General features: G+C 64.4%; 50 protein-coding genes, 1 tRNA gene and 1 pseudogene (1 of these 52 running past the window's edge). 16 read left to right on the top strand and 36 right to left on the bottom strand.

Going from position 1 to position 57671, the window contains the following annotated elements:
- The 9 genes from BV95_RS08415 to BV95_RS08375 all read right to left on the bottom strand — a co-directional run.
- On the bottom strand, positions 1 to 517 hold the beginning of the coding sequence (locus BV95_RS08415) for a FemAB family XrtA/PEP-CTERM system-associated protein (RefSeq protein WP_037450026.1). Its footprint begins 545 nt before the window's first position; 517 of the gene's 1062 nt are visible here — the first part of the coding sequence; it begins with the start codon at positions 515 to 517; its stop codon lies off the left edge, out of view.
- Entirely contained in the window at positions 514 to 1359 is an 846-nt protein-coding gene (locus tag BV95_RS08410; RefSeq protein WP_037450023.1) for an XrtA system polysaccharide deacetylase, read from the bottom strand. The genes BV95_RS08415 and BV95_RS08410 overlap by 4 nt, the downstream gene beginning before the upstream one ends.
- 3 nt (positions 1360 to 1362) lie before the next feature.
- Positions 1363 to 2592: an XrtA/PEP-CTERM system-associated ATPase gene (locus BV95_RS08405; protein ID WP_037450020.1), complete on the bottom strand. Its 1230-nt coding sequence runs from the start codon at positions 2590 to 2592 to the stop codon at positions 1363 to 1365.
- Between the two features lie 30 nt (positions 2593 to 2622).
- Entirely contained in the window at positions 2623 to 4209 is a 1587-nt protein-coding gene (locus BV95_RS08400; RefSeq protein ID WP_037450017.1) for a hypothetical protein, read from the bottom strand.
- Positions 4209 to 5144, bottom strand: a complete 936-nt coding sequence (locus tag BV95_RS08395; RefSeq protein WP_037450014.1) for a P-loop NTPase family protein — start codon at positions 5142 to 5144, stop codon at positions 4209 to 4211. Before BV95_RS08395 ends, BV95_RS08400 begins: the two co-directional genes overlap by 1 nt.
- Before the next feature lie 13 nt (positions 5145 to 5157).
- Positions 5158 to 6669 carry an XrtA system polysaccharide chain length determinant gene (locus tag BV95_RS08390; protein WP_037450010.1) on the bottom strand — a complete coding sequence of 504 codons (1512 nt, stop codon included), beginning with the start codon at positions 6667 to 6669 and terminating at the stop codon, positions 5158 to 5160.
- Between the two features lies 1 nt (position 6670).
- Entirely contained in the window at positions 6671 to 7315 is a 645-nt protein-coding gene (locus BV95_RS08385) for an XrtA/PEP-CTERM system exopolysaccharide export protein (RefSeq protein WP_037450128.1), read from the bottom strand.
- A 132-nt stretch (positions 7316 to 7447) separates the two neighbouring features.
- The gene (locus BV95_RS08380; RefSeq protein ID WP_037450007.1) at positions 7448 to 8680 is read right to left on the bottom strand and encodes a pyridoxal-dependent decarboxylase, exosortase A system-associated; all 1233 of its coding nucleotides are present in this window, start codon (positions 8678 to 8680) and stop codon (positions 7448 to 7450) included.
- Positions 8677 to 10218, bottom strand: a complete 1542-nt coding sequence (locus tag BV95_RS08375; protein WP_037450005.1) for an acyl-CoA ligase (AMP-forming), exosortase A system-associated — start codon at positions 10216 to 10218, stop codon at positions 8677 to 8679. Before BV95_RS08375 ends, BV95_RS08380 begins: the two co-directional genes overlap by 4 nt.
- Positions 10219 to 10269: 51 nt before the next feature.
- On the opposite strand from BV95_RS08375, the gene BV95_RS08370 reads away from it, so the two are divergent.
- Complete coding sequence (locus BV95_RS08370) at positions 10270 to 11277, top strand: GNAT family N-acetyltransferase (RefSeq protein WP_037450003.1); 1008 nt, start codon at positions 10270 to 10272, stop codon at positions 11275 to 11277.
- Between the two features lie 28 nt (positions 11278 to 11305).
- On the top strand, positions 11306 to 11596 hold the full coding sequence (locus tag BV95_RS08365) for an acyl carrier protein (protein WP_037450001.1): 291 nt from the start codon (positions 11306 to 11308) through the stop codon (positions 11594 to 11596).
- 11 nt (positions 11597 to 11607) lie between these two features.
- Here BV95_RS08365 and ligA read toward each other — a convergent pair whose 3' ends face one another.
- From ligA to rimP, 15 genes are all read right to left on the bottom strand, one after another.
- A complete protein-coding gene (gene ligA / locus BV95_RS08360) occupies positions 11608 to 13743 on the bottom strand; it encodes an NAD-dependent DNA ligase LigA (protein WP_037449999.1) in 2136 nt (711 codons plus the stop codon).
- Between the two features lie 428 nt (positions 13744 to 14171).
- Positions 14172 to 15836, bottom strand: coding sequence for a DNA repair protein RecN (gene recN / locus BV95_RS08355; RefSeq protein WP_037449996.1), 1665 nt, complete (start codon positions 15834 to 15836; stop codon positions 14172 to 14174).
- Between the two features lie 146 nt (positions 15837 to 15982).
- Positions 15983 to 16768, bottom strand: coding sequence for an outer membrane protein assembly factor BamD (locus tag BV95_RS08350; RefSeq protein WP_037449994.1), 786 nt, complete (start codon positions 16766 to 16768; stop codon positions 15983 to 15985).
- A 60-nt stretch (positions 16769 to 16828) separates the two neighbouring features.
- The gene (locus tag BV95_RS08345; RefSeq protein ID WP_037449991.1) at positions 16829 to 17842 is read right to left on the bottom strand and encodes a sensor histidine kinase; all 1014 of its coding nucleotides are present in this window, start codon (positions 17840 to 17842) and stop codon (positions 16829 to 16831) included.
- Between the two features lie 271 nt (positions 17843 to 18113).
- The gene (pnp, locus tag BV95_RS08340) at positions 18114 to 20459 is read right to left on the bottom strand and encodes a polyribonucleotide nucleotidyltransferase (protein WP_037449989.1); all 2346 of its coding nucleotides are present in this window, start codon (positions 20457 to 20459) and stop codon (positions 18114 to 18116) included.
- A 272-nt stretch (positions 20460 to 20731) separates the two neighbouring features.
- Positions 20732 to 21001: a 30S ribosomal protein S15 gene (rpsO, locus tag BV95_RS08335; protein WP_037449986.1), complete on the bottom strand. Its 270-nt coding sequence runs from the start codon at positions 20999 to 21001 to the stop codon at positions 20732 to 20734.
- A gap of 19 nt (positions 21002 to 21020) precedes the next feature.
- Entirely contained in the window at positions 21021 to 21980 is a 960-nt protein-coding gene (gene truB, locus BV95_RS08330; protein ID WP_037449983.1) for a tRNA pseudouridine(55) synthase TruB, read from the bottom strand.
- A gap of 49 nt (positions 21981 to 22029) precedes the next feature.
- Positions 22030 to 22611, bottom strand: a complete 582-nt coding sequence (locus tag BV95_RS08325; RefSeq protein ID WP_037449980.1) for a thymidine kinase — start codon at positions 22609 to 22611, stop codon at positions 22030 to 22032.
- Complete coding sequence (locus tag BV95_RS08320; RefSeq protein WP_037449977.1) at positions 22611 to 23507, bottom strand: alpha/beta hydrolase family protein; 897 nt, start codon at positions 23505 to 23507, stop codon at positions 22611 to 22613. Before BV95_RS08320 ends, BV95_RS08325 begins: the two co-directional genes overlap by 1 nt.
- A 144-nt stretch (positions 23508 to 23651) precedes the next feature.
- A complete protein-coding gene (gene rbfA, locus BV95_RS08315) occupies positions 23652 to 24047 on the bottom strand; it encodes a 30S ribosome-binding factor RbfA (RefSeq protein WP_037449974.1) in 396 nt (131 codons plus the stop codon).
- A 48-nt stretch (positions 24048 to 24095) separates the two neighbouring features.
- Positions 24096 to 26693 carry a translation initiation factor IF-2 gene (gene infB / locus BV95_RS08310; protein WP_037449971.1) on the bottom strand — a complete coding sequence of 866 codons (2598 nt, stop codon included), beginning with the start codon at positions 26691 to 26693 and terminating at the stop codon, positions 24096 to 24098.
- A 73-nt stretch (positions 26694 to 26766) separates the two neighbouring features.
- Complete coding sequence (locus tag BV95_RS08305; RefSeq protein ID WP_037449968.1) at positions 26767 to 27423, bottom strand: DUF448 domain-containing protein; 657 nt, start codon at positions 27421 to 27423, stop codon at positions 26767 to 26769.
- A gap of 174 nt (positions 27424 to 27597) precedes the next feature.
- Positions 27598 to 27831 carry a tautomerase family protein gene (locus tag BV95_RS08300; RefSeq protein WP_037449965.1) on the bottom strand — a complete coding sequence of 78 codons (234 nt, stop codon included), beginning with the start codon at positions 27829 to 27831 and terminating at the stop codon, positions 27598 to 27600.
- 6 nt (positions 27832 to 27837) lie between these two features.
- Complete coding sequence (gene nusA / locus BV95_RS08295; protein WP_037449962.1) at positions 27838 to 29409, bottom strand: transcription termination factor NusA; 1572 nt, start codon at positions 29407 to 29409, stop codon at positions 27838 to 27840.
- Between the two features lie 12 nt (positions 29410 to 29421).
- Positions 29422 to 29946, bottom strand: a complete 525-nt coding sequence (gene rimP, locus BV95_RS08290; RefSeq protein WP_037449959.1) for a ribosome maturation protein RimP — start codon at positions 29944 to 29946, stop codon at positions 29422 to 29424.
- A 167-nt stretch (positions 29947 to 30113) separates the two neighbouring features.
- Between rimP and BV95_RS08285 the strand changes: the two genes are divergently transcribed.
- Complete coding sequence (locus BV95_RS08285; RefSeq protein ID WP_037449956.1) at positions 30114 to 31244, top strand: PQQ-dependent sugar dehydrogenase; 1131 nt, start codon at positions 30114 to 30116, stop codon at positions 31242 to 31244.
- Between the two features lie 119 nt (positions 31245 to 31363).
- Here BV95_RS08285 and BV95_RS08280 read toward each other — a convergent pair whose 3' ends face one another.
- The 3 genes from BV95_RS08280 to tpiA all read right to left on the bottom strand — a co-directional run bounded on the left by BV95_RS08280 (position 31364) and on the right by tpiA (position 34363).
- Entirely contained in the window at positions 31364 to 32998 is a 1635-nt protein-coding gene (locus BV95_RS08280; protein ID WP_037449954.1) for a CTP synthase, read from the bottom strand.
- Positions 32999 to 33089: 91 nt separating this feature from the next.
- The gene (secG, locus tag BV95_RS08275; protein WP_037449951.1) at positions 33090 to 33458 is read right to left on the bottom strand and encodes a preprotein translocase subunit SecG; all 369 of its coding nucleotides are present in this window, start codon (positions 33456 to 33458) and stop codon (positions 33090 to 33092) included.
- A 164-nt stretch (positions 33459 to 33622) separates the two neighbouring features.
- Positions 33623 to 34363 carry a triose-phosphate isomerase gene (tpiA, locus tag BV95_RS08270; RefSeq protein ID WP_037449947.1) on the bottom strand — a complete coding sequence of 247 codons (741 nt, stop codon included), beginning with the start codon at positions 34361 to 34363 and terminating at the stop codon, positions 33623 to 33625.
- Between the two features lie 194 nt (positions 34364 to 34557).
- Between tpiA and BV95_RS08265 the strand changes: the two genes are divergently transcribed.
- Both BV95_RS08265 and trpE read left to right on the top strand, forming a co-directional pair.
- On the top strand, positions 34558 to 36507 hold the full coding sequence (locus BV95_RS08265) for a peptidylprolyl isomerase (protein ID WP_037449944.1): 1950 nt from the start codon (positions 34558 to 34560) through the stop codon (positions 36505 to 36507).
- Positions 36508 to 36529: 22 nt separating this feature from the next.
- Positions 36530 to 38032, top strand: coding sequence for an anthranilate synthase component I (gene trpE / locus BV95_RS08260; RefSeq protein ID WP_037449941.1), 1503 nt, complete (start codon positions 36530 to 36532; stop codon positions 38030 to 38032).
- 39 nt (positions 38033 to 38071) lie between these two features.
- Here the strand turns inward: trpE and trxB are convergent, their stop codons facing one another.
- The 5 genes from trxB to BV95_RS08235 all read right to left on the bottom strand — a co-directional run bounded on the left by trxB (position 38072) and on the right by BV95_RS08235 (position 43387).
- Positions 38072 to 39034, bottom strand: a complete 963-nt coding sequence (trxB, locus tag BV95_RS08255) for a thioredoxin-disulfide reductase (protein WP_037449938.1) — start codon at positions 39032 to 39034, stop codon at positions 38072 to 38074.
- Positions 39035 to 39240: 206 nt separating this feature from the next.
- The gene (locus BV95_RS08250; RefSeq protein ID WP_037449935.1) at positions 39241 to 39978 is read right to left on the bottom strand and encodes a proteasome-type protease; all 738 of its coding nucleotides are present in this window, start codon (positions 39976 to 39978) and stop codon (positions 39241 to 39243) included.
- 24 nt (positions 39979 to 40002) lie between these two features.
- A complete protein-coding gene (locus BV95_RS08245) occupies positions 40003 to 40872 on the bottom strand; it encodes a transglutaminase family protein (protein WP_037449932.1) in 870 nt (289 codons plus the stop codon).
- Between the two features lie 12 nt (positions 40873 to 40884).
- Complete coding sequence (locus BV95_RS08240) at positions 40885 to 41817, bottom strand: alpha-E domain-containing protein (RefSeq protein ID WP_037449929.1); 933 nt, start codon at positions 41815 to 41817, stop codon at positions 40885 to 40887.
- Between the two features lie 160 nt (positions 41818 to 41977).
- Positions 41978 to 43387, bottom strand: a complete 1410-nt coding sequence (locus BV95_RS08235) for a circularly permuted type 2 ATP-grasp protein (RefSeq protein WP_037449926.1) — start codon at positions 43385 to 43387, stop codon at positions 41978 to 41980.
- A gap of 113 nt (positions 43388 to 43500) precedes the next feature.
- Here BV95_RS08235 and BV95_RS23500 point away from each other — a divergent pair, with 113 nt between their 5' ends.
- The 4 genes from BV95_RS23500 to BV95_RS08215 all read left to right on the top strand — a co-directional run bounded on the left by BV95_RS23500 (position 43501) and on the right by BV95_RS08215 (position 50092).
- Positions 43501 to 45198, top strand: a complete 1698-nt coding sequence (locus BV95_RS23500; RefSeq protein ID WP_156028616.1) for an MFS transporter — start codon at positions 43501 to 43503, stop codon at positions 45196 to 45198.
- 462 nt (positions 45199 to 45660) lie between these two features.
- The gene (locus tag BV95_RS08225; RefSeq protein WP_037449920.1) at positions 45661 to 47634 is read left to right on the top strand and encodes an AAA family ATPase; all 1974 of its coding nucleotides are present in this window, start codon (positions 45661 to 45663) and stop codon (positions 47632 to 47634) included.
- Between the two features lie 231 nt (positions 47635 to 47865).
- Complete coding sequence (locus tag BV95_RS08220; protein WP_156028615.1) at positions 47866 to 48327, top strand: hypothetical protein; 462 nt, start codon at positions 47866 to 47868, stop codon at positions 48325 to 48327.
- The gene (locus BV95_RS08215) at positions 48317 to 50092 is read left to right on the top strand and encodes a phage terminase large subunit family protein (protein ID WP_037449914.1); all 1776 of its coding nucleotides are present in this window, start codon (positions 48317 to 48319) and stop codon (positions 50090 to 50092) included. The genes BV95_RS08220 and BV95_RS08215 overlap by 11 nt, the downstream gene beginning before the upstream one ends.
- Here the strand turns inward: BV95_RS08215 and BV95_RS08210 are convergent.
- Together BV95_RS08210 and BV95_RS08205 are read right to left on the bottom strand one after the other, a co-directional pair.
- A complete protein-coding gene (locus BV95_RS08210) occupies positions 50089 to 50691 on the bottom strand; it encodes a hypothetical protein (RefSeq protein WP_037449911.1) in 603 nt (200 codons plus the stop codon). The two genes, BV95_RS08215 and BV95_RS08210, sit on opposite strands and share 4 nt — an antisense overlap.
- Positions 50692 to 50768: 77 nt before the next feature.
- Positions 50769 to 50972 carry a hypothetical protein gene (locus tag BV95_RS08205; protein ID WP_037449909.1) on the bottom strand — a complete coding sequence of 68 codons (204 nt, stop codon included), beginning with the start codon at positions 50970 to 50972 and terminating at the stop codon, positions 50769 to 50771.
- A 293-nt stretch (positions 50973 to 51265) separates the two neighbouring features.
- Here BV95_RS08205 and BV95_RS08200 point away from each other — a divergent pair, with 293 nt between their 5' ends.
- The 7 genes from BV95_RS08200 (at position 51266) to BV95_RS08170 (ending at position 57099) form a co-directional block, all read left to right on the top strand.
- Positions 51266 to 51844, top strand: coding sequence for a hypothetical protein (locus tag BV95_RS08200; protein WP_037449906.1), 579 nt, complete (start codon positions 51266 to 51268; stop codon positions 51842 to 51844).
- 3 nt (positions 51845 to 51847) lie between these two features.
- On the top strand, positions 51848 to 53272 hold the full coding sequence (locus BV95_RS08195) for a phage portal protein (RefSeq protein WP_081873313.1): 1425 nt from the start codon (positions 51848 to 51850) through the stop codon (positions 53270 to 53272).
- Positions 53259 to 53474: a hypothetical protein gene (locus tag BV95_RS08190; protein WP_037449903.1), complete on the top strand. Its 216-nt coding sequence runs from the start codon at positions 53259 to 53261 to the stop codon at positions 53472 to 53474. The genes BV95_RS08195 and BV95_RS08190 overlap by 14 nt, the downstream gene beginning before the upstream one ends.
- Positions 53474 to 55288, top strand: a complete 1815-nt coding sequence (locus BV95_RS08185; RefSeq protein ID WP_051749657.1) for a prohead protease/major capsid protein fusion protein — start codon at positions 53474 to 53476, stop codon at positions 55286 to 55288. The genes BV95_RS08190 and BV95_RS08185 overlap by 1 nt, the downstream gene beginning before the upstream one ends.
- Positions 55288 to 55506, top strand: a complete 219-nt coding sequence (locus BV95_RS08180) for a phage head-tail joining protein (RefSeq protein ID WP_037449898.1) — start codon at positions 55288 to 55290, stop codon at positions 55504 to 55506. The genes BV95_RS08185 and BV95_RS08180 overlap by 1 nt, the downstream gene beginning before the upstream one ends.
- Position 55507: 1 nt before the next feature.
- Positions 55508 to 55837: a DUF2190 family protein gene (locus tag BV95_RS08175; RefSeq protein WP_037449892.1), complete on the top strand. Its 330-nt coding sequence runs from the start codon at positions 55508 to 55510 to the stop codon at positions 55835 to 55837.
- A gap of 194 nt (positions 55838 to 56031) precedes the next feature.
- On the top strand, positions 56032 to 57099 hold the full coding sequence (locus BV95_RS08170; protein ID WP_037449887.1) for a tyrosine-type recombinase/integrase: 1068 nt from the start codon (positions 56032 to 56034) through the stop codon (positions 57097 to 57099).
- Positions 57100 to 57167: 68 nt separating this feature from the next.
- Here BV95_RS08170 and BV95_RS08165 read toward each other — a convergent pair.
- Together BV95_RS08165 and BV95_RS23010 are read right to left on the bottom strand one after the other, a co-directional pair.
- Positions 57168 to 57244 (bottom strand) — tRNA-Met (locus BV95_RS08165).
- Between the two features lie 107 nt (positions 57245 to 57351).
- A pseudogene (locus tag BV95_RS23010) lies at positions 57352 to 57558 on the bottom strand (prepilin peptidase); the annotation flags it as partial.
- Positions 57559 to 57671 lie beyond the last annotated feature (113 nt).

Genomic DNA, 57671 nt, shown 5'->3' with positions numbered 1-57671 from the left:
CATCGTTCGCCAGCGCCTTGCGCAATTCCGCTCGATGCTTGCGGGGCACGGCCAGCAATTCCGCCTCATCGTCCTCCGCAATCGGCCGCGCAAAGCCGAGATGGCTGCCCTCGTGCAGCGCCCAGCCCTCGCCTGGGACCGGCCCGCCGCGTAGTTCCACCGAGTCTATGCCGCCACCCCGCGCCATGCCCTCGCAGGCGGCCGCCAGTGCGGCGACGACCGCCGGATCGCTGGCCAGAATTCCGCCATCGACGGCAAAGCCCGAAGACACCAAAGCCTGCCCGAACAGGGCGCTCTTCACATGATGCAACGGCAGCAGCCCGGCAATCTGTCCCGACGGCGCCACCGCGGCCAGCATATGCGCCGGATTGCCCGTACCCCGCGCCACGGCCGTCAACCAGGCCGGGCGGTGAAAGGGGGTGCCGTCGGCATGCGCCATCACGAACGCGTCCGCCGCAGACCGTTGCGCCGGATCGGTCAGATCGAGCGATGTGACCATGCTCTCTCCGGCCATCATGCCGCCCGCTCCGCTTCCTGCGCCGCCAGCGCATCGACGCGGCCCCAGGCAAAATCACGTGTCAGGCGGCGCAGCTTGGCCGCCATTATCGAGAGATTAGTGTAATGCCGTACCCGTGAGCGCAGCGGCGCGCCCTCTACGCGGGGCTGCTCCGGATCGATCTCCCACGGATGGAAATAGATGATCGCGGGCCGCCGGTCCCGCCCGTTGACCTGCCGGATAGCCCAGCGTGAAAAGCCATAGGGGAGCAGCCGGAAAAACCCGCCTCCTCCGGCGGCCAGATTGCGGCCGGCCAATCTGGCCGTCGTCACCGGCAGTTCGATCAGAGGCGAACCAATCACAGGCTTCCAGGCAAAGCGCGGACTTTCCGGCCAGCCATAATGATCGTGGCGGATCGGAGCGACGCTGCTGCTATAGGCATAGCCTTCCTCGGCCAGCACCTCATGCGCCCAGGGGACTCGCCGGTCGATGGAGAAGCTGGGCGCGCGATAGCCGGTTACCGCCTGCCCGCAAGCATCCTCCAATATCGCGCGCGAGCGGCAGAGATCGGCCCGGAATTGCGCGCCGTCGAAGGTGAACACCCGCTTATGGTCATAGCCATGGCTCGCCACCTCATGCCCTGCATCCACGATGCGCCGCATCAGCGCCGGATGGCGTTCCGCCACCCAGCCCAGCGTGAAGAAGGTCGCCTTGACCCCAGCCTCCTCGAACAGCGCCAGCACTGCGTCGGTATTGGCTTCGACCCGATGGGGCAATCCGGCCCAATCCTCGCGCCGGATCGTGCGCTCGAACGCGCCGACCTGGAACCAGTCCTCTACGTCAACGGAAAGGGCATTGAGCATGGATCACGCAGCGGCGCTGTGCGGCGCATCGCCCATCCGTTCCTCGCGCTCGACCCATTCGACCAGCAAAGTCAGCACCCGGCGCAGCGCCGTATCCTGTTCGGTCACGCGGAATTCCAGGGTGGAAAGCCGTTCCTCGATCAGGGTGAAGCAGTCCTTGAGCGCTTCGGGATCGACGGTCGGCACGGCGCGGGCAAAGTCGTTCTCCGCTCGCAACGTATCGATTTCCGCCCGCAATGAGGCGATTTCTTCCAGCAGACCGGCCGCCGGTTCCGGCGGCGCGCTGCGCAGGGCTTCGACTTCGGCCCGGAGCGCCAAGACTTCTTCCGACACGGCCGGATCGGCGGCGACCGGCGCAGGCGCCTCGGCCAGTTCCTCGGCATCGTCCAGCACGCTGCGCGCCATCGGTTCGGGCGTTACGTCGGCGTCGGCGCCCATGTCGTTGACGACCGCATAAACCACTTCCGCATCGATCACCGACAATTGATCGAGCGCACCCAGCAACAGCACCCGGCTCACCAGCACGTTGATCCGGCGCGGCACGCCGCCGGTCGCGGCATAGATGGCGGCGAAGGCCTCCGGCGTGAATTGCGGATCGCCTTGCCAGCCGACCAGCGACAGGCGGTGCAGGATATAGGGTTCGACCTCGCGCCGCATCATCGGGTCGAGATGATGGGTGGCGATCACGCGCTGGCGGAGTTGTTCCAGTTCCGGCGACTTCAGCAGGTCGCGAAATTCCGGCTGGCCCAGCAGGAAAATCTGCAACAGCGACTGCCCACCCAACTGGAAGTTGGAGAGCATCCGCAATTCCTCGATGGCCGAGATCGGCAGGTTCTGCGCCTCATCGACGATCAGCAGCGACCGCTTGCCCGCCCGCGCCTGTGCGTGGAGATAGGCTTCGATCTGCTTCAATATCTGCGCCTTGGGCATGCCGTCGACGGCAAGGCCGAAGCTCTGGGCGGCGAGGCGCAGCATGTCGTCGCCTTCGACCTGGGTAGAGACGATCTTGACCGCCGTCAGTCGCGAAGGGTCGATGGTGTTCATGAGGTGCCCGACCAGCGTCGTCTTGCCCGCGCCGATGTCGCCGGTGATGACGATGAAGCCCTCACCCTGCGCCAGGCCGTAGCCCAGATAGGACAGCGCCTTGCGATGGGTCGCGCTTTCGAAATAGAAATGCGGGTCCGGCGTTAGCTGGAACGGGCGTCCCTGCAATCCGTAGAACTGATCGTACATGTCTATCTCTCCACCCGACCGGGCATTGGCTTAAAAAGTGTAGCGAAGGCCAAGCTGGCCCATGGCGTTGATGACGGCGTCCAGATTGTCCGCCTTGGCGCTGTCGACGCCGACCGAGGCCGACGCCTGCAAATTGCGCGTGATCAGGCGGTAATAGCTGGTGAAGGCGCCCAGGTTCAGCACATCCAGGCGATTGCCGCTGGCGTCGAAATAATTGGCGTAGACCGCCGTATCGATGCTCGACTGGCTGTCGACCCGGTAAGTGAGCGAGGCGTTGCCGTACCAGTTCTGGTCCCGCGAGCCGCGCACCAGCACCGTCTCGCCGGAGGGGGTGACGAACTTGCGCTGCGAATAGCCAAGGCCGATGCCCATTCCCCATGGACCCCGCTCTGCGGCGAACTGGGCTGCGACGCCGCGATAGCGGAAATTCACGCCGGTGACGCCTGCCAGCGCATCGTTGAAGCATTGCCCGCCACCGGTGGTGGAGAAGGCGCAGCCGGTGAAGTCGCCGGTGAAGGGGTTGCGGACGATGTTGAGGTCGCTGCCCGACATCGCCGCGACGTTGGAGGTGATGACCCGGCCGAAACTGTCGATGCCGTCGAACACCACCAGGGCGAAGGACTTGTTGCGGCCCTGCCAGATGAAGCTGCCCGAATAAGTCATCCCGCCATAGCGTTCGCCGACGCGGGCGGTCAGCGAGGTGCGGTGGCTTGGTCGCCAGAGGACGCCGACATCCCAGATGATGTCGTCGAAATCATAAATGAGTTGGCGAGGTGACGTGGTATCGGTGACATAGCGGCCGTTGGAGGAAATGACCGGTAAGCCATTGGAATCTAACAAAGGAGAGCGCTGGCTGACCTCTATTTTTTCATAACCGACGCCGCCGATCAGGGCGAGCGTGGGCGAGACCGGCAGGGTCGCGTCGAGCCGTGCCCATTTGTCCTCGAAACGCTGGTCGAGCTGGTCCGCGTCTTCCCGGCTGTAGCCCGCGCTGGCGACGAGGCCTAGCGGCATCCAGACGCCGGGGCCGACGCCCACCGATCCCATCAGGTCGTGGGTGGTCGATTCGGCGAATCCGTTGCCCAGCGGCGCGCCGGGGAAGTCGACATTCACGTCATCCTCCACCCGCGCATAGCCGAGGCGATAGGAAGCGCCGATATCGAGGTCGCCCAGCCGCGTGGTGTAGGACGGGCCGATATAGGCGGCATAGACCTGGCTGCTATAGCCGTCGTTGCGTACTGACGCGCCCGACAGGCCATCGGTTCGCACGCGGGTCGCGAGGCCGCCTGCGTTCAGCGTCAGGCCGCGCGCCAGGCCATATTGGCCGCTGACGATGCCGCTGATGATGTCCTGATCGCTCAGGTCGCCGCCCCAGCCGAAGCTGTGCGCATATTGCAGGTCGGCCGAAGCCTCCAGACGGCGGGTCTGGATGCTGGCGGTCACGCCCGCGGTGACGTTGGTGTAGGTGAGGACGTCGCCATCGCCCTTGATCGGCGCGACCACCACCTGATCGATGCCGAGATAGGGGGTGACGTCGACCCGGCGCCGTTCGTCCTGCGCGATGGCGGGCGAGGCCAGGGCGATGCCTGCGAGAAGGAGGGCGATGCGGGAGATCATCAGTCTGCCTGCTCCGCACTGTGCGCCTGGGCATAATAGCTGCCGAAGCGGCGGTTATTTCTGCCGAAATTCACGCCGTTCATCAGCAGCTTCACCTTGGACGCGCCCTTGAGCAGGCCGGCGGCGTCGCGCAGCGCGCCTTCGCCGGTGCGGTCGGCGCGGACCACCAGCAGGGCGATGGCGACATGGCCCGCCAGCACCGCCGCCGGAGAGGCGGCCAGCAGGGGCGGCGAATCGAACAGGATGATGCGGTCGGGGCGGCCTTCGGTCAGGCTGTTGAGCAGCATTTCCGTGCGCGCCGAGGCGAGATATTCAGTGTCGTTATTGCTGCGCTGTCCGGCCGGGAGGATGGACAGGGACGGAATGTCGGTGCGCAGCACGCAATCTTCTATGGCGATGGCGGGATCGGCCAGCGCGTCCATCAGGCCCGGTCCGGCGTTCAGGCCCAGCGCCTCAGGGATGCCGGGCTTGCCGAAATCGGCGTCGACCAGCAGGATTTCGCGCTCCTTTTCCGCCGCGAGGCTGAGCGCCAGATTGATCGCGCAGAAGCTCTTCCCCTCCCCGCTATGGGCGGAGCAGATCAGCACGCGGTTGCCGCGTCCATTGCCCGCCAGTTCGGCCAGCAGGTCGCGCTTCAACAGGCGGAATTCCTCGCTCATCGCGGTGACGGGGCCGTCGGGCAGCAGATAGCCCGCCTCCACCAGCGCGATGCGGTCGATGGGCTGCACCGGGCCGGTCCAGTCGGGCGCGCGATAGCCCGCCTCTGGCGTTTCGGCGGCGATGGGCGCGGGCGGAGCGACCTCTATGACAGGCGCATCCTTCGGCACTTCGACCGCGGGAGCCGCCCGGCCGCGCAGGGCTGCGCCGAAATCGTAAATCTGCGTCGCCCGCTCGATCAGCGATCCTCCGCCGGAAAGGGACTTATGTTCGTTCATTTCCAGTCCCCCCTCAGGCCAGTCCGCGCTGGACGAATTCAATGACGACCAGCAGCACGCACAGCGCCGCAAGGCCGCCGCTGGCGCCCGCGAACCACTTCATCCGCTGCCTTTCCACCGCGACCTGCGCTGCGTTCACCGTCTGGCTGATCGATCCGATCACCGGCACGCCCAGCGCCTTTTCCAGCCGCGCCGCATTGGGGAAGCCGCCCTTCAGTTGCGCCATGGCGAAGGCCGTGCCGACGCCCGCGCCGATCCCCAGGATCAGCACGCCCAGCAGTAGCAGCGGCCGGTTGGGCGCGTCGGGCACGGTCGGCAGGTTGGGCGGATTGACGATGCGGAACTGGATCGATCCGGTTTCCGACTTCACGTCGCCGCGCAGGCGGATTTCCTCCCGGTCGGCCAGCATCTTGTCATATTGGGTCTTGAGCACCTGATAGTCGCGGTCGAGCCGTTCCTGCTCTGCGGCAAGGCCCGGTTCGTCGGTCTGGCGGGATGCCATGGCGTTCAGGTCCGCCTGCAACTGCGCCTTGCGGGCGGAAAGCCCCTGCACCGTCGCGGCGCGTTCGGCCTGCATCGAGCGGATCGAGAGATAGGCGGGATTGGGCGTGCTGCCCGCGCCGCCGCCGCCCTGCCCGCGCAGCAGGTCGACCTGCCGCTGGGCCGCGATCACGTCCGGATGGCTGTTGGTGAAGCCCCGCGCCCGCATGGAGGCAAGGTCCGCCTGCGCCTGCGACAGGGCCGAAGGGCCGCCCGAAGCGCCGACGCCCGGCAAAGTCTGCGGCGTGCCAGCCAACTGGCCGTTCATCGCCGCCAGCGCGCTTTGCGCCTGCACCAGTTGCGAATCGATGCTATTGATTTCCGACCGGGCGGCGTCCATGCGCTGGCCGATCGACCCCGCGCCCGGCAGCATCCCGGCATAGCGCTGTTCGAATTCGACGCGGCGCTGTTCGGCGGCGGCAAGCTGCTTACCCCGCGCCTCCAGTTGCTGGTCGAGGAAGCTGAGGCTCTGTTTTGTTTCGACCTTGTCGGAGGACAGGTTGGTTTCCTGGAAGATGTCGACCAGCTTCTGCACGATCTGCTGCGAAATGCGCGCATTGGCGCCGTCCGACAGGCCGGAATCGGCCCATGTGGCGCTGATGTCGATCATGCTGGGGTCCAGTTGCGCGACGACCATGATGCCTTCGCGCAGCTTGACGATCTTGGCCGCCAGATCGCGGGGACCGTCGACCGTCCGGCTGAGGTCGGTTTCCTTGACCACCCGTTCCAGATTGGCGGTGCTGGCCAGCGTCTGGCGCACGCGATCCAGATCCTGCTGCGACTGGACCTGGGTGATGCCCACCTTGTCCTCCAGCAGCGACTGGGTGTTCACATAGACCCGCGCCTTCGATTCATAGCTGTTGGGGATGAGCGCGATGCCCAGCCAGCCCAACAGGCACACGCCCCATGCGACGGCGAGCGCCAGCCAGCGGCGGAGCCAGATGCCGTGCAGGATGACCAGCAGTTCGTCGACCAGCGCCGCCATGTCAGAACATGCTTTCGGGAATGATGATGACGTCGCCGGGCGCCAGCATGACGTTCGCCTTGCTGTCGCCGCGCTTCAACAGGTCGCCCAGGCGGACCTGATATTCCTGCTGCTTGCCGCTTTCCCGGTTGAAGCGGACCAGCTTCGCCCGGTTGCCCGCCGCATATTCGGACAGGCCGCCGACGGAGATCATCGCGTCCAGCAGGGTCATGTTGGCGCGGTACGGGATGGACGCGGGCTTTTCCGTCGCGCCGACGATCCGCACCTGCTGGCTGAACGTGCCGGAGAAATTGTTGACGATCACCGACACCAGCGGATTTTCGATATATTTGCCGAGCGCGACCTTCAGGTCGTCGGCCAGTTGCTTGGGCGTCTTGCCGACGGCGGGCATGTCCGAAATCAGCGGCGTGGTGATGCGTCCGTCCGGCCGCACCTGAACCTTCGCCCCCAGATCGGGGTTTCGCCACACGAAGATGGTGAGGTCGTCGAGCGGGCCGATCACATATTCCTCGCCCGGCCCCTCCTGCGTCGAGACGAAGGATGCGGGCGGCAGGTTCGGCGCGCTGCCGTTCGACGCGCAGCCGGAAAGGGCGATGGCAGGCAGCGATACGCCGATCAAGGCCCGGGAAACCGACAGGAAACGCATGCTCTTCACCCTCTTGCTTGCGGCCGCGCGCAAGAGGCCGCCAAGGGACAGGCGGGCCATCGGGCACGAGGCTTTGGGAGCCTTCATGCCCGGAAAGGGTAAATATACCGTTAGAGTTAAGTTGTTGGCAAATCAGCCTATCAAAAGTTCTAGGGGAGCCGGATGACCAAGGAAAGCGGCGGGGCTGGCCGACGCGCCATAGGCCCCGGCGAGGAAGATCGCGATCAGGTCGCCCTCCTCCACCGGCGGCAGCGCGACCTTGTCCCCCAGCCGGTCGATGGGGGTGCAGAGGCAGCCGACGACCGTTGCGGCTTCCTGCGCGGGAGCCTGCCCGAAGCGGTTGGCGACGGCGATGGGATAGTTGCGCCGGACCACCGTGCCGAAATTGCCGCTGGCCGCCAGTTGATGGTGCAGGCCGCCGTCGACCACGATGAAGGTTTCGCCCTGGCTTTTCTTTATGTCGACTATGCGGGTCAGATAGACGCCCGCCTCGCCCACCAGCCAGCGGCCCAGTTCCATGGCGAATTCGCTGCCCTGCAATATGTCGGCGCGTTGCTCCAGCAGCTTGCCCAGCGCTTCGCCGATGGGCCGGATGTCCAGACGCTCGTCGCCGGGGAAATAGGGGATGCCGAAGCCGCCGCCCAGATTGACCAGCGGCGGCGTGACGCCCACCGCATCGGACAGGCGCGTGGCGAGGTCGATGGTGGCCGCCTGCGTTTCGATCAGCGCCTCCGCGCCCAAAGCCTGGCTGCCCGCGAAGATGTGCCAGCCGCGCCAGTCAGCCCCCGCGTCGATCACCCGGCGGGCGAGATCGGCGGCGCGATCCGCGTCGACGCCGAAGGGCTTGGCGCCGCCGCCCATGCGCATGCCGGACCCTTTGAGGTCGAAATCGGGGTTTACCCGTATCGCCAGTTTCGGCGTTCGGCCGCGCTGTTCGCCAAGGGCGATGGCGCGGCGCGCTTCGCCTTCCGATTCCAGATTGATCGTCGCGCCGCTGTCTATGGCGACAATCAGTTCGTCGTCGCGCTTTCCCGGCCCGGCGAAGCTGATATGGGCGGGGTCCATGCCCGCCTCCAGCGCCCGCGTCAGCTCGCCGCCGGAGGCCACGTCGAAGCCGTCGACCAGCTTCGCCATGCGTTGCAGCAGGGGCGCATAGGGGTTCGCCTTCACCGCATAGTGGAGCGACAGGGTGAGCGGCATGGCGTCGCGGAAGGCCCGTGCCTGCTCCTCTATTATGGCCATGTCATAGACGAACAGGGGCGTGTCGCCTGCTTCGTCGACCAGGCTGGCCGCGCCGCTGCCGCCGATCAGCAACATGCCCTCCTCGCTGGTGAAGAAGGGGGGGATCGGTCCCATCGGCTTCATGCGCCATGCGCCTTCGCCAGCGCCACCCGGTCGATCTTGCCATTGGGATTGCGAGGGAATTCGGGGAGCATGAGGATTTCTCGCGGTTGCATGAAATTGGGGAGTTCGGCCTTCAGCCGGGATTCGACTTCCGCCTTTAGCTCCGGGGAGGTGGCGCGCAACAGGAGGAGGACGGCCTGGCCCAGGCGGTCGTCCTTGATGCCCAGCGCTACGGCTTCGGCCACGCCTTCGACGGCGGCGGCGGCTTCCTCTATTTCGGTGGGGCTGATGCGGTTGCCTGCGGACTTGATCATCGCGTCGTCGCGGCCGACGAAATAAAGCAGGCCCTGCGCGTCGCGGCGCACCGTGTCGCCGGACCATACCGCCATGCCGCCGTAGCGGGAGGCTTTTGGGGCGGGCTTGAAGCGTTCGGCGGTGCGGGCTTCGTCGCGCCAATAGCCCTGCGCAACCAGCGGGCCGCAATGGACCAGTTCGCCCGGTTCGTCGTCGTCGGTGATGCTTCCGTCGGGGCGGACGACCAATATTTCCGCATGGGGGATGGCCGATCCCATGCTGTCGGGGTGGCTTTCCACCAATGCGGGCGGTAGGAAGGTCGAGCGGAAGGCCTCGGTCAGGCCGTACATGGGGTAGAGGTCGGCTTTCGGGAACAGCGCCCGCAATTTCGCTACCAGCGGGCGGGTGAGCGCGCCGCCGCTGTTGGTGAGGCGTTTGAGCTTGCCCGCCACCTCCTCCGGCCAGTCCAGTTCAGTGAGTTGCACCCAGAGCGGCGGCACTCCGGCGAGCGTGGTGATGTCGCGGCGGTCGACCGACTTCACCACGTCGCGGGGCGTCAGATAGTCGAGCGGATAGACGCAGCCGCCCGCGAACCATGTGGAAAGAAGCTGATTCTGGCCATAGTCGAAGCTGAAGGGGAGCACGCAGAGCGTCCGGTCCTGCGGGGTGAGATTGAGGTAATGCGCTACCGATGCCGCGCCCAGCCAGAGATTGGCGTGGCTGAGCATCACGCCCTTGGGCCGTCCGGTCGAGCCGCTGGTGTAGAGGATGGCGGCCAGATCGTCCGGCGCGGTTTCGGATGGATTCAGCGCCTCGCCGCCGCTCATCGCGCATGCCGCGTCGTCTTCCCGGTGGAGGCGGCATGGTTGCGGCACGTCGGAGGGGTGCAGGGTCGAGAGGCGACTCGCGGTGCCGATCAGGAGGGATGCGCCGCTGTCGGCCAAAATATGGGCGACCTGGGCATGTTTGAGCAGCGGGTTGACCGGTAGATGCACCAGCCCGGCGCGGGGTGCGGCGAGCGGCATCAGCGCGGCGACCGGCCCCTTGGCGATCCAGCTTGCGACTCGCGCGCCCTTTTCCAGTCCGAAACCGGCGAGCCAGGCGGCCAGGCGGCCCAGCGTGACTTCCAGTTCGGCATAGCTTTGCGTGCCCGAACGGCCGTCCAGCGCGGGGCGCGCCGGATCGCCGCGCAGCAGCAGATGGTCGATGGGGCGCACTTCCGCGCCGTCGACCATCATGGGCAGGGGGGAATCGCTTAACTCCATCTCCAGACTTTTTTCCTAATTTCGGGGAGTCGTCGCCGGGGAGATAATGGTTTGCTGGTCGCAAGGGAATATCGCAGCGTCATGGAAGCGCGTCAGGCGCTGGGCGATGCGCTCGACCGGGCGGCCATGTCTTCACTGTTCGAGCGGATCGAGTGGTTCGAATCGCTTCATGCGCATTGTTTCGCGACGACGGAAGCGCGGATTTTTCAGGCGTTGGAGGGGGAGCATCAGGCATGGCTTTTCCTGGTCGCGCCCAAGGCCGGGCGGGTGAGCGCTCTGGCCAACTGGTATAGTTTCGATTGGGGGCCGGTCTTTCTGGGGCCGCCTGACTGGACCGTGCGCCGCCGGTTGGTGGAGGTTATCGCGCAGAATTTGTTGAAGGACAGCGCACAGGTCGACCTCTATCCGGTGACGGAGGCTTCGGACCTGCTGCTCGAAGCCTTTCGCCGGGCCGGATGGTTCGGGGTCCGGCGGCCGATGGGCGGACGGCATATACTGGATCTGAACGGGCGGAGCTTCGAGCAATATTGGGCGCAGAGGCCGGGGCGGCTGCGTACGCTGATCAGCCGCAAGGGCCGGGCCAGCCGTTTCACGCTGAGCATTTCGGACCGGCTGACCGATGCGCTGTGGCGGGATTATGTCGCGGTGCATGGGCGAAGCTGGAAGCAGCCGGAAGCGAATCTGTCCTTCCTGCGGGCGCTGGCGGAGCGGGAAAGTGCTGCGGGGACGCTGAGGCTGGGCTTTGCGCGGCTGGAGGAGCAGCCGGTCGCCACCCAGATGTGGACCGTGGAGAATGGGACGGCGCTGATCCACAAGCTGGCGCATGATCAGGCGTTCGACGGCGCTTCGCCGGGCAGCCTGCTGAGCCATGCCATGTTCGCCCAGGCCATCGACCGCGATCATGTCGCGACGATCGATTATGGCACGGGGGACAATGGCTACAAGACCGACTGGATGGAGCGGCGCGAGACGCTGTACCGGCTGGATTTCTTCAACCCCCGGCGCGCCTCCGTCTGGCTGCCCGCGGCGCGCACGGCCATTTCCGCGCTTGTAGGTTAGCATCGGAACGATTAGGTAGGCGCCCATCATGCGGGCGGACAATAGTCAACCGGTCGACCGGGCAATGGATATCGAAACGATGATGCGCGCCCTGCTGCGCGATGTGCTGGCCCTGTCGCAGGACCGGGTCGACGCCTTCGATGCGGACACGCCGCTATTCGGGGCGCTGCCGGAACTGGATTCCATGGCCGTCGCCGGGCTGCTCACCGAAATGGAGGACCGATTCGGCATCCTGATCGAGGATGAGGATATCGACGGCGACACGTTCGAGACGTTCGGCTCGCTGGTGGCTTTCGCGCAGGCGAAGGTCGGGAACTGAATATCGCGGGATTATCCCGCCGCTTTCACGATCTCCGCCCAGGCGGCTTCGTCGATCACTTCGATCCCTAGCGCGGCGGCCTGTTTCAGTTTGGAGCCCGCGCCGGGGCCTGCGACCAGCAGGTCGGTCTTCGCGCTGACGGAGCCTGCGGCCTTGGCGCCCAGGCGTTCGGCCTGCGCCTTGGCTTCGTCGCGGCTCATGGTTTCCAGCTTGCCGGTGAAGACGACCGTCTTGCCCGTAACCGCGCTGGCGGTGGTTTCGACCACATAATCGGGCGGGGAGACTTCGCTCAGCAGGTCGTTCCAGACATCCACATTATGCGGTTCGTGGAAGAAATCGGCCAGCGCGTGGCCGACCGCCGAGCCGACATTCTCCACGCCGATCTGTTCGGCGATGGTCTTGTCTAGGCGGTTGCGGAAGCGGCTTTCCTCCTCCCCCTCCGCAGGAGCGGCGGCGGCGCGCAGGGCGATGATTTCCTTCGCCAGGCCGTGGATGGCAGGCAACGTCGTATAGCGTTTCAGCAGGTCGCGGGCCGTCACCGCGCCGATATGGCGGATGCCCAGGCCGAAGAGCAGGCGGGCGGCGTCGGGGCGGCGCTTGGCCTCTATCGCGGCGAGGAGATTGTCGACGGATTTTTCCTTCCAGCCCTCCCGGCCCAGCAGGTCGGGGCGATGGGACTTCAGGCGGAAAATGTCGGCCGGTTCCGCGATCCAGCCGAGGTCGAGAAATTCCTCTATGCTCTTTTCGCCCAGTCCCTCGATATCGAGCGCGGCGCGGCTGACGAAATGGCGTAGTCGTTCGAAGCGCTGGGCGGCGCAGATCAGGCCGCCGGTGCATCTGATGTCGACCTCCCCTTCCTCGCGCACGGCTTCGGACTGGCAGACGGGGCAATGGTCGGGGAAGGCGAAAGGGCTGCGCGGATCGTCGCGGGTCAGGTTGTCGACCACCTGCGGGATGACGTCGCCTGCGCGCTGGACGACGATGCGGTCGCCGGGGCGGACGCCGAGGCGGGCGATCTCGTCCGCATTGTGCAGGGTGACGTTGGAGACGACGACGCCGCCGACAGTGACGGGGGTCAGGCGGCCGACCGGGGTCAGCTTGCCGGTGCGGCCGACCTGGATGTCGATGGCTTCGAGCGTGGTTTGGGCGCGTTCGGCGGGGAATTTATGGGCGATGGCCCAGCGCGGGGCCTTGGCGACGAAACCCAGGCGCTGCTGCCAGTCGAGCCGGTCGACCTTGTAGACCACGCCGTCAATGTCGAAGGGCAGTTCGGCTCTGGCGGCTTCGATGGCGCGGTAGTGGGCGATCAGCGCCTCCAGCGTGTCGACGCAGGTAAGGCGGTCGGAGACGGGCAGGCCCCAGCCCGCAATCGCCTGCATGACGCCGAGCTGGGTTTGCGCGGGGACGGCGCTGACTTCGCCCCAGCCATGGGCGAGGAAGCGCAGCGGGCGGCTGGCGGTGACGGCGGCGTCCTTCTGGCGCAGGGAACCGGCGGCGGCGTTGCGGGGGTTGGCGAACTGGCGGGCCTTTTCGGGGTCTTCGGCTTCGGCCAGCAGGCGGTCGTTGAGGGCGACGAAATCGGCCTTGGCCATATAGACTTCGCCCCGGATTTCGAACAGGTCGGGGATGGCGTCGCCGGTCAGGCGTTGCGGGATGTCCGGGATGGTGCGGACATTGGCGGTGACATCTTCTCCGGTCGTGCCGTCGCCGCGTGTGGCGGCGAGGACCAGTTCGCCCTTTTCATAGCGCAGCGAGCAGGACAGGCCGTCAATCTTGGGTTCGGCGGTGAGGGCGACGGGGGCGTCCTCGGGGAGCGCGAGGAAGCGGCGGACGCGGGCGATGAATTCGGCGATGTCCTCATCCGCGAAGCCGTTGTCGAGGCTCATCATGCGGACGGCGTGCTGGACCTTTTTGAGGGCCGATGTGGGGGCGGCGCCGACCTGGGCGTTGGGGGAATCGCTGCGGATGAGGTGCGGGAAGGCGGCTTCCAGCGCGTTGTTTTCGCGGATCAGCGCGTCATAGGCGGCGTCGGTGATCTCCGGCTGGTCCTGATCATGATAGAGGCGGTTGTGGCGCGCAATCTCGCGCGCGAGGCGCATCAGGCGGTTGGCGGCTTCGGCTTCGGTCATGGACTTGGGATCGGTCATGCGCCTGTCTTTAGCGTCGGGCTTTGCGCACGGGTAGCGGATATTCTGGGGTGGTGGGGGACACAGAGGGTTGGGGTGTTATTGGGTGGAAAGCGGACCTATCCTATTCCTCCCCATCGATAGATGGGGAGGGGGACCAGCCGGAGGCTGGTGGAGGGGAAAGGGGCACAACCTCCGCATTTCCCCTCCACCATGCTTCGCATGGTCCCCCTCCCCACGCTCCGCGTAGGGAGGAATTTAATGTCCGCAATCGGTCGCTTGTGGTCGGGCTGCTTCGGCGACGCAGCGCATAACCCTGCCGTAACGAGCCTCGCTGCGCTCGACTACCCACCCCCGGCCCCTCCCTTTCAGGGAGGGGAGGAAAATGGGGCAACTGGTGGCTTGCAGTCGTGGATGAAGGGAGAAGAGCGGGACTCCGGATCAAGCCTTTATAACTTTTCGAGCAGACGTTCGGCCTGCGCCCGCGCCTCTGCCGTGATTTCGGCGCCGGAGAGCATGCGGGCGATTTCCTCGCGGCGTTCTCCGTCGCTCAGCGCGTGGACGCCGGTGCGGGTGACGGTGCCGTCACTGGATTTGGCGATCAACATATGGCCTGCGCCCCGTGCCGCCACTTGCGGGCTGTGGGTGACGACCAATATCTGGTTGGTTTGCGACAGGCGGGCGAGGCGGTCGCCTATGGCCGAGGCGACGGCGCCCCCTACCCCGCGGTCGATCTCGTCGAAGATGAGCGTGTCCGCGCCGCCCTGTTCGGCCAGCGCGACCTTGAGCGCGAGGATGAAGCGGGAGAGTTCGCCGCCCGATGCGATCTTGACCAGGGGGGCGAAGGGCGCGCCGGGGTTGGTGGAGATTTCGAATTCCACCCGATCCATGCCGTGCGGGCCCCATTGGCCTTCGTCCTGCGGCGCGACGACGGTGCGGAAGCGGGCGGCGTCCAGTTTCAGCGGGGCGAGTTCGGCGGCGACGGCAGCGTCCAGCTTTCCGGCGGCCTGTCGGCGTTCGGCGGAGAGGGTCTGGGCGGCTTCGCGATAGGCCGCCGCCTTCGCCTTCACATCGGCTTCGAGGGCAGCGAGATGTTCCTCTCCGCCTTCGATGGCGGCCAGTTTCGCGGCCATCTCGTCGCGCAGGGCGGCGAGGTCGTCGGGCTGCACCTGATGTTTGCGGGCAAGGCCGCGCAGGTCGAACAGGCGGGTTTCTATGGCGTCGAGGCGGGCGGGATCGAAGCTCAAAGCCTCGGCGGCTTCGCCCAGGCGGTCTTCGGCTTCGCTGGCTTCGATGACGGCGCGGTCGAGGGCGGCGAGGACTTCGGCGAGCGGTTCATATTCGCTGACGATGCGGTCGAGGCGGCGGGCGGCCTGACGCAATTGGGCGAGGCCGCCGTCGGAGCCGGTGAAACATTCGGTGACGGCGGAGAGATCGTCGGAGAGGCGCGCGCCCTTCTGCATGGTGGCGCGTTCTTCGGCGAGCGTGGCTTCCTCGCCGGGTTCGGGGGCGAAGCGGGTGAGTTCGTCGACCGCGTGGGTGAGGTAGTCGCGGTCGCGGGCGGCGGTTTCGACGCTGGCGCGGCTTTCCGCGAGGCGGTCGGCGGCGGCGCGCCAGGCGTGATGGGCGGCGCTGACGGCGGCCGTGTCGCAGCGGCCATAGGCGTCGAGCAGGGCGCGATGGCCACGCGGGTTGAGCAGGCCGCGATCGTCGTGTTGGCCGTGGATTTCGACCAGCGCGCTGCCGAGGTCGCGCAGCAGGGCGGCCGAGCAGGCCTGGTCGTTGACGAAGGCGCGGCTGCCGCCGTCGGCCTTGACGATGCGGCGGACGATCAGCGGTTCGCCGGGATCGATGTCTATGCCGTTTTCGGTCAGCAGGTCGATGGCGCGATGGTCGGCGCGGGGCGTGTCGAAGGTCGCGGTGACGCTGGCCTGCGCTTCGCCATTGCGGACGAGGCCGCTGTCGGCGCGGGCGCCCAGCGCGAGGCCGAGCGAATCGAGCAGGATCGACTTGCCTGCGCCCGTCTCGCCGGTCAGCACGCCGAGGCCGGACCCGAAATCCAGGTCCAGCGCCTCTATCAGCACGACGTTGCGGATGGAGAGAGCGGTCAGCAAGGCGTCAAACTCCCCCCTCCCTTCCAGGGAGGGGCCGGGGGTGGGTGTGCCGCGCCAGCGGCGCTGGTGAACGCAAGGAGTGCGCGCTCGCTTCGCTCGCGACCCACCCCTAACCCCTCCCTGGAAGGGAGGGGAATAAGAGCAGGTCAGGCCTTGTTCGGATGTTCGCGCATCAGCTTGTGGCTGCGCTCATACCATTTCGAACCCGGATAGTTGCGGCCCAGCACGGCGGCGGCCTTCTGCGCTTCGGCGGGGATGCCGAGCGAGAGATAGGATTCCACCAGGCGCTCCAGCGCTTCGGGGGTGTGGGTGGTCGTCTGATATTTGTCGATCACCGTGCGGAAGCGCAGCGTGGCGGCGAGCCATTGGCCCCGGCGCTGGTAGAAGCGGCCGATCTCCATCTCCTTGCCCGCAAGGTGATCGTTGACGAGGTCGAGCTTCAGCCGGGCGTCGGCGGCGTAGCGCGTGTCGGGATAGCGGCGGATCAGTTCGCCCAGCGCGTCCAGCGCCTGGCTCGTCACCTTCTGGTCGCGGGTGACGTCGGCGATCTGTTCATAATAGCAGAGCGCGATCAGATAATAAGCGTAGGGCGCGTCCTTGTTGCCCGTGTGGATCGACAGGAAACGCTGCGACGCGCCGATCGATTCCGGATAATCCTTGTTCATATAATAGCTGAAGGCGGACATGAGCTGCGCCCGGCGCGCCCAGGGGGAATAGGGATGCTGGCGCTCCACCTCGTCGAACAGGGCGGCGGCGAGCTTGTACTGCCCGCGATCCAGCCGGTATTTGCCCGCATTGTAGAGCGTGGACACATCGCGGGCGACATATTGGGTGTCGGCCTTGTTCTTCGACGTCGCGCAGCCCGACAGCAGGGCGGCGAGCAGAAGCGGTGCGGTAGCCGCGCCGATGCGCGTCATGGTTTTCGTCAGCATGGCCGGGTCATAGCCGAGGGAATGGCCCTCGCCAAGCGGCAGAATGGAGGGGATGGGTCACTATGCGCGGACGGGCAGGTCGAGCCGGGCGGTCGCGCCGCCCTTCGCCGCGGGATGGAGCGAGAAGCGGCCGTTCAACTGACCGGCCAGCGCGTTGGAAATGCGCAGGCCCAGGCTCTGGTTGAAGGCGGGGTCGAAATCGGCCGACAGCCCCTTGCCGTCGTCGGTGACGTTCAGGCTGATCCCGTCGTCCGTCATGTTCAGGCTGACGGATATGCTGCCGCCCTGGTGCGGCAGGCCATGTTCGATGGCGTTGTTGACCGCCTCCGTCACGATCAGCGCCAGGGGTACGGCCGTGTCGGGCTTGAAAATCAGGTCTTCGGGCGCGTCGATGGTCAGGGCGATGTCTTCGCGGCCGCTGGCCTCCAGCACGTCGGCGGTCAGGGTCGACAGGAAGGCGCGGATATTCTGCCCCTGCCCCGACGGATTGTAGAGGGCGCGGCTGATGCGGCCGACCAGCGCCAGCCGGGCCGAGGCGTCGTCCAGAGCGCGGCGGGCGTGGTCATGGTCGACATGGCGCCGCTGGAGCGAGAGCATGGCGGCCACGACCTGAAGATTGTTGGACACGCGATGTTGCAGTTCGTGGAACAGCAGTTCGCGGTTTTCGGCCAGAGCGTGGCTGCGTTCGCGTTCGACCGCCAGGTTGAAATTGGCCTTTTGCAGGAAATGGATGAGGGCGATGTCCACGGCCACCACCGCACCGTAGAAGGCCAGCGCCAGGACGACCCCCAGATTGAAGGGAAAGCCCATGCGCGGCGGGATGAAGAAATACCAGGACAGCAGGCCGCAGAGCAGCCCCGCATAGATGCCCGGCCGCACGCCGAAGAGGAAGGAGGAGAGGATGACCGCCGGGAAGAAGGAAACGAAAGGATAGCCGATGGGCAGGATGATTTCGGCGGCGCTGCGAATGGCGAGCGCGGTCAGGCACAGGCAGGTGGTCAGGAAATAGGCGTGCCAGGGTCTTCGCGGGATGAGCGGCAGGCGCTCCACGAATTTTTCGTTCTTGCGCTGCATATCCCCCCCCGAAGCTTATTGTTACAGTAACATAACTTTCGCGCTCGCCAATTGATTGAGATCAGGAAATTAACCGAACCAAAGAAAAGGGCGTCCGGATGGTCCGGACGCCCTTTTCTCTGGTTTCGGCCTGTGGCGGGGCTGGTTCAAGACCCTGCCCGTCTGGGTGATTGAGGGAAAGTGGCGCGACCTGCGTATTTCCCCTCCACCACCGCCTTCGGCGGCGGTCCCCCTCCCCATCTTCCGATGGGGAGGATTTAAGGGTCTGTGATCAGTCCTGGGTCAGGAAATCGGGCAGACCGGCGTTGCCGCCGTCGTCATCGCCGCCACGGCCGCCTTCGCCGCGCGGGCCACGGTCACCGCCACGGTCGCGACGCGGGCCGCGATCACCGCCACGGTCGCCACCGCGTCCGCCACGGTCGCCGCCGTCACGGCGCGGGCCGCGGCCACGGTCGCCACGATCACCGCGGTCGCCGCGAGGCTCGCGGGGTTCGCGCGGCGGACGGGTGTCCTCCAGTTCCTCGCCGGTTTCCTGATCGACGACGCGCATCGACAGGCGAACCTTGCCGCGCGGGTCGATTTCGAGGACCTTGACCTTCACCTCCTGGCCTTCGGAGACGACATCGGTCGGCTTTTCCACGCGCTCATTCTTCATTTCGGAGACGTGGACGAGGCCGTCCTTGCCGCCCATGAAGTTCACGAACGCACCGAAATCGACGATGTTGACGACCTTGCCGGTGTAGATCTTGCCGACTTCCGCTTCCTCGACGATGCCGAGAATCCACTTCTTGGCGGCTTCGATCTGGTTGATGTCGGACGAGCTGATCTTGATGATGCCTTCGTCGTCGATATCGACCTTCGCGCCGGTTTCCGCGACGATTTCACGGATGACCTTGCCGCCGGTGCCGATGACGTCGCGGATCTTCGACTTGTCGATCTGGATCGTCTCGATGCGCGGAGCGTGCGCCGACAGTTCGGTGCGGGTCGAGGACAGGGCCTTGCTCATCTCACCCAGGATATGGGCGCGGCCTTCCTTCGCCTGACGCAGCGCGACTTCGAAGATTTCCTGCGTGATGCCGGCGACCTTGATGTCCATCTGCATGGTGGTGATGCCCGCTTCCGTGCCCGCCACCTTGAAGTCCATGTCGCCCAGATGATCCTCATCGCCCAGAATGTCGCTGAGGACAGCGAAATTCTTGCCTTCCAGGATCAGGCCCATGGCGATGCCCGACACCGGACGCTTGAGCGGAACGCCCGCGTCCATCATCGACAGCGAACCGCCGCAGACCGTCGCCATCGAGGACGAGCCGTTGGACTCGGTGATGTCGGACAGGACGCGGATCGTGTAAGGGAACTCTTCCTTGGTCGGCAGGACCGGGTGCAGGGCGCGCCATGCCAGCTTGCCATGGCCGACTTCGCGACGGCCCGGCGCGCCGAAGCGGCCGACTTCACCGACCGAATAGGGCGGGAAGTTATAGTGCAGCATGAAGCTTTCATAATGAACGCCGGTCAGGCCGTCGATCATCTGCTCGGCATCCTTGGTGCCCAGCGTGGTGGTGCAGATGGACTGCGTCTCGCCACGGGTGAACAGCGCCGAACCATGGGTGCGCGGCAGGAAGCCCACCATCGCCTCGATCGGGCGGATCTGGGTGGTGGTGCGGCCGTCGATGCGCTTGCCGTCCTTCAGGATGGCGCCGCGGACGATTTCCGCTTCCAGCTTCTTGGTCAGCTTGATGCCGGCCATGACGGTCTGTGCGTCCAGGCCGTCGGCAGCGAACTGGGCCTTCGCCTTGGCGCGGGCTTCGTTCAGCGCGTTGGAGCGGGCCGACTTGTCGGTCAGCTTGTAGGCGGCCGTGATGTCCTTGCCGATCAGCTTCTTGAGCTTCTTCTTCAGATCTTCCAGATCGTCGCCCTTGGCGACGTCCCACGGATCCTTCGCGGCCTTTTCGGCGAGATCGATGATCGCGTTGACGACCTTTTTCGACGCTTCATGGGCGAAGAGGACGGCGCCGAGCATGACGTCTTCCGACAGTTCCTTGGCTTCGGATTCGACCATCATCACGGCGTTGCCGGTGGCGGCGACGACCAGGTCGAGTTCGCCGGTCTTCACTTCTTCCAGCGACGGGTTGAGTTGATATTCGCCATCCTTGTAACCGACGCGAGCGGCGCCGATGGGACCGAGGAAGGGAACGCCGGAAAGCGTCAGCGCGGCCGAGGCGGCGATCATCGCGACGATGTCAGGCTCGCTTTCGCCGTCGAAGCTCAGAACCTGGGCGATGACGTTGATTTCGTTATAGAAACCTTCGGGGAAGAGCGGGCGGACCGGGCGGTCGATCAGGCGGGAAACCAGCGTTTCCTTTTCCGTCGCGCCGCGCTCGCGCTTGAAGAAGCCGCCCGGAATGCGACCGGCGGCCGAATATTTTTCCTGATAGTGGACGGTCAGCGGGAAGAAGTCCTGTCCTTCCTTCACCGACTTGGCGGCGGTCACGGCGCACAGCACCACGGTTTCGCCATAGGTCGCCAGCACGGCGGCGTCGGCCTGACGCGCAATGCGGCCGGTTTCGAGCGTGAGGGTCTTTCCGCCCAGCTCGATTGATACCTTCTTTACATCGAACATAGATTTTTCCTTCGCCCGCCTGGCCCTATTGCCGGGCGGGGCCTTTGGTGGACCGGATGGTCCATGAATGGAGAGCCTATCTCTCCTCCGTTCGGGCTGAGCTTGTCGAAGCCCAATCCTTTCCTTCAAAAGAAGGAGTGCCCTTCGACTAGCTCAGGGCGAACGGTGTGGGGGATGTCCCCCGGATCATGACGCCGTGCCGGATTGCCCAGCGCCATGTTGTCAGAATCGGAAACGGCCCCGACATGGGGGCCGCTCCTTCTTTAGCAGGCTTACTTGCGCAGGCCCAGCTTGCTGATGAGGTCGGTGTAGCGACCCGCATCCTTCTTCTTGAGGTAATCCAGCAGCGAACGGCGCTTGTTGACCAGCATCAGCAGGCCGCGACGGCTGTGGTTATCCTTGTGGTGACCCTTGAAATGCTCGGTCAGGTTCGAAATGCGCTCCGACAGGATCGCAACCTGAACTTCCGGCGAACCGGTGTCGCCTTCGGCGCGGGCATGTTCCTTGATCAGCGCTTCCTTGCGCTCAGCAGTAATCGACATCGGCTTCCTTTCGTAACATCTAGAGATTGAAGCCGCGCACCACCCTGATTTCCCTAAGGGTTTCCGGGCCACTGGCCTCCACCAGCGCGACGGGCGTTGCGCCCTCCATCGCCAGCATGAGACCGGTATGCGGTTTCCCCACGAGCACCTTCCCCTGTCGGAGAGCCAGCGCTTCATCGGGAGAGACTGCGAGAGCCGGGATGTCGTCCAGCCCTGCGGTCAACGGCAGCATAAGCTGCGCGATGCCGCCGCCCCTAGCAGCTTCGTCCAATTTGTCCAGTGAAATCGCGGATTCCAGGGTGAAAGGGCCTGCCTTCACGCGGCGGAGCATGGTGACATGGCCGACCGTGCCAAGCGCCAGCGCGATGTCGCGGGCGAGAGAGCGGATATAGGTGCCCTTGGAGACATGGGCGGTGAGGGTGATTTCCGAAATCCTCGCTCCCTCCCCCTCTCCAAGCTTCGCTAACCCGCTTTGCGGGTAAGCTGCGCTATCCTCTCCCCGGTGGGGCGAGGAGATGGCGAGGTTGTGGATGGTGATGGCGCGGGTCTTCATTTCCACGTCCCGACCGGCGCGGGCGAGGTCGTAGGCGCGCTGGCCGTCGATCAGGATGGCGCTATAGGCCGGGGGAGCCTGTTCGATCGGGCCGGTGAAGCGGGGCAAGATCGCTTCGACTTCCGCCAGCGTCGGGCGATGGTCGCTGGCGGCGATTTGCTTGCCCTCAAGGTCCAGCGTGTCGGTCTGGACGCCGAAGCTGACGGTGAAATCATAGATTTTATCGCTGTCGAGCATCCGTCCGGCGAGTTTGGTCGCTTCCCCGACCGCGACCGGCAGGACGCCGGTCGCCAGCGGATCGAGCGTGCCGCCATGGCCTACCTTCCATTTGCCGGCGCCACTTTGCCGCAGGGCGCGCTTCACCGCGCTGACCGCCTGGGTCGAGCCAAGGCCATGGGGTTTGTCGAGGATGATCCAGCCGTGCATGGCGGCGCGCTCTAACCCTCCTTTCGCCTGTTGTCAGCCCGTCGCGGCGTCAATGGCCGGAGCGCCGTTCCACGAAATGGCGGCGGCACAGCGCGACATAGCGGTCATTGCCGCCGATTTCCGTCTGTTCGCCTTCGCGGATCGGACGGCCTTTCCCGTCGACGCGCAGGTTCATCGTCGCCTTGCGCCCGCATTCGCAGATCGTCTTGATCTCCGTCAGCGTGTCGGCGAGGCCCAGAAGGGCGGCGCTGCCTTCGAACAACTGTCCCTGAAAATCGGTGCGGATGCCGTAGCAGAGGACGGGGATGGCCAGCCGGTCGGCCACGGCGGCAAGCTGCCAGACCTGGGCCGTGTCGAGGAATTGCGCTTCGTCGACCAATATGCAGGACAGGGGCGTTTGGGCATGCTGCGTGGAGATGGCAGCGAACAGGTCCGTCGCGGCGTCGAACAGATGGGCCTTCGCCTCCAGCCCTATGCGCGAGACGATCAGGCCCTGTTCGTAGCGGTCGTCTATCGCGGCGGTCCACAGCATGGTTTCCATGCCGCGCTCGCGATAGTTGAAGCTGGATTGCAGCAGGGTGGTCGATTTGCCCGCGTTCATCGAGCTATAGTAGAAATAGAGCTTGGCCATTAGCGGGCCATGGGCGCGACGCCCTTGAGGAAGCGCACAAGCGCGTCCGCCAGGGCGATGCGTTTGTCGGAGAAGCTGTGGTCGGTGGGCCAGACCATCAGCCGCGTGTCGGGATTGGCCGATTGCGCGTCGGCCGCGACCTTGCGCGCCATGGCGCCGATGCCTCTTTCCGCGCCGATGATGGAGAGCGGGCGGCGGCCATAGCCGACCAGTCGGCGGCCGAGGTCGAATTTTTCCGTCTTTTCGCGGATTTCCGTGGTCAGGCTGTCGTAAGAGGCGCCTTGCAGGGGTGGCAGGTCGCTGGCGACTTCGGCCTTCCAGGCGGCCTCGCCCTGGGGGGTGGCGAGTGCGGCGACGGTTTCGGCCGGGTCCCATGGGTCGATCAGGAACAGGCCCGCGACATGGGGTTCGGCGGCGGCGACGTCGGCGGCCATGAAGCCGCCCATGCTGTGGCCCGCGACGACGATGGCGCTGGTGTCGATGCGATATTTCGCGACGGTGGCGGATTGCTGGAGATATTGGAGGGCGTTCCAAGCGTCTTCCGAGGCGTGGGTGAAGGAGAAACGGCCGGGGCTGCCCCAACTGCCGCGATAATGGAGGGTGAGGACATTCCATCCGGCGCGGCGGGCGGCCTGGGCGAGATCAAGATTCTGTTCGTTGCCGGGGAAGCCATGGAGCAGGAGCAGGGTCGGGTGCAGGCCGGAACCGGCGGCGGTGTAGAGGACCGCGTTGAGCGCGCCGTCTTCGGACGGGATGGTGAAGGCGCTCATGCCCGCGGGGTAAGCGGCGTCGGGCGCGGGGTCCGTGGTGACGGCGGGGTGGATGGCGGGTTCTTTGGCGGCCAGCGCGGGTGGCGCGAGGGCCAATGCGACTGCCAATATGCCGATCTTTTGCATGAGTCTCTGCCCCTTTTGCTCCTGCCGGAGAGACGCTGTTAGCGGGGCTGCGCCGTTGCGTCGACGGGAGAGTGGTGGAGGGGAAGGAAGTGGAGGGCTTCGACAGGCTCAGCCCGAACGGGGTTTTGGGGTTTGGAAAGCCCCCTATTCCTCTTCGGGCTGGTCCAGGTCGCGGGCGACTTTCGGGTCGCGGAGCAGCTTGTCGATATGGGTGCCTTCGTCGAAGCTCTCGTCCGCGAGGAATTTGAGCTTCGCCGCATATTTGAGGCGGATGCGGGTCGCGACTTCGCGCTGGAGATAGGCGGTGTTGGTGCGCAGCGCCTTCAGCACCGCTTCCTCATCCTGGCCAAGCAGCGACTTGATGAAGACCGTCGCGTGGCGCAGGTCGGGGGACATGCGGACTTCGGTGACGCTGACCACATGGCTGGCGAGGACGTCGTCATGCACGTCGCCGCGCTGGAGGATGTCGGACAGGACATGGCGCACCTGTTCGCCCACGCGGAGGAGGCGGACGGAGGGACCTTCGGATTGTTGGGCCATAAGCCAAAAACTCCCCCCTCCCTGGAAGGGAGGGGCTAATATGTGGTGTTACAGCGTGCGGGCGCGTTCCTCGACCTCGAACAGTTCCAGCGTGTCGCCGGGCTTGATGTCGTTGGTGTCCTGGAGCACCGCGCCGCATTCCATGCCTGCGCGGACTTCGGAGACGTCGTCCTTGAAGCGGCGGAGCGAGGCGATGTGGGTGCGCGACACGATGACGTCTTCGCGGGTAAGGCGCGCGGCCAGCCCCTTGCGGATGATGCCGTCGAGGACGAGCAGACCAGCCGCCTTGTCCTTCTTGCCCGCCGGGAAGACCTGAAGCACCTCGGCGCGGCCGACGATGGTTTCGATGCGTTCCGGCGCCAGTTGGCCCGCCATTTCGCCGCGAACTTCCTCCAGCAGGTCGTAGATCACGTCATAATAGCGCAGCGAGATCTTCTCGCGCTCCGCCAATTGGCGCGCCTTGGCATTGGGACGGACGTTGAAGCCGATCAGCGGAGCGCGGCTGGCGGCGGCCAGCGTGACGTCACTTTCGGTGATCGCGCCGACGCCCGAATGCAGGATGCGGACCTTGATCTCGTCGGTCGAAATGCGGTTCAGCGACGACACGATCGCTTCCACCGAACCCTGCACGTCGCCCTTCACCACCACCGGATATTCGATGACCTTGGTGTTCAGCGCCGAGAACATATGTTCGAAGCTGGTCGGGGCGGCCGTGGTGCGCTTCTTGGTCGCCTGTTCCTGACGGTAGGCGGCGACTTCGCGGGCGCGGGCTTCGTTCTCGACGACGGTGAGCTGGTCGCCCGCCATCGGCACGCCGGACAGGCCCAGAATCTCGACCGGGGTCGAGGGACCGGCGGTCTTCACATTCTGGCCCTTGTCGTTGATGAGGGCGCGGACCTTGCCGCTTTCCGCACCGATGACGAAGGTGTCGCCGACCTTGAGCGTGCCCTTGCGGACCAGCACGGTCGCGACCGCGCCACGGCCTTTGTCGAGCTGCGCCTCGATCACATTGCCTTCGGCGGCGCGGTCGGGGTTGGCGGTCAGTTCCATGACTTCAGCCTGGAGCAAGATCTTTTCGATCAGTTCGTCCAGACCGGTCTTCTTGAGCGCCGAAACCTGCACGTCCTGCACGTCGCCGCCCATATCCTCGACCACGATCTCATGTTCGAGCAGGCGTTCGCGCACCTTTTGCGGGTTCGCTTCGGGCTTGTCGCACTTGTTGATCGCGACGATCATCGGGACGCCGGCAGCCTTGGTGTGGTTGATGGCTTCGATGGTCTGCGGCATCAGCCCGTCGTCGGCCGCCACCACCAGGATGACGATGTCCGTGACGTTCGCGCCGCGAGCGCGCATTTCGGAGAAGGCCTCATGGCCCGGCGTGTCGAGGAAGGTGATGACATCGCCGCCCTTGGTCGTCACCTGATAGGCGCCGATATGCTGGGTGATGCCGCCGCTTTCGCCCGCGACCACATCGGTCCCGCGTAGCGCGTCGAGCAGCGAGGTCTTGCCATGGTCGACATGGCCCATGATGGTCACGACCGGGGCACGGGACTTCAGCGTTTCGGGCGCGTCGACTTCGCCTTCCATGCCGATTTCCACGTCGGCGTCCGACACGCGCTGGATGCGGTGGCCGAATTCCTCGACCAGCAATTCCGCCGTATCCTGATCGATCGGCTGGTTGAGCGTGACGGCGGTGCCCATCTTGAACAGGGCCTTCACCAGATCCGCGCCCTTTTCGGCCATGCGGTTGGCGAGTTCCTGAACGGTGATGCTTTCAGGAACGACCACGTCGCGGCTCTGCTTTTCGCGCTGTTGGGCGCCGCCCGAATAATGGGCGCGGCGTTCCTTCTCGCGAGCGCGCTTGAGCGCGGCGAGGCTGCGGGCGCGGGCGCTGTCGTCATCCGCAAGAGCGCGGGTGACGGTGAGCTTGCCGGCCTGGCGGCGATTGTCGTCGCCGCGCTTGGCGCGGTCGGGCTTGGCTGGTTCGGGGCGCTTGACCGGCGCGACCGGGGTGAAGCGGCGCGGCGGCGGCATGGCCGAACCGGCGGCCTTCTGCTCCGCGGCGGGCGCTTCCTCTTCGGCAGCGGGGGCAGCCTGCGGGGCCGGATCGGCGACAGCCGGAGCAGCGACGGCTTCGGCGGCAGCCCTGGCCTGTTCCTCGGCCTGGCGCACGGCTTCCACCTCGGCGGCTTCGGCGGCGACGCGATTTTCCTCGGCGCGGCGCTTTTCGTCCTCGCTGGCGGCGAGGCGCTGGGCGTCCTCGCGGCGGCGGGCATCCTCCAGCGCGGTCATGCGGGCTTCCTCCGCCTCGCGCAGCAGCTTCGCCTGCAATTCCTGACGCGACATCAGGCTCTGCGGCGGGGCCGGACGCGCAGGGGCGGCAGGCTGGGGGGCGCGAGTCTGCTGCGGCGCGGGCGCTGCCGGAGCAGGCGCGACCGCGACGGGCGCGGGATCGGCCTGCGGCTCAGGCGCAGCGTGGCCGGCTTCGCCCGGCTTGCCCAGGATGCGGCGCCGCTTCACCTCGACCACGACCGTATTCTTGCGGCCATGGCTGAACTGCTGCTGCACCTGACCGGACTCGACCGTGCGCTTGATCCCCAGCGGCTTGCGGCCCAGAACCGGTTTGTCTTCCTTGCTGTCACTCATACGACTGAACTATACCCTTCACATCAACCCGGCCGGTAAGGCCCGCCGGCGCCTTCATATTCAACGGCTTGCGTCAGGCGCCCAGCGCACCAGCGGAGTCCTGCTCCCCATGCACCGGCGCCCCGTTAGCGCAACCCAGATAGCTTTCCAAGCGGCCTATGGCCGCACGCAGACGCGACGCCGCACGCGAGTCGGTCACTGCGATATGGACGACATTGTCCCGCCCCATTGCCATAGATAGGGCGTGTCGGTCCACAGGCAAGACGATGCCCGCCAAATCCGTGCCTTCCGCCTCCTGTCCGACGCGGAGCGCCTGGTCCAGTTTGCGGTTGCCGTCAGCCGCAGCATCTGAGGCATGAAGCAGCAGCGTGACCTCGCCCTTTCGGCAGGCGACGTCGATCTTTTCCGAGCCGGTGAGGACCATGGACGCCTTCGCCTCCAGCCCCAGGCGGTCGAGCAATGCCTTGCGCAGGCCGTCCTCGATGAGGGCGGGCAGCGTTCCGGGGATTTGCAGGTCGCCGGTCTTGAAGGCGCGGGCGAGCGCGCCCTTGAGCTTGCCCTTGGCGAGAGCCTGTTCGAGTTCCGGGCGGGATACGCCGATCCAGGCGCCGCGGCCGGGGGCCTTGGCGCGGATGTCCGGCAGGATTTCACCGTTCGGGCCGCAGGCGAGGCGCACCAGCATTTCCGGGTCGGCACGGTCGCCGGACAGGATGCATTTGCGTTCGGTCATGCTTTTTCTTCCCTCCCTTTAAGGGAGGGGCTGGGGGTGGGTCGCGAGTAGCGCGTATCCGCCCTCACCCAATCGCCGTTGCTGGCGATTGCTGCGCAATCGCACCCACCCCTAGCCCCTCCCTTAAAGGGAGGGGAATAAGGGGGAATAGCGCGATGGGGTCGGCTTAGCCTCTCATTGGGAAGTGACCGCGGCATTGGCGTCCTCCCCTGCTTTGGGCGCGTCGCGGTCAGCGATGAGCTGGCCGCCAGCGCCGTAATTTTCCGTCGAAACCTCCGAAATCACCACCTGCACGGCGGCAGGCGACTTCCCCAGACGCTCGACAAGCGACCGGGTGACGTCGGCGACGATGGCCGCCTTCTGCTCGCGGGTGGCGTTTCCGGCCAGACGGATGTCTACGAAGGGCATCTGCGCTTACGCTTCCTCGCCTTCGAACCAGTGGGCGCGGGCGGCCATGATGATCTCATTGCCCTGCTCTTCGCTGAGGCCATATTCGGCCAGGATGCCGCCCTTGTCCTCTTCCTTGCTCTCGCGGCGGCGGCGCTGGTCGACGCGCTTCTTGGCGACCAGTTCGTCGGTGGCGAGGTCGGCCAGATCGTCCAGCGTCTTGATGCCCGCCTTGCCCAGCGTCACCAGCATCGCTTCGGTGAGGTGCGGCATGTCGGCCAGCGCGTCCTCGACGCCCAGACCCTGACGCTCTTCGCGGGCGGCGGCTTCGCGGCGGTCCAGCGCTTCCTGGGCGCGGCTCTGGAGTTCGGCGGCAAGGTCTTCGTCGAAGCCCTCGATCGCGGCCAGTTCCTCGACGCCGACATAGGCGACTTCTTCCAGTTCGCCGAAGCCCTCGGCCACCAGAAGCTGGGAGAGGGTTTCGTCCACGTCCAGTTCGTTCTGGAACAATTCGGAACGGGCGACGAATTCCTTCTGGCGCTTTTCGGAAGCGTCAGCCTCGGTCATGATGTCGATGGCCTTGCCGGTGAGCTGGCTGGCCAGACGGACGTTCTGGCCGCGACGACCGATGGCGAGCGAAAGCTGATCGTCGGGGACGACGACTTCGATGCGCTCTTCTTCCTCATCGATGACGACGCGGGCGACCTGCGCGGGCTGGAGCGCGTTGACGACGAAGGTCGCGGTGTCCTCGCTCCAGGGGATGATGTCGATCTTTTCGCCCTGCATTTCCTGCACGACGGCCTGCACGCGGCTGCCCTTCATGCCGACGCAGGCGCCGACCGGGTCGATGCTGGAATCGCGGCTGATGACGCCGATCTTGGCGCGGCTGCCCGGATCGCGGGCGGCGGCCTTGATCTCGATCACGCCGTCGTAGATTTCGGGCACTTCCTGCGCGAACAGCTTCTTCATGAATTCGGGATGCGCGCGGCTGAGGAAAATCTGCGGCCCGCGATTTTCGCGGCGGACGTTCAGGATTACCGAGCGGATGCGGTCGCCGACGCGGACCACTTCGCGGGGGATCTGCTGGTCGCGGCGGATGACGCCCTCGGCGCGACCGAGGTTCACGACGACATGGCCGAATTCGACCGACTTGACGACGCCGGTGATGATCTCACCCACGCGATCCTTGAATTCCTCATGCTGGCGCTCGCGCTCGGCGTCGCGGACCTTCTGGAAAATCACCTGCTTGGCCGACTGGGCGTCGATGCGGCCCAGGTCGATGGGAGGCAGCGGGTCGACGATGAAGTCGCCGATCACGGCATCCTTCTTCAGCTTCTGCGCCTGACGCAGATCGACCTGCTTGAAATAATCGTCCACGGCCTCGACCACTTCGACCACGCGCCACAGGCGCAGATCGCCGGTTTCCGGGTCCAGTTTCGCGCGAATGTCGTTTTCGGCACCGTAGCGGGCGCGGGCGGCGCGCTGGATCGCGTCTTCCATCGCCTCTATGACGATGGCCTTGTCGATCATCTTTTCGCTGGCGACGCTGTTGGCAATCGCGAGCAACTCGGCCTTGTTGGCGGAAATGGCGTTGGCCATGATCGTGAACCCTTATTCTTCGGTTTCGAACTCGTCCGCCCCATCGGAGGAGAGCGGCATACTAGCAGCAATCAATGCGTCGGTCAGTATCAGCTTGGCGTCGCCGACCAGCGCGAAAGGGATGGCGACGTCGCCAGCCTTGGCGTCGGTGAACAATATGTCCTCGCCTTCGATGCCGTTCAGGACGCCGCGAAAGCTCTTGCGGCCGGACACGGTTTCGGTGGCGGCGATCTTCGCCTCATGCCCGGCCCATTCGAGGAAATCGGTGAGGCGGGTCAGCGGACGGTCGATGCCGGGCGAACTGACTTCGAGGCGATAGGCCTCCTCGATCGGGTCGACTTCGTCCAGCACGTCCGAGAGGCGGCGGGAGATGGTGGCGCAATCCTCTATGACGAGTTGCTTCGTTTCAGGGCGTTCGGCCATGATCTGAAGCGTATATTCGTCGCCCGACCCGAACAGCTTGATGCGCACGAGGTCGAAGCCCAGGGCCTTCACCTCCGGTTCGATCAGGGCTGTCAGTTCGGCGATGTCCGCCATGAAGTCTCCACAAGCAAATATGCAGCTTCCCTGTTGCCGCAGGCGTTCCGCCCGCGACCCCGACATGTTTGACGATGTAAGGAAGCAAGGGCGATATAGGCGCGATGCCGCAAAGCTGCAACATTATTTGTCGCGGGACATTTCATCGTCCGACGAGGAGGAAAAAGATGCGCCATTTCGCCCTGACCGCCCTGCCGCTGGCCCTGATCGCCTGTTCGGCGGACAATGCCACCGGGCAGAACGCAGTGCTGGAAAAGCCGTTCAAGACTTCCGTGATCGCGGATTTCGATGCGCCATGGGCGATGACATTCCTGCCCGACGGGCGGATGCTGATCACCGAGAAGGCGGACGAGATGATCCTGTTCGATCCGAAAAATGGGACGAAAATTCCCATTGCGGGGATTCCGAAGGTCGACAGCGCGGGACAGGGGGCGCTGATGGATGTGGTGCTGGCGCCTGGCTTTGCGGAGAATAAGAACGTCTATTTCAGTTTCTCCGAAGCGGGTCCGGGGGGCAAGGGCGTGGCGTTGGCCACCGGGCGCTTCGATCAGGCGAGCGACGGGACGACCAAGCTGGACGGGGTGAAGGTGATTTTCCGGGCCAGCCCATATGTCGATGGCAACGGACATTATTCGGGGCGGATCGCCTTTTCGCCGGACGGGAAATATCTGTTCTTCACCAATGGCGAGCGGCAGAAATTCGATCCGGCGCAGGCCCCGAAATCGACATTGGGGAAGGTGTTGCGGTTGAATCTGGATGGGACGGCTGCGGCGGGCAATCCGTTGGCGGCGAAGGGGTTCCATCCGGCAGTCTGGTCCTATGGGCATCGCAACCTGTTGGGAATCGCGTTCGACAAGGACGGGCGGCTTTGGGAGCAGGAAATGGGGCCGAAGGGCGGGGATGAGGTCAATCTGATCAAGCCGGGGTTGAATTACGGCTATCCCCTCGCCTCCAACGGCAGCCATTATGATGGGCGGGATATTCCCGATCATAAGGCGGGCGACGGGTTTGAGGCGCCTAAAGTGTGGTGGAATCCGGTGATCTCTCCGGGTGGGCTTGTCTATTATTCGGGCGACCTGTTTCCGCAGTGGAAGGATTCGCTATTCATCGGCGGGCTGTCGAGTCAGGCGCTGGTGCGGGTGAAGCTGGACGGGGAGAATGCCGCCAAGGCCGATCAGTGGGATATGGGGGCGCGAATTCGGGAGGTGGAGCAAGGGCCGGATGGGGCGCTCTGGCTGCTGGAGGATGGCGGGCAAGGGTCGCGGGGGCGGTTGTTGAAATTGACGCCTGTGGGGTGAGGCCCCTCCCCTCCCCGTGCGCTGGGCGTTTCTCGACTTCGCTCGAAACGAACGGGTTGATAGGGTTTGCGCAGGAGGGGCTGAAATGAAAAACGGGGCCATTTCGGCCCCGTTTTCTCTTACACCAACCGGCTTTGCTTGACCGCCGCTTCGATGAAGCTGGCGAAGAGCGGGTGCGGGTCGAAGGGTTTGGATTTGAGTTCCGGGTGGAACTGCACACCGACGAACCAGGGATGGTCGGGCCGCTCGACGATTTCCGGGAGCGTGCCGTCAGGGGACATGCCGGAGAAGATCAGGCCGCCCTTTTCCAGCGGTTCGCGATAGCCCGCATTGACTTCATAGCGATGGCGGTGCCGTTCGCTGATGTCGGTGGCGTCGTAGATGCCCGCGACGACGCTGTTGCCGGTGAGTTTCGCCGGATAGGCGCCCAGCCGCATGGTGCCGCCAAGATCGGTTTCGGCTGTGCGCTTTTGCAAACCTTCCTTGCTCATCCATTCGGTGATGAGGCCGACGACCGGCTCGCTGGTTTCACCGAATTCGGTGGTGGAGGCGTTGGCGATGCCAGCCGTGTTACGCGCCCCCTCTATGCAGGCCATCTGCATGCCAAGGCAGATGCCGAAGAAGGGCACATTGCGTTCGCGGGCGAATTTGACCGAGGCGATCTTCCCCTCCGACCCGCGCACGCCGAAGCCGCCGGGGACGAGGATGCCGTGCATCGGTTCCAGGCGGGCGGCGATGTCGGCGCCCTCTTCCTCGAACAGTTCGGCGTCGATCCACTTGATGTTGACCTTCACCCGGTTGGCGAAGCCGCCATGGTGCAGGGCCTCGTAGAGCGATTTATACGCATCCAGCAGGCCGACATATTTGCCGACGACGCCGATGGTGACTTCACCCTCCGGATTCTGCTGGCGGTCCATGATGTCGTGCCAGCGGTCCAGCTTGGGCGCGGGGGCGTTTTCGATGCCGAAGGCGCGGAGCACTTCGTCGTCCAGCCCCTCGGCATGATATTGCGTCGGGACGGCATAGATGCTGCTGGCGTCGAGCGCGGGGATGACCGCTTCGGGGCGGACGTTGCAGAAGAGGGCGATCTTCTTGCGCTCGCTGTCGGGCAGCGGATGTTCGCAGCGGCAAAGGAGGATGTCCGGCTGGATGCCGAGCGAGGTCAATTCGCGCACGCTGTGCTGGGTCGGCTTGGTCTTCAGCTCGCCCGCCGCCGCGATATAGGGGACCAGCGTCACATGGACGAAGATGGAGCGGTTGCGCCCCAGATCGTTATGGAGCTGACGGATCGCCTCCATGAAGGGGAGCGATTCGATGTCGCCCACCGTGCCGCCGATCTCGCACAGCACGAAATCGAGGTCGTCGGAGTCGGCCAGGGCGAAGGCCTTGATCTCGTCCGTGACGTGCGGGATCACCTGCACCGTCGCGCCCAGATAGTCGCCGCGCCGTTCGCGCTGGATGATGGTCTGATAGACCCGGCCCTGCGTCACATTGTCCGACTGCCGCGCCGAAACGCCGGTAAAGCGCTCATAATGGCCAAGGTCGAGGTCGGTTTCCGCCCCGTCGTCGGTCACATAGACTTCGCCGTGCTGATAGGGGCTCATCGTGCCCGGATCGACGTTGAGATAGGGATCGAATTTCCGAATGCGCACACGGAAACCTCGCGCCTGCAGCAGTGCTGCAAGCGAAGCGGCCATAAGGCCCTTGCCAAGCGAGGAGACCACGCCGCCGGTGATGAAAATATACCGCGCCATGGGAGAGGAGGCTTAGCCTTTTACAAACAAGTTGGGCAAGCGCGCGAATCATCGCGCGTGCGAAAAAAGATCGAAATGATCGTCAGGTGGCTTAGTTTGCGAGCGGAACCGCGCCGTTGGCGGCGTTGCTGCCCGCCGCGCCCGCCAGTGGATCGCTGCCGGTTGCCGGGGCAGGAGCGGTCGCCGGACTCTGGGGCGCCTGCTTTACCAGCGAGGTGTCGATGTCGCTGGGACGATGCTGGACCGAGGCGATGACCGCCAGAACGACCGACAGGGTCACGAAGATGCCCGCGAGGATCGTGGTCGAGCGGGTCAGGAAATCCGCCGCGCCCCGCGCCGACATGAACCCCGCCGGGCTGCCGCCGACGCCCAGGCCGCCGCCTTCCGACTTCTGCATCAGGATGACGGTGACCAGCAGAGCAGCGACAATGGCCTGCACGACGAGGATGAAGGTGAACATGGGGGCGAACTCTGTCCGGTAATGGGTGTGTTGCCGCGCACATAGCGGCGATGGGGCGCGGGGGCAACTGCCAGCGGCGTTCTGCGCTGGCGGATAGGATGGAAGCTCGCTTCGCTCGCGCCCACCCCTTCCCCCTCCCGCCTGCGGGAGGGGCTTATTTTTTGTCAGGCCGCTGCGGCGATGACGGGGGCGAATTTTTCCGCCGTCAGGCTTGCGCCGCCGATCAGGCCGCCGTCGACGTCTGCAATCGCGAGCAACTCCGCCGCATTGTCGCCGTTCATCGATCCGCCGTAGAGGATTCGCATCGCATCGGCATCCGCGCCGATCCGGCTGGCCAGCGCAGCGCGCAAGGCCGCGTGCATCGTGGCGACCGCTTCCATGGTGGGGATGCGGCCGGTACCGATGGCCCAGATCGGTTCATAGGCGATGGCCAGCCAGTCGGACGCCGCACCTTCCGGCAGGGAGGCGAGCAGTTGCGCCGACACCACCGCCTCCGCATTGCCTGCGTCGCGGACGTCCAGGCTTTCGCCCACGCAGAGGATGACCTTCAGGCCCGCAGCCTTCGCCGCCAGCGCTTTGGCCGCGATGTCGGCGTCGGTTTCGCCCTGGTCCTGACGCCGTTCGCTGTGGCCGACGATGGTCCAGCTTGCGCCCGCTTCCGCCAGCATCACGGCGGAAAGGCATCCGGTATGGGCGCCATTGGCCTTCATATGGCAATCCTGCGCGCCGATGAAGGCACCGCCCTTCACGCCGTCCGCCGCCGCGATCAGCGTCGCGGGCAGGCAGAGGCCGACTTCCACCGCCGCATGGTCGCGGGCCAGGCCGCCAATTGCTTCCACTTCGCCCAACTGGGCGCGAAGGCCGTTCATTTTCCAGTTGCCGACAACCAGCTTGCGCCTGCCCATCGATTGTTCCCCTTGTGGTTATTGCTGCACGTGTCCGGCAGCGCCGCTTTCCCATGCGACGCGCCAGCTTGGCCGAGCCGATGGACGGCGGGCGGCCATTTGTCCAGCCTTCCGCCCGTCGCGCCCCTTGCCCACGCGACGATCCGCCCTTAAAGCGGGCCGCCATCAAAGCCGCTTTTTACGGACTTTCCTCCATGCTTTCAGTCTTTCGCAGCTTCATCCGCTCCAAATTCGGCGCATTCACCGCGCTGATCTTCCTGGCGATCATCGCTGCGGCCTTCATCATGGGGGACATCACCAGCGGCAAGTTCGGATCGTCCATCGGCAGCGGGGAAACCGTCGCCAAGGCGGGCGGATCGAAGCTGACGATGGCGGAATTTCAGGACCGGGTGCAGCGCGTCTTCGAAAATGCGCGCCGGTCCAATCCAGGCCTCCAGATCGGCGATTTCCTGGCGCAGGGCGGCGGGGCGCAGGTCTATGACCAGCTTGTCGCGTCGATGACGCTGAAGGAATATGCGAGCGACCAGAAGGTCCATATCTCCAAGCGGCTGGTCGATGCGCAGATCGCGCAGATCCCGGCTTTTCAGGATGCGGCGGGCAATTTCAGCCAGGAAAATTTCCGGCAATTGCTGCTGCGCGAGCGGATCACCGAGCAGGCGCTGCGCGACGATATCAGCCGGGAGATATTGGAGCGGCAGATGCTCGCGCCGCTGGGCCTGGGCGTGAAGCTGAGCGATTCCATGGTGCTGCCCTATGCCTCCCTGCTGCTGGAGGCGCGTCAGGGCACTATCGCCGTGATCCCGGCCAGCGCTTTCAAGGATATAGCGGAGCCGACCGACGCGCAGCTTGGCGACTTCTACAAGAAGAATGCGGCGCGCTACACCATCCCGGAACAGCGCCGCATCCGCTATGCCGTGATCGACGTCGAGCGCTTTGCCCAGGCGGCGCAGCCGACCGATGCGGAGATCGCGACCTATTATAACCAGAACAAGGCCGCCTATGCCGCCAGGGAAAGCCGCGATTTCGAGCAGTTGATCCTGCCAACGGAAGCGGGCGCGAAGGCCATCGCCGATCAGGTGAAGGGTGGCAAGTCGCTCGCCGCCGCGGCGCAGGGCGCGGGTCTTTCCGTGTCGGAACTCAAGGATCAGAGCCGCCAGGGGCTGACCGCTACCGCTTCGGCCGCCGTCGCCAATGCGGGTTTCGCCGCGAAGCAGGGCGAACTGGTCGGGCCGTTGCGCGGTTCGCTGGGCTGGGCGCTGTTGCGCGTCACGGCGGTGAAGTCGACCCCTGCCCGCGCGCTGGACTCCGTGAAGAGCGAGATCGTCGCCACGCTGCGGACGCAGAAGGAGAAGCGGCTGCTGAACGATTTCACCGGCAAGATCGAGGATCAGGTCGCCAATGGCGGCAGCTTCGAGGAAGTGGTGAAGGATAATGGGCTGAAGCTGGAAACCACGCCTTTCCTTATCTCCTCCGGCAAGCAGGTCGAGGATGCGGCTTATCAGCTTCCGGCGGATGTGCAGCCGCTGCTGGCCCCCGTCTTCGCGATGAGTCAGGATGACGATGCGCAGTTGATCCCGATCGCCGCCGACAAGCGCTATGCGCTCGCCGCGCCGGGCGATGTCCAGGCCGCCGCGCCGCCGCCGCTGGCCAAGGTGAAGGCGCTGGTGGCGATGCAGTATAAGCTGGCGCAGGGCAATGAGAAGGCGAAGGCGCTGGCAGAGCAGATCAGGGCGAAGGTCGCCAAGGGCGCGAAGCTGGACGAGGCGGTCGCCGCCGCCGGTATCGCCCTGCCCAAGCCGCAGGTGGTGGGCGGACGCCGCGCCGACATCCTGCGCGACGGGCAGCGCCCGCCCGCCGAGATCGCGATGCTCTTCGCCATGGCGCCGAACAGCGTGAAGACGCTGCCAGCCGGGCAGGATCGCGGCTATTTCGTGGTGCAGTTGAACGGCATCAAGCGCGGCGACGCGGGCAGCGACAAGGCGCTGCTCAATCAGGTCCGCGACCAGTTGAGCGACGTCGTCGGCCAGGAATATGGCCAGCAGTTCGAGCGCGCCGTCGAGAAGGAACTGGGCGTCAAGCGCAACCCCAACGCGGTGGCGGGCGTCCAGCGCGCCCTCGCCACCGCCAATAATGGCGGTCAGTAAGATGGTTGGGGGAACGGCGGGGATGGACGGTATCGGGAGCGCGCGCACGGCGCTGGCGGCGGGGCAATCCGCGCTGGTGTGGCGGCGCCAGATCGCTGATACCGACACGCCGATTTCCGCTGCGTTGAAATTGTTCGAGGCCGACCGGGGCGACTTTCTGCTGGAATCGGTCGAGGGCGGCGCGGTGCGCGGCCGCCACAGCCTGATCGGGCTGGCCCCCGATCTGGTTTTCCGGGCGCAGGGCCATGCGGCGGAGATCAACCGGCAATGGGCGACCGACCGGGACGCCTTCGTGCCGGAAAGCGCCGATGCGCTGGATGCGTTGCGGGCGCTGGTGGCGGAATGCCGGGCGGAGCTTGATCCGGCGTTGCCCCCTGCCCTTGCCTGTCTGGTCGGCTATTTCGGCTATGAGACGGTGGGGCTGGTGGAAAAGCTGCCCCGTCCCGCTGAAAATCCGATTGCCCTGCCCGACATGCTGTTCGTGCGGCCGACGGTCATATTGGTGTTCGACCGGTTGGCGGACGCGCTCTATCTGGTCGCACCGGTGTGGAAGGGCAGCTTTGCCGATGCCGACCGCGCTGTGGATCAGGCGCTGGAACGGATCGACGCCGTGGCCGCGAAACTGGCGGCGCCGCTGCCCGCGCAGGCCGCTCCGGCCGAAATCGCCGATGTCGCGGTGACGCCTGTGCTGGAGCCGGGGCGCTATGCCGCGATGGTCGAGAAGGCGAAGGATTATATCGTCGCGGGCGATATTTTTCAGGTGGTGCTGGCGCAGCGCTTCACCAGCCCCTTCACATTACCGCCCATCTCGCTTTATCGGGCTTTGCGGCGGATCAATCCGTCGCCCTTCCTCTATTATCTCGATCTGCCCGGCTTCGCGCTGATCGGGTCCAGCCCGGAAATATTGGTGCGGGCGCGGGACGGCGAAGTCACCATCCGGCCTATCGCGGGCACCCGTCCGCGCGGCAAGAATGCGGTAGAGGATGCGGCCAATCGCGAAAGCCTGCTGGCCGATCCCAAGGAACGGGCGGAACATCTGATGCTGCTGGACCTTGGCCGCAACGATGTGGGCCGGGTCGCTGTGGCGGGCAGCGTGACCGTGACGGACAGCTATGCCGTCGAATTCTACAGCCATGTCATGCACATCGTTTCCAACGTCGTCGGGCGGCTGGCGCCGGAGAAGGATGCGCTGGATGCTCTGTTCGCGGGCTTCCCGGCGGGCACGGTTTCCGGCGCGCCCAAGGTGCGGGCCTGCGAGATCATCGCCGAACTGGAGCCGGAGACGCGGGGCGCCTATGCGGGCGGGGTCGGCTATTTCGGGCCGGACGGCAATATGGATAGCTGCATCGTCCTGCGCACCGCCGTCCTGAAGGACGGGGTGATGCATGTGCAGGCGGGCGCGGGCATCGTCGCGGATTCGACGCCCGAATATGAACAGCGCGAATGCGAGGCGAAGAGCGGCGCGCTGCTGGCGGCCGCGCGGGAAGCCGTGGCGCTGGCCCGGGAAGCCGGGTTCGGGCAGTAGAATGAGGGCTGCCCGCACGGGGCGCGGGCGCTGCTCTCCTTATTCCGCCGCGACGGCTTCGAAATCGGCTTCGGCCAGGAATTTCTCCACGTCCAGCGCCGCCATGCAGCCCATGCCGGCCGCCGTCACCGCCTGACGATAGACCTTGTCGCTGACGTCGCCCGCCGCGAATACGCCGGGGATAGCGGTCTTCGTCGTGCCCTTCTCGACCAGCAGATAGCCCTCGTCCATCGGCAGCTTGTCGGCGAACAATTCGGTGGCGGGCTGATGGCCGATGGCGACGAAAGCGCCGTCCGTCTCGATATGCGACTTGTGGCCCGTCACCGTGTCGATCAGGTCGACGCCCACCAGTCCTTCCGGATTGCCGCCGCCTACGAAGCGTTCGATTGCCTGATTCCACAGCACCTTGATATTGGGGTGCGCGAACAGGCGCTGTTGCAGGATCTTCTCCGCCCGCAGCGAATCGCGGCGGTGGATCAGCGTAACGTCCTGGCTGTGGTTGGTGAGGTAGAGGGCTTCCTCGACGGCGGTATTGCCGCCGCCGATCACCACTACCTTCTTGCCGCGATAGAAGAAGCCGTCGCAGGTTGCGCAGGCCGATACGCCCTTGCCCTGCAAAAGCTGCTCGCCCTCCGCGCCGAGCCATTTGGCCTGCGCGCCGGTCGCGATCACCAGGCTGTCGGCATAATAGAGCGTGCCGCTGTCGCCCTTGAGCCTGAAGGGCCGTTCGCTAAGGTCGACGTCGACGATCTGGTCGTACATCATCTGCGCGCCGACATGTTCGGCCTGCGCCTGCATCTGCTCCATCAGCCAGGGGCCCTGGATGACGTCGCGGAAGCCGGGATAATTTTCGACATCGGTGGTGATGGTGAGCTGCCCGCCCGGCTGCATGCCCTGCACCACGATCGGCGCCAGACCCGCGCGCGCGCCGTAAATGGCGGCGGACAGGCCAGCGGGGCCGGAACCGAGGATCAGCATGCGGGTCGAATGGGTGGCGGTCATGAAACTCTTTCCGGCTGCGATTCGTGTGTCGGGATGAGATAGGCCAAGCGGGCGGGGGCGCAAGCGATGGATTTGCTTGATGGGGTGGAAGCTGAGCCTCTTCGTCTCGCCTTCCCTCGTTGTCGTTATCGCGGCGTAGGCTGCGATTTCAGGCGATGGGGCACGGCATAGCCGCACGAGATCCCAGCCTGCGCTGGGATAACGGGTTAATCAAGGACGTTGGGCAAATCCTCGAAACCCTTTCGCAGTGCCGCTGACCAGCTATGCGAGAGAAGTTGGAATTCCTCATTGTCCGCCTCTATCCGCGTGCGCACGCGGAAGTCGAAGGCGTCCCGCTCGATCACCGTCAGGTCCAGCGGCATGCCTACCGACAGGTTGGAGCGCAGCGTCGAATCCATCGACACCAGCACCGCCTTGGTCGCATCCTCCAGGCTGGTCCCGCGCTTGATGATGCGGTCCAGGATCGGCTTGCCATATTTATGCTCGCCAATCTGGAAGAAGGGCGTGTCCTCCGTCGCTTCGATGAAATTGCCCGCGGAATAGATGAGGTAGAGGCGCGGCTTGCCGCCCTTTCGCTGGCCCGCGATCAGGATGGAGGCGTCCGCCGCCGCGCCCTGCATCTCTATCGTGCTGCGATAGCGGCCCTGCATGGCGCACATCGCATCGCCCACGATTTGCGCGGCGCGGTGCATGGTAGGGCAGTTGAGGATCGTTTCCACCTGCGGATCGATCGCCGAATCCTTGATGGCGCGGCCCAGCATCGCCTTCACGCCCTGGGTGATCGACAGGTTGCCTGAGCACATCAGGGTGATCGCCCGCTCGCCCGGCACGCTGTAGGTGAAGCTCTTCCGGAAGCGCGCGATATTGTCCATCCCCGCATTGGTGCGGGTGTCGGACAGCATGACCAAGCCCTGGTCGACGCGCACCGCCACACAATAAGTCATGGCCCAAAGGGCTCCTATAGTCGTTCAACCCTGCGTGGTGGTCTGGGCGCTTTGTTGTTGCTGCCGTTGCAGTTGCCGCTCTTCCACCCCATCCTCCGCCTGCGCGATCCGGACGTCCGCGTCAATCCAGATATCGCCCGCCACCGTCACGGAACCGCGAATCGGAGCGGCCTCATCCGCGTCCAGCCCGCAGGCCAGGCGCAGATAACGTTCCGTCACGCAGACGCGGTTGGAGGGGTCGAAACCGACCCAGCCCAGTTCGGGCACCAACGCCTCCGCCCAGCCATGGGTTTCGTGCAGCACATCGCCCTCATTGGCGAGCAGATAGCCCGACACGTAACGGGCGGGGACGCCGAGAGCGCGGGCGCCGGCGATGAAGACCTGCGCATGGTCCTGACAAACGCCCGCTCCGAGCGCGAAAGCCTCCGCCGCCGTGGTGCTGGCGGTCGTGACGCCGGGGCGATAGGCCACGGCATCGCTCACCGCCGCCGACAGGGAATGGAGGCGGGCCAGCGGCCCCTCCTCATCGGGCAGGGCGAGCGCCATGTCGCGGATGGCCGGAGACGCCGCTGTCAGCCGCGTATCCCGCAGGAAATAGCGCGGATCTACCCGGCCGCCGATCCAGCCGAGCACGCCATGGCTTTCCTGCGTCTCGACCAGTCCTTCGGCGACGATCACGGCATTGTCGGTGCGGTCGTGACGGACCCAGATCGCCTCCATCTCGCCATAGCTGTTGGGGCGAAAGCCGGTCAGCGGATCGCCATTCACGCTGATTTGCCAGTCCAGCACCTTCTGGCTTGGCGTGTCGACCGGCATCAGTTTCAGCCGCATCGCCACCCGGCCCGCCGCAGCCTCATAGCGGTAGACCGTCTGGTGGCGGACGAGCAGTTTCATGGGGGGCGCGCCTCAGCCGAAATGATAGGCCTGGGCGATCTCCACGCCCAGCCGGTTGGTGCTCATCAGGCCGTTCTGAACCGTTTCGTGCAGCCCGGCGCGGAAGATTTCGCCGCTGTCGAGCTTTTCCAGATCGGCCACCATTTCCCGGACGGTGTCGTGGCAGGCGGCGCGGGCATTGTGCCAGCCCGCCAGCCGGTTGAGCCGATAGGCAAGCTGGTCGTAGCAATAGGCGATGCTGCGCGGGAAGAGCCGGTTCAGCACCAGGAAATCCGTGATCTGCCAGGGCGTGTAGGTGCCGCCATAGATATGATGGAAGGCCCGCGCGCCCGACAGCGCGTACAGCACCGACGTCCATTGATAATGGTCGCGATTGCCGCCCACCACCTCGGTCTCCGGCAGCAGGACATAATATTTGACGTCCAGAAGGCGCAGCGTCATCTGCGCCCGCTCCAGCGCCGATCCGGTGCGCAGGAAATCATGCCCTTCGTTGCGGAGTTGACCGGAATGGGCTGCGCCGCGGAAGGTCATCACCCGCGTCTTCACCCAGTCGATCAGGGCGGGGAGTTGCTGGCGCGCTTCGGCCACGTCGTAGCTGTCGAGCTTGCGCCAGCCCTCGTTCAGCGCCTCCCACATGTCCTGCGTCAGCATGGTGCGGGCCGATTTGGCGTTGGCGCGGGCCTTCAGCAGGCAGGAGCGGATGGACGAGGGATTGTCGAGGTCCAGCATCAGGAAGGCGATGGCGTCGCTCTCCGTCACCTGCGCGCCTTCGGGGAAATGGTTGAGCGCGCCTGTGGCCCGCACCACCGAGCGCCATTCGTCGCGATGATGCGCGCCGGGCAGGATCGCCATGCGCTGGCCCATGGTGAGCAGGCGGGCGGTCGCCTCCGCCCGTTCCATGTAGCGGGCCATCCAGAAGAGATTTTCGGCGGTGCGGCTCAGCATGCTACGCGCTCCCTCTCTTCCGTCATTCCCGCGAAGGCGGGAAACGCCAGTTCGGCGCAGCCAATCCATCTCCCAATCGTTCCGCTGGAGGATAGGACAGGAGATGGATTCCCGCCTTCGCGGGAATGACGAAGAGAGGCGATGAAAATTCTAGGCATCATCAATCCTGCAAAACCCAGGTGTCCTTCACCCCGCCGCCCTGGCTGGAGTTCACGACGAGCGATCCTTCGGTCAGCGCCACGCGGGTCAGCCCGCCCGGCACCAGCCTGATCTGCTTGCCCACCAGGCAATAGGGGCGGAAATCCGCATGACGCCCGACCACCGCCGCCGGGCCGAGCGTGGGTACGGTCGACAGGTCCAAGGTCGGCTGGGCGATGAATTCGCCCGGATTGGCCCTGATGCGATCGGCATAGGCGGCGATCTCGTCCTTGGTCGATTTCGGCCCGATCAGCATGCCGTAGCCGCCCGATCCATGGACTTCCTTGGCCACCAGATCGTGGAGATTCTCCAGCACATAGGCGCACTCGTCGGGCTTGCCGCATTGCCAGGTCTGGATATTGTCCAGGATCGGCTGTTCGCCGAGATAGAAGCGGATCATCTCCGGCACGTAGATGTAGACCGCCTTGTCGTCCGCGATGCCCGATCCGGGTGCTGACGCCAGTGTCACGCCGCCATTGCGATAGACGTTGAAGATGCCCGGCACGCCCAGCAGGCTGTCGGGGCGGAACACCAGCGGGTCGATATATTCGTCGTCGATGCGGCGGTAGATGACGTCGACCGCTTTCGGCCCCAGCGTGGTCTTCATCCACACCCGGTCATTGTCCACGAACAGGTCCGCCGGTTCGACCAGTTCCACGCCCATCAGGTCGGCCAGGAAACTATGTTCATAATAGGCGCTGTTGAGCGAGCCGGGCGTCAGCACCACCACCACGGGATCGCCCTTGCAGGCCGGGGGCGCGACTTCCTTCAGGCTTTTCAGCAATTCCGCCGGATAATCGTCGACCGGCGCGACCACCCCCTGCGCGAACAGTTCGGGGAACATGCGCGTCATGATCTCGCGATTTTCGAGCATGTAGGACACGCCGGAGGGGGTGCGGCAATTATCCTCCAGCACCTCGAACCGGGTTGGGCCGGTGCGGACGATGTCGATGCCGACGATATGGCTGTAGACCTTCCCCGGCGGGGTGAAGTCGGCCATTTCGGCCAGATAGGCGCTGTTCCGGTAGATAATGTCGGCGGGCATGATCCCCGCCTTCACGATTTCGCCGCGATGATAGACGTCATGGAGGAAAGCGTTGAGCGCGCGCGCCCGCTGGCGGATGCCCTTGTCCAGCACACGCCATTCCTGGCCGGTGAAGATGCGGGGCAGCAGGTCGAAGGGGATCAGCCGTTCCGGATCGCCCCCCTCCCCATAGACGGCGAAGGTGATGCCGATGCGCCGAAAGATCGCCTCCGCCTCATCCATCCGACGATTGAGTCCGGCAATGCCCGTCCGCTCCACCCAATTCTGCACTTCCGCATAGCAGGGGCGTATCGAACCGTCCGGCTCAAACATTTCGTGGAAGGGCAAAGTGTCGTTCCTCCCTCAGCCGGCATTGGGCTGGTTGTGCATTGCAACATTAGTGCAACAGGAAAGGACGAATGCAAGCGGAAAATCCGCCTATGCCTAACGGGATGGAAAGGATGGTACTGAATGAAGCGCACCGTAACGCTGGCCTGTCAAGCCAGACGATCTTCGGCTTGCACACCGATCGTCGAATTGACCACGACTTTGCTGCCCTTCCGTTTGTTGCTAATCGCTCTCTAAATTTGCGGGAATTCAGCCAGGGTGGGGAAATGGAACGAAATGTCTCCGTGCGAGCAAGCCGTGCAGCATGGCTTGTGATCGCCGCATTGATACTCGGTTTTCAAGCGGCACTGGTGCTGCTGCACGAGCCTTGGCTAGACGAATGGCAATCTCTACAGTTAGCGGTACAATCGCCAAGCTTAGCCGAGTTGCTGGCTAATTTGCGGTACGAAGGTCATCCCCCACTCTATTACTTGTTACTTCGCGCTACAGCTAGCATCGTACCGCTACCCTGGGTCTTTGCGACAGTTCAGCTACCCATAGCTCTCTCAACCCAGGGATTAATCCTATTCAGAAGCTTTCCAAATCGCTTATATCGGCTTTGCTTCGCTCTAAGCGCATTTGTTCTCATTGATTATGGCACGATAGCGCGCAGCCTTTCTCTCGGCGTATTATTATTTCTGACCGCGTGGGCTTTTCGCAAGTATCGGTGGGCTTGGGCAGCGCTCATCCTTCTGCCCGCCGTCGACTTCCTTTTCGGAGTTCTGTCTTTAGCCTGTCTTTTGATATTCTGGCTTGATCGAAATTGGTCATGGACCGGATTTGTCTTGTGGATGGTGAGCGCACTGTTTGCTGCATGGACCGTTATTCCCGCACCGGATGTGGTCCCGGCACTTCCTCCGCCATCCAGTCCGCTAGTTTCTGTACTGGTCTTTTTGGCAAACCTCGCGCAGTTGCTTGTGCCGCTGCCTCTCAGCACCAAGGGCCTTGCCTGGAATACAACTTTTCCTGTCGTGATTGCGTGCATAACAGGCTTTTTTGCCATAGTTGCTGCCTACTTCATGAAACTGGCCATACCATATCATCGAATTGCGCTTGGGGTATTTTGCGGCATTTGTTTGCTCTTCAGCCTGCTTGTTTACATGCTGCCAATCCGCCACCTGTCTCTCCTCGCTTTGCTTCTCATTGCGCTGGTCTGGCGCGAGCAAGAAATGGGAATCAGGCATTCGCCCCTGTTTCCAACCTGGCTTTTCGTAACGACAGTATGTGGGCTTTTCCTTGGGGGCGTGAATTTGGTGTACCCATTTGATACCGGCGCTCAAGCCGCAGCCTGGCTTCGCCAGTCCGGGCTCATGCATAAACATTGGGTTTCTGTTCCTGATAGTCGAGCGCAAGGCATAGCCATGCTCAACGGTATGCGCTTTACGCGTTTGGGAAAGGTATGCCAGCAAGATTTCACTCGATGGAACAATGACTTACATCCAAGATCGGACACAATGAATATCGAACAGTTAAAAAATCTAGCAAAATATTATGGGAGATTTTACATATTAAGCGATAGGCGAATTATTATTCCAGGGGAAATCAGACAGCTATTCTACGTGCCAAAGGGCTTTAACGGCCAAGATTATTATTTTTACGAATTTGGTCATCATTTAGCTGAATCTGGATTGCGGCCGTCAGAATGCCGGCCGGGCACCCTCCGCCTCCCTCCATGGTCATTGCAGGAGCAAAAGGTTCGCAGCCGCATACGTCAACGATTCCAAGCGTTATTTGGGCTTGATCTGACGAAGGACGAGGTTTTGCTACGCTAGCAGGGATACACTACTTATAAGTGCTTGAAAAATGGTAGCGGAGGAGGGACTTGAACCCCCGACACGCGGATTATGATTCCCTGACGACACGTTGATTTTACACGATTTTTCCCCCAACTAGGGGAATAAAGGGCCGTGCAAGATCAATACGTTACATCGGAAAGTCCAACTGACAGTGAGGCTCACAGACACGAAAACGCCGCCCCGGATGGTCCCCGGAACGGCGCTCGCGTGTTTCTACATGGCCGCCCGGACGATGCCCTAGAAAACCCGGATCGACGGGGGCAGGATTACCATTCCGGCGCTTCCCCGACAAGCAAACAAGGGGCGGACAAGGCCGCTGACGGGGGCAAGACCCGGCAGTCCCCAGAGAAGCCCGCGACGGCGATTCCGGCGTCTGGCGGGCCTGCCGGTTATGGTGAGGCGGGATCGCGCGCCAGTGCCGCCCCGGCTGACGATTTCATGGATGTCCCGCGCAACATGGTCGCGGCGCTCGACCTCGCGCGGCAAGGGCTTGCCGTTTTCCCGATCCGCCACCGTGGCACGGATGACAAGGGCCGAGAGAAGTGGACGCCGATCAGCGGCTGGCAGGATTCGGCGTCCGACGACTTCGCCCGGATCGTGGAATGGTGGACCGATTGGCCCGATGCCCGCGTGGGCCTGCCGACCGGCAAGCGCAATGGCATCGTGGCGCTCGACCTCGACACGAAGAACGGGAAGGACGGCGTGGCGGCCATGGCTGCCGTTGGTTTCGCGGATGTCGATTCCCTCTCGCCTGTCAGAGTGCGGACGCCAAGCGGCGGTTGCCATCTGCTGTTCAGCCATGAAGCGGACCTCCGCAATTCTGCATCGCGGATTGGTCCCGGCATTGATGTCCGGGCGGAGGGCGGATTCATCGTCGCGCCCGGATCATGGAAGGGCGACCGCCGCTATATGCCGGAGGGGGAGCCTGTCGGCACGGTCGCCTTGCCGTCGTTCCCGGCGAAGCTGGCGGAGATGGCCGGGCATCGCGCGCCCGCGCCGGACTCTCCGGCGGTCCCGGACAACGGCGAAGATGACGACGAGATTCCCGTCATCCCCCAGTGGGACAGGATGCGGCGCGCGGGCGTTGCGCTTGCGGAAGGTGGCCACCTCGAAAGCCATGACCCGTGGTTCAAGATGGTCGCGGCGATCCACCATGCGTCGAGCGGGAGCGGCAAAGGCTTGGCGCTTGCCGACGAGATTTCGCAGCGGTGCAGCAACTATGATGACGGGGAATTGCGGGAGAGGTGGCGGTCCTTGGGCAAGGGCGACGGCAAGCCGATCCGCGTTGATTCGCTCTATCGGATGGCGAACGATCTGGTCCCGGAGTGGCGAAAGCAGGCCAAGGCCGCAGCGCCACGGGAGCCTTCCCGGCTCCAGCTTCTCACCCCAGCCGATTGCATCAATGCCCCGGCGCGCGGCTACATCATCAAGGGCCTGATCGCCCCGCGCGATGTCGCCTGCATTTTCGGCGCTCCGGGCGGCGGCAAGTCCACCATCGCCCCGCATCTGGGCTATCATGTCGCGCGGGGCGAGTCCGTGTTCGGATTGCGGACGAAGCCGGGCAAGGTCCTTTATGTCGCGGCGGAGGACGCCCACGGAATGAAGAACCGCGTGGCGGCTCTCTGTCGCCGGGATGGCGATGCCCCGGAATTCGCGGTCATCCCCAACGTGACCGATCTGTTGGCGGAGGACAGCCCAGACCTCGCGGCCCTTCTCGAAATCGTGGAGGAGGTCCGTCCGGCGCTGGTCTTTATCGACACGCTGGCAATGGCTTTCCGCGATCTGGAGGAGAACGACGCCCAGAGCATGAATCAGGTTGTCCGCATTGCGCGGTCGCTGACGTGCCACGGTGCGGCTGTCGTCCTCATCCACCATGGAACGAAGGCGGAAGGATCGACGCCGCGCGGGCATAGCGTGTTGAACGGCGCGCTGGACGTGGCGCTCCAGCTTCTCCCGGCGGACAGCGACCGGGTTATCCGGGGCAGGCTCAGCAAGAACCGGAACGGGCCGCCGGACCTCGACATCGCGTTTCGCGTGGCATCGGAGGAACTGGGCCGGGATGAGGATGGCGACGCGATCACGGCGGCCATCGTCAGCGAACTTGCGCCCGGCTCTGCACCACGAGGAAAGCCCTTGCCGCCCGCTCTCCGGGAGGCGCTGGCGATCCTGACCGAACTGGAAGCGGGGGACGATCCCGTCACCGATGAGGTTTGGCGGGATGCCTGCGTCGATGGCCGTCGCGTGTCGCAACATGAGGACCGGGACAGCCGCCGCCGCACGTTCAACTATGCCCGCAAGGCGCTGCTCGCTGCCGACCGGATCACGCTCCGCGATGATGGCCGCGTCGCGGTGAAGCCCATTCAGATTCAGACGTTCGACGATGAGGAGGGCGACCAGTGGGACCGGGAATAACGGGAATGGACGGGAATTACCCGAGAATACCCGCTGAGCATGTCGTCGGTAGGCCGGGAAGGAACGGGAACGGGGTCTTTAGACCCGTTCCCGTATTCCCGGTCCCGATGCTGGCCGCCTCTCCGGTGCCCGGACAACCCCTGTCAGAGTCTGAAATCGCGGGTCCCTCCCACCGGGGGCCGTTGGGGGGACGCTGAGCCGCAGCATTTCAATCTGGGAAATAGAATCATGATGAGTTCAGACTCTGAAATCGGCGTCATAGAGCTTGCCGACCTGTTGGCTGTCTCTGAACGGACAATCGGGAGCTATGTGCAAAAGGGCATCCTGTCCCGGAGCCGCCGGGGCAAGTTCATGCTCCGGGAATCCGTCCGCGCGGTCGCCACGCATCTCCGGGAAACGGCTTCCGCCCGTGGTGCATCATCGGCGGAGGGCCTGACCGCTCAGCGCGAACGCATTGCACGGGAGCAAGCCGACAAGCTGGAGATGCAGAACGCGGCTGCCCGGCGCGAGATGCTGTCCCGGCAAGAGGTGGTGGACGAATGGGCTTCGATCCTCCGGCTTGTCCGTTCCCGGATGCTGGCGGCCCCCAGCCGGATTCAACAGACCCTTGGGCATCTGAGCGCCCATGACCTCGACATTATCGACCGCGAACTTCGCGACGCTCTGGAGGAGCTTGCCGACAATGGGCTTTGAGAGTCCGATATTCGCTGCCCGGCTGGAGGCGCTGCAATCCCTCCGCCCGCCGCCGCGCCTGACGCTGAGCCGATGGATTGAATCGAACCTCCGGCTCCCGGACGACGTGTCCGCGCTGCCCGGCGATGTCCGACTATGGCAATTCCAACGCGAGATTGCCGACGCCATGAGCGACCCGACAATTGAGCGCGTAACGCTCGTTAAATCGGTTCGCGTCGGACTGTCCACGCTGTTGACCGCGACCGTTGGCAGCTTCGCCGCGAATGAGCCGTCCCCGATCCTGCTGCTATTGCCGACGGAAGCTGATTGCCGGGATTATACCGTCTCCGATCTGGAGCCGATCTTTGCCGCCACGCCCGCGCTTGCCGGGCTGCTCAGCGACGATAGTTCCGAAGGCGGACGCAATACGCTGCTGTCCCGGCGCTTCCCCGGCGGCTCGCTCAAGATCGTGGCGGCCAAATCGCCCCGCAACCTCCGCCGCCATAATGTCCGCGTCCTGCTGATCGACGAAGCGGACGCCATGGAACCGGGAGCGGAAGGCAGCCCGGTCCTGCTGGCGGAGCGCCGGACGCTGAGTTTCGCAAACCGCAAGATCATCATGGGATCGACCCCAACGCTGGAGGCGACCAGCAATGTCCTTCGATCCTATGCCCAGTCCGACCAGCGTGTCTTTGAGGTCCCGTGCCCGGAGTGCGGCACATTCACGGAAATCCTTTGGTCGCATATCGAATGGCAGCCCGACCAGCCGGAGACGGCGGCCTTCCGCTGCCCGATCTGCATGGAAATGATTTCGGAGAAATTCAAACCGGCGATGATCGACGGGGGACGCTGGCGCGCGACACGCCCGGAGATCGTGGGACATGCCGGTTTCAGGATCAATGCGCTTGTCAGTCCCCATGCGAACGCCGCGTGGGGCAAACTGGCGACTGAGTTTCTGGCGGCCAAGGGCAGCCCGGACACGCTCCAGACGTTCGTTAATACGATCCTCGCTCAGGGATGGAAGGAAGCGGCGGACGAACTGGAGGAAGGCGAATTGCAGGCGCGGGCGGAGCCGTGGGGCCTTGACGCGATCCCGCCGGAGGTCCTTGCCGTCACGGCTGGCGTGGACGTTCAGGATGATCGCCTTGAAATCACGTTCATCGGCTGGAGCCGCGATGCCGCGTTGATCCTTGGGCATGTCGTCATCTGGGGCAGCGTCGCCGATGACTCCACATGGGCCGAACTTGATGACCTGCTAAAGACAAGCTGGCCGCATCCGGGCGGCGGAACCCTCCGCCTGGACTCCGCGATCATCGACTCCGGCGATGGTGAATGGACAGCTTCCGTCTATTCGTTCTGTCGCCCCCGGTTCGCCCGGAAGATCATGGCCGGGAAAGGCGTGGCAGGGACCCGCCCGCCCGTCACCGCGTCTCAGGCGAAGGGCGTCCGGTTGTTCCTCGTGGGCGTGGACGGCCTGAAATCGCAAATCCTGACTCGCCTGTCGCGGGGCCGGTCGATCCGGTTCAGTGCCGATCTGGAGACGGCGTGGTATGAGCAACTAGCATCGGAGCGGCGCGTCGTCCGCTATGTGCGCGGGCAGCCCGTCCGCCGATTTGAGCGCAAGCCGGGCATGAGGGCGGAGGCGCTGGATTGCGTCGTCTATGCCTTTGCTGCCCGGCATCTGGTCACGGCCAACATGGATCGACGCGAGGAGGAGCTATCGACGCCCGCCGCGCTCCCACCGGTCTTGTCGCCTGTTATCCGGTCGAAATGGATGAGCCGCTAATTTGTCAAACCCGCGCGCCGATACATGCCAATGAAAGACACATTCATGCCGTATTGGCCGATCCAGTTCTCCTCATCGACTTCCAAAGTTCCGTCATCGTGGAACGTCAATGTCGATATGGCGCGCTCGTCGCCATCGCCGCGAATGAAGGTCATCCGCTGGTGGCTGTCTATCTCGCCAACAAATTCAAGAGTGCCCATATTGGGACCATATTCCCGATGCGCCCCCCATAGAGCATAGCCCGATATGAAGTAGCGTTTTTCACCTTCGATTGAATCAGGAAGGGGAGTGAGCGATATTTCGGCGCTATCTTTGCCCGACCCTAAACGAATATATTGACCAGCATAAGGGTCGGCGGGCGGCGTCATCATTTCGCCAAAATGGACCTGCTGAGTAAATGCCTTGTTGATTGTCCGGTAAAGCTCGGCGCGAAATTCTTTGACTTCGCCGATGGTGAGATTTTTTCGCTGAGATGATTTGCTGTCATATTCGTCGTGGTGATGAAAGCAAAGAAAAGCCAAATTGCTTTCGGCATTGTTCGTGTTGTCTTTGTCCAGATGCGCGATTTGCCCCGATTGAAGGCTGGTATCACGGTTCAAACCGAAGCATATACAGCATCGCCGTCGTGAACTGACGAGAACGGCAGTTTCAACATCTTTCGCGACGGGCTTCCGGGTCACTGCGACTGATTTCCGTCCAACGCATATTCTATTATCTCGCGCACCTGCTGAGCGTCATCGGTCCTGCCTCGTTCGTCTAGCTTGGTCGCAGCGGCTTCGAGTTCGTGGAAGATGGCATGGACTTGGCCGACATTCAGCGCGCCGCCCTGTGCAAGGCCCCGGACAATAGCTCTCAAAGCATAGATTGCAGGCACTGACATAATTTCCTCCGAATATTTGTCAGAGGTCTATCAACTCACGAGAAAATAGAAAAGGCCGCCCGGAGCTACGACTCTCCGGGCGACCCCAACCATTTCCAAGATGACAGGCCCGCTATGGCTTGGCGGACCAATCAGGAGTGCCAGACGGGAGGTTCCTGCTCCCCCGCCCGGCGAATCACTCCTACCTCAGAGCTTCTTAGATTGCAATATCCTAAATCTCGCTGAGATTGCGGTTGACCAAGTTTGGCGGATCAGGCATAACCTCAGCGATATTTTGGTTATGGAGGTCGAAAGTGGACGACGCGAAGCTCTTTACGAAGGACAATGCAGGCCCGACGCTCAAGGTCGGCAAGGCCGCTGAGCGGCTGGCGGAGCCGGGCCTGTCGGTTGAACATGCGGCGGGGCAGCTTCGCGGCCTTGCGTCCCGCAAGCTCGTATGGGCGAACGGCGGGACCGTGGGCGAGGGCAAGGTTGTCCACAACCTGTTCACGCTATGGGACCTCGCTGTCGCGAAAGTCCTTTCCATCCTGACTGTCGATGCCGCCGTGAATGATCCTTCCATTTTGGGGGCGGTCAGCGCGCAACTTTACGGATGGCCGGAACACTATTGGGACGAACGCGACGCGCGCTACCCCAATTCGATCCGCGCGGCCCTCGCTGGCGTCGCTCGCGGCGAACCTTGGGTCTGCCGTATCGACATCCGACGCCACGAAGAAACCGGAAGCAAGATGGTCCAGACGACCCTTTGCAACGCGGAAAAGGGAATCCCCAAGTTCAAGGGCGCGGATGGCAGCTTGCCCCGGCTCAGCTTCACCATCGCTCTCCAGCCGCCGTTTGAGCGACTGCTGACCGAACCGAGCAAGGCGCACTAAGCCATGCGTCGCCTGTCCTTCCTTGACCGGCTGTTCAGCCGCAACGCCAAGCAAGAGCGCGCGACCCGCCGCGACGTGCTGCAACGGCATTGGGATGCAGCGTCTGGGCATCGGGGCAATCCGTCGTTCGGCAGCTATGGGCCGGAGACGCTGGCAGGCAGCGCCATCATCGCCCGGAAAGCCCGCCATGCGGCGGAGAACAATGCTTGGATTGCGAACGGCGTTGCGGCCCACGTCACGGCGCTTGTCGGGCCGGGGATCGTCCCGACGCCTCAGCATCCGAACCGCGAAGCCCGCCCAGTGGTGCAGTCAGCGTTCAACCGCTGGGCACCTGTCGCCGATTATGACGAACTGACCGATTTCCACGGACTCATTGCGGGCATGGCTCGCGATATGGTGGTTAGCGGCGAAGCGTTCGCCCAGATGATGACGACGGACGAAGGTTTGCGGCTCCGCCGGATTGCGCCGGAGCAAGTGGACATTGCCCAGACCTCCGAACTGAGTTCCGGCGGTCGCATCATCGCGGGCGTGGAGTTTGACGCGGAAGGCCGCCGGGTCGCCTATTGGATTCGCCCGATTGATCCGACTGCCATCTTTGAGGGCTATGCGCCGCCCGTCCGCGTCCCCGCCGCCGATATTGTGCATCTGTTCAAGCCACTGGGGCCGGGACAGGTTCGCGGCATTTCGTGGCTGGCCCCTGTCCTGATCCGGGCGGGCGAATTGGACCAGTTGGACGACGCCTTGCTTGTCGGCGCGAAGGTCGCCGCCATGTTCGCGGGCTTCCTTATCGACCAGAACGGGAGCGCCGCCGGTTTTCCGTTTGAGGGCGTCACCGCTGACTCCATCATGCAAACCGGATTGGAGCCGGGGACCCTCAAAGTCCTGCCTGCCGGTTTCGACATCAAGTTTTCTGGCCCCCAGAACGCACAACAGACGGTGGATTTCGCCAAGCTCCAGTTGCGCGGCATCGCCGCCGGGCTGGGCGTCCCGGAGTATATGCTGACCGGGGACCTGAGCGGGGCGAACTATTCCAGCCTCCGGGCTGGGCTGTTGGAGTTCCGGGGCCGGGTTGAGGCTGTCCAGTTTCAGACGATCATTCCGCAAGTCCTGACTCCCGTTTGGCGACGGTTCATCACAACCGCCGTTTTGGCGGGCGATCTGGATGCCGCCGATTTCGAGTCCAATGCGGGCGACTGGTTCGCTTGCGAGTGGATTCCCCCGGCGCGCGAATGGATCGACCCGGAGAAGGATGCCCGCGCAACCGCCGAAATGATTTCCGCCGGGCTGACCTCCCGCCGCCGGGCCGTCGCGGCTCAGGGTTATTCCGTGGACGAACTGGACGCGGAAATCATTTCCGACCGGGAGCGCGAACGCGAACTGGGGCTGTCCTTCGGCGAAACGACGGAGGCGGCAAATGCCCCAGCCTAGCCCCGCCTATTCGATCCGCATTGAACCGGCGGCAACCGGCATGGCGCGTATCCCGACCATAATCCATCTGGGGCCGCTCGCGCCGCTGCTGGCCGATCTTTTGGCGGACAAGCCCGACGCGAAGGCCCGCCTAGAGGCTGCCGACGCCCTTATCCGCAAACCGGCGAAGCCGCTGCCCGCCGATGAATTTGGGGGCCTGTAATGACGACAATGGAACTTCGCCGCCGCCACGCCCGGACGACCGGGATTGAAATCCGCCGGGCACGGGCGACCTTTGAGCCGTCCACGTTGAACCGCGATGCCCGCACCGTGGAAGCTGTCATTGCGACGGACTCCCCGGTTCCGATGCCGGGCCGTATCGAGCGCCTGTCCATCGTGCCGGAGGCCGTGGCGCTGCCCACGCGGATGCCGCTGATCGACGCCCACAATCAAGGCAGCATCGGCAACATTCTCGGATATGCCGACAATTTCCGGTTTGATGCAGGCGGTCGCCTCTGGGCGATGCTGCACATTCGCGACGATCATGCCTTTGAACTGGTCGCCGACGGTATCCTAACCGGCGTCAGTATCGGATACCGAGTCCAGAAATTCACCGACCGCCGCGAAGCCGGGACAGGCCAATTGGTCCGCACCGTGACTCGTTTCGCAATAGTCGAGTGTAGCCTTGTCGTTGTTCCTGCCGACGAAAATGCCCTCATCAGGAGCAAGACTATGGAAGATGATGAAGTGATTGAGCCGGGCACGGAAACCATTTCCGAAAATCCCGGCAATGAGACGCGGGCGGAGGTCAACGCCCAAATTCGCAGCATTGCCCAAAGCGTCGGGCTGGGCGACGACTTCGCTAACCGCATGATCGACGAAGGCCGGGACCTGCTACATACGCGGGCCGCTGCTTTCGACGCCATGCAGCGCCGGAACGTGAATATCTCGACTGTCCGCGTCGGGCCGTCGGGCGACGATCCCGCCGTGGTGCATGAGCGGATGGCGGAAGCTCTGGCCTGCCGGGCGACTGGCACGGCCCCCAGCGATGCCGCCCGTCCATACATGAACATGGGATTTGCGGACATGGCCCGCCTGTCGCTGCAACGGGCGGGCGTTCCCGGCGTCAATATGATGGGCCGGGAAGAACTGGTGACGCGCGCCATGCACGTTACCAGCGATTTCGCCAATCTGACGACGGCGACCGGCAACCGGATTCTCATGCCCGCATATACGGCGGCGGAATCCCGACTCAAGCGGCTGGCCCGCCAGCGCACGGCGGACGACTTCCGCCCCATGTCGCTGCTCAAGCTGGGCGAGTTCGGGAAGCTCGCGAAGGTGACGGAGGCGGGCGAGGTCAAAGCCCTGACGACCGGGGAGTCCGTGGAGGGCTATTCGCTCGACACGTTCGGCGGCCTGTTCAACCTCAGCCGCAAGGCGATCATCAACGATGACCTTGGCGCGTTTGCCCGCTGGGCGGAGATGATGGGCCGGGCCGCTGCCGAAACGGAAGCGGACCAGCTTGTCGCCCTGCTGACCGGAAACCCGGTTCTCAGTGACGGCGTGGCGCTGTTCCACGCCAGCCACGGCAACCTTGCCGCCAGTGGGGACGTGCCGGACGTGGACACGCTCTCCGCTGCCCGGCTGGCGCTCCGCCGTCAGACCGGCTTGGACGGCGTTTCGCCGATCAGCGCGACGCCGAAATTCGTCCTGGCCCCGCCGGAACTGGAAACGACCTTTGAGAAGCTGCTGGCCGAACTGGCAGCCGCCAAGGTGGACGACCAGAATCCGTTTACCGGCAAGCTGACGCTGCTGGTGGAGCCGCGTCTGACCGACGCCGCCGCGTGGTATGTTTTCGCGGACCCGGCAATTCTGCCCGTCCTCGAATATGCCTATCTGTCGTCCGCTCCGGGTCCCCAGCTGGCCAGCCGCGACGGCTGGGAAACGCTGGGCCGGGAGTTCCGCGTCGTCCTCGACTTCGGCGCGGGCGCGGTGGATCACCGGGGCGCTTACCGCAATCCGGGGGACAGCCTCTAATGGCGACCTTGGCCGACCTCCAGCAACGGCGTGACGCCCTGTTCAAGGCCCTGACGGACGGAATCCGTTCGTTCAGGGACCAGAACGGGGAAGAAGTCGCCTTTTCCTCCGGCTCCGAAATGCGGGCGGCCTTGGCTGCTCTGGACCGGGAAATCGCGAACCTGAGCGGCGGTCGGCCCCCTTCCACGATTATCTTTCGCACAAGCAAAGGACTCTGAAATGAAGAACTATGTCCAGCGTGGCGACACGCTCACCCTGACCGCTCCGGCGGCAATCGCTTCCGGCGATGTTGTCGCCGTCGGCTCGATCATCGGCGTTGCCAATGGCGATGCCGCGAACGGCGCTCCGGTCGATGTCGATACGGTCGGCGTTTTCCGCCTGCCCAAGGTGTCGGCGCTCGCAATCGCGGCTGGCGATGTCGTCTATTTCGACGCGGCGACGAAGCTGGTCAACAAAACTGCCAGCGGCAACACGAAGCTGGGCGTGGCGACGGAAGCCGCCGCAAACCCCAGCCCGACGGTCGCTGTCCGCCTGAGCGGCGCTTTCTGAGGCTCCAATGGCCCGGACGCCCGCCAACTTCAAGCAAACGGACATGGTGAGGGCGGTGAAAGCCGCTCTCGCCGCCGGGCTTGATATTGTGCGGACGGAAGTTCTGCCGGATGGCACAATCCGGCTTATACATTCTGACTGCTCCTCTGTTCCTGCCTCAATCGACCCTTTTGATGAGTGGAGAGCCAAAAAAGATGCGCGTTCGCCTCAAGGGACTTAACCGGATCACGAAGAAACTCGCGTCCGGAAAGTCCGTCACCTATTATTATGCTTGGAAAGGCGGCCCTCGACTGGAGGGAACACCCGGCTCCCCGGAGTTCATCGCCAGCTATAACCGGGCGGTGGAAGCGCGGCGCGCGGCCCCCAAGGATCAATTGCAAACCGTGTTCGACGGCTATGAGGCGTCAACCGATTTCGCGGACCTCGCACCCCGGACCCAGAAGGATTACCGCAAGCTATTGCGCGTCATCGAATCCGAGTTCGGCGATTTCCCGATTGCCGCGCTGGAGGACCGCCGGACCAGAGGCGAGTTCCTTGCATGGCGCGAACGGCTGGCGGTGAAGTCCCGGCGGCAAGCGGATTATGCTTATGCCGTTCTGGCCCGCACGATGTCATGGGCGCTCAATCGTGGCATTGTCGCCGTGAATCCATGCGAGCGTCCGGGCCGCCTCTATCGTGCCGCTCGCTCCGATAGCGTTTGGACGGAAGCCGATGAGGCCGCGTTCTATGCCAAGGCCCCGGCTCACCTTCATTTGGCGCTCCGGCTGGCGCTCTGGACCGGACAGCGGCAAGGCGATTTGCTCCGGCTGACATGGGCCGCCTATGACGGCGACACGATCCGGCTCCGCCAGCGCAAGACGAAGGTTCCCGTCGTGGTGCCGGTGGGCGCTCCGCTCAGGGCGGCGCTGGACGCTGCAAAGGAGAAGCTGGCGAACCGCGACCCGGCGAACAAGAAACCGCTTCCGATGACGATCCTTGCGACCGAGAACGGCACGACATGGACCGAATCCGGCTTCCGCGCCTCGTGGCGCAAGGCATGTGCGAAGGCGGGCGTCGTGGGCGTCACATTCCATGACCTTCGCGGGACCGCCGTAACTCGACTGGCAGTTGCCGGATGCACCCCGCCGGAGATCGCGACCATCACCGGCCATAGCCTCCGGGATGTCGGCGCGATCATGGACGCGCACTATCTCCACCGCGACCCGGAGCTAGGGAAATCGGCTATCGCAAAGCTCGAAAGGGGAACAAAAACTCCCAACTGACCGCCCAACTGCCTTGGGCGCGTCCAATGACGATCTGGGGAAAGTCGTGCAATATCAATACGTTGGAATGGTAGCGGAGGAGGGACTTGAACCCCCGACACGCGGATTATGATTCCGCTGCTCTAACCAGCTGAGCTACTCCGCCCCATGGGCATGCCGCCGGGCGCTGCCCTGCGGTGAGGCGGCGCTATAAGCAGCGCGGGCTGATGGGTCAACGGGGTTTCACCGCATCATGAAAATTCTCTGCGCAGGTCATGCACCTGCCCCCGTGGTCAGCATCGAAAGCCACCATCCAGGCACCGCCGCCACGGCCAGGAAAGTGCCCAGCGGCACTCGCGTGGCGCCATCGACCGTTCGGCCGATCGCCATCGCCGCGAGAATGGCCAGCAGGCCAAGGCTTGCCGCCAGCAACAGGATGAAGGGCAAGGCCTGCCAACCGAACGTAAGCGGTAAAAATCCCCCACATGGCATTTGAGGCGGTTCTGTAATTTGGGATGGTCAGGCGGCGCTTGCGATGCCGTTCAGTTCGAACGAAGCTTGCGCGGCATTGGTGTCGACCCAGTTGTACGGCA

Origin of the sequence: Sphingobium chlorophenolicum, from assembly GCF_000722875.1 — a bacterium.
Classification (GTDB): Bacteria; Pseudomonadota; Alphaproteobacteria; order Sphingomonadales; family Sphingomonadaceae; genus Sphingobium; species Sphingobium chlorophenolicum.
Note: the sequence above shows the minus strand (reverse complement) of the source record. Positions and strands in the feature narration are given on the sequence as shown.

Coding starts and splice junctions, on each gene's coding strand:
- BV95_RS08410 (WP_037450023.1), bottom strand. CDS start 1,359: ATGCTCAATGCCCTTTCCGTTGACGTAGAGGACTGGTTCCAGGTCGGC.
- BV95_RS08405 (WP_037450020.1), bottom strand. CDS start 2,592: ATGTACGATCAGTTCTACGGATTGCAGGGACGCCCGTTCCAGCTAACG.
- BV95_RS08400 (WP_037450017.1), bottom strand. CDS start 4,209: ATGATCTCCCGCATCGCCCTCCTTCTCGCAGGCATCGCCCTGGCCTCG.
- BV95_RS08395 (WP_037450014.1), bottom strand. CDS start 5,144: ATGAACGAACATAAGTCCCTTTCCGGCGGAGGATCGCTGATCGAGCGG.
- BV95_RS08390 (WP_037450010.1), bottom strand. CDS start 6,669: ATGGCGGCGCTGGTCGACGAACTGCTGGTCATCCTGCACGGCATCTGG.
- BV95_RS08385 (WP_037450128.1), bottom strand. CDS start 7,315: ATGCGTTTCCTGTCGGTTTCCCGGGCCTTGATCGGCGTATCGCTGCCT.
- BV95_RS08380 (WP_037450007.1), bottom strand. CDS start 8,680: ATGAAGCCGATGGGACCGATCCCCCCCTTCTTCACCAGCGAGGAGGGC.
- BV95_RS08375 (WP_037450005.1), bottom strand. CDS start 10,218: ATGGAGTTAAGCGATTCCCCCCTGCCCATGATGGTCGACGGCGCGGAA.
- BV95_RS08365 (WP_037450001.1), top strand. CDS start 11,306: ATGCGGGCGGACAATAGTCAACCGGTCGACCGGGCAATGGATATCGAA.
- ligA (WP_037449999.1), bottom strand. CDS start 13,743: ATGACCGATCCCAAGTCCATGACCGAAGCCGAAGCCGCCAACCGCCTG.
- BV95_RS08350 (WP_037449994.1), bottom strand. CDS start 16,768: ATGCTGACGAAAACCATGACGCGCATCGGCGCGGCTACCGCACCGCTT.
- BV95_RS08345 (WP_037449991.1), bottom strand. CDS start 17,842: ATGCAGCGCAAGAACGAAAAATTCGTGGAGCGCCTGCCGCTCATCCCG.
- pnp (WP_037449989.1), bottom strand. CDS start 20,459: ATGTTCGATGTAAAGAAGGTATCAATCGAGCTGGGCGGAAAGACCCTC.
- rpsO (WP_037449986.1), bottom strand. CDS start 21,001: ATGTCGATTACTGCTGAGCGCAAGGAAGCGCTGATCAAGGAACATGCC.
- truB (WP_037449983.1), bottom strand. CDS start 21,980: ATGCACGGCTGGATCATCCTCGACAAACCCCATGGCCTTGGCTCGACC.
- BV95_RS08325 (WP_037449980.1), bottom strand. CDS start 22,611: ATGGCCAAGCTCTATTTCTACTATAGCTCGATGAACGCGGGCAAATCG.
- BV95_RS08320 (WP_037449977.1), bottom strand. CDS start 23,507: ATGCAAAAGATCGGCATATTGGCAGTCGCATTGGCCCTCGCGCCACCC.
- rbfA (WP_037449974.1), bottom strand. CDS start 24,047: ATGGCCCAACAATCCGAAGGTCCCTCCGTCCGCCTCCTCCGCGTGGGC.
- infB (WP_037449971.1), bottom strand. CDS start 26,693: ATGAGTGACAGCAAGGAAGACAAACCGGTTCTGGGCCGCAAGCCGCTG.
- BV95_RS08305 (WP_037449968.1), bottom strand. CDS start 27,423: ATGACCGAACGCAAATGCATCCTGTCCGGCGACCGTGCCGACCCGGAA.
- BV95_RS08300 (WP_037449965.1), bottom strand. CDS start 27,831: ATGCCCTTCGTAGACATCCGTCTGGCCGGAAACGCCACCCGCGAGCAG.
- nusA (WP_037449962.1), bottom strand. CDS start 29,409: ATGGCCAACGCCATTTCCGCCAACAAGGCCGAGTTGCTCGCGATTGCC.
- rimP (WP_037449959.1), bottom strand. CDS start 29,946: ATGGCGGACATCGCCGAACTGACAGCCCTGATCGAACCGGAGGTGAAG.
- BV95_RS08285 (WP_037449956.1), top strand. CDS start 30,114: ATGCGCCATTTCGCCCTGACCGCCCTGCCGCTGGCCCTGATCGCCTGT.
- BV95_RS08280 (WP_037449954.1), bottom strand. CDS start 32,998: ATGGCGCGGTATATTTTCATCACCGGCGGCGTGGTCTCCTCGCTTGGC.
- secG (WP_037449951.1), bottom strand. CDS start 33,458: ATGTTCACCTTCATCCTCGTCGTGCAGGCCATTGTCGCTGCTCTGCTG.
- tpiA (WP_037449947.1), bottom strand. CDS start 34,363: ATGGGCAGGCGCAAGCTGGTTGTCGGCAACTGGAAAATGAACGGCCTT.
- BV95_RS08265 (WP_037449944.1), top strand. CDS start 34,558: ATGCTTTCAGTCTTTCGCAGCTTCATCCGCTCCAAATTCGGCGCATTC.
- trpE (WP_037449941.1), top strand. CDS start 36,530: ATGGACGGTATCGGGAGCGCGCGCACGGCGCTGGCGGCGGGGCAATCC.
- trxB (WP_037449938.1), bottom strand. CDS start 39,034: ATGACCGCCACCCATTCGACCCGCATGCTGATCCTCGGTTCCGGCCCC.
- BV95_RS08250 (WP_037449935.1), bottom strand. CDS start 39,978: ATGACTTATTGTGTGGCGGTGCGCGTCGACCAGGGCTTGGTCATGCTG.
- BV95_RS08245 (WP_037449932.1), bottom strand. CDS start 40,872: ATGAAACTGCTCGTCCGCCACCAGACGGTCTACCGCTATGAGGCTGCG.
- BV95_RS08240 (WP_037449929.1), bottom strand. CDS start 41,817: ATGCTGAGCCGCACCGCCGAAAATCTCTTCTGGATGGCCCGCTACATG.
- BV95_RS23500 (WP_156028616.1), top strand. CDS start 43,501: ATGGTACTGAATGAAGCGCACCGTAACGCTGGCCTGTCAAGCCAGACG.
- BV95_RS08225 (WP_037449920.1), top strand. CDS start 45,661: ATGGATGTCCCGCGCAACATGGTCGCGGCGCTCGACCTCGCGCGGCAA.
- BV95_RS08220 (WP_156028615.1), top strand. CDS start 47,866: ATGAGTTCAGACTCTGAAATCGGCGTCATAGAGCTTGCCGACCTGTTG.
- BV95_RS08215 (WP_037449914.1), top strand. CDS start 48,317: ATGGGCTTTGAGAGTCCGATATTCGCTGCCCGGCTGGAGGCGCTGCAA.
- BV95_RS08205 (WP_037449909.1), bottom strand. CDS start 50,972: ATGTCAGTGCCTGCAATCTATGCTTTGAGAGCTATTGTCCGGGGCCTT.
- BV95_RS08195 (WP_081873313.1), top strand. CDS start 51,848: ATGCGTCGCCTGTCCTTCCTTGACCGGCTGTTCAGCCGCAACGCCAAG.
- BV95_RS08190 (WP_037449903.1), top strand. CDS start 53,259: ATGCCCCAGCCTAGCCCCGCCTATTCGATCCGCATTGAACCGGCGGCA.
- BV95_RS08185 (WP_051749657.1), top strand. CDS start 53,474: ATGACGACAATGGAACTTCGCCGCCGCCACGCCCGGACGACCGGGATT.
- BV95_RS08180 (WP_037449898.1), top strand. CDS start 55,288: ATGGCGACCTTGGCCGACCTCCAGCAACGGCGTGACGCCCTGTTCAAG.
- BV95_RS08175 (WP_037449892.1), top strand. CDS start 55,508: ATGAAGAACTATGTCCAGCGTGGCGACACGCTCACCCTGACCGCTCCG.
- BV95_RS08170 (WP_037449887.1), top strand. CDS start 56,032: ATGCGCGTTCGCCTCAAGGGACTTAACCGGATCACGAAGAAACTCGCG.